This is a genomic window from Massilia sp. WG5 (assembly GCF_001412595.2).
Taxonomy (GTDB): domain Bacteria; phylum Pseudomonadota; class Gammaproteobacteria; order Burkholderiales; family Burkholderiaceae_D; genus Telluria.
In genome coordinates, this window is the sequence record NZ_CP012640.2 from 740,105 (window position 1) to 797,775 (window position 57,671).

The following is a 57,671-nucleotide window of genomic DNA, read 5'->3' on the forward strand; positions in this document are numbered from 1 at the left end:
GGCTGAAGGCCACCTGCTGGGCGGGCGTGATGTGCTGGTCGCGGAACACCAGCACGTGGTGGTCGAGGTGGGCGCGGTGGAGGCGCGCGAAGTCCTCGCCGGAGAGCGCCTGGGACAGGTCGAGTCCGAGCACCTCGGCGCCCAGCGGGGCGTCGAAGGGCTTGATGGCAAAGCGTTGGCGGGACTGCGGGACGGCGTCGAGAACGGCGGACATGGTGGGCTCCGGATGAGTCGAGATGCGCCCAGCTTAGGCCTGCGTGATCGTCCCGACAACGAAGCTTTTCGAGGATGCTCATGCGGATTCTGGCGCGTCGGCAGCGGTTCCCTGGGGCTGGCCGAGCCAGTCATGCGACGTCATGTTCAGCATCCATGCTAATCTCATAACACACATCCGCACCCCGGAAAGGGGCATTTAAACCAAGAAAGGGCAGCATCATGCAATCGCACCCCCATGCATCCCGCTTCAGCGTCACATCGGCGATATTCGATGTGCTCGACCCGATACCGTTCGGTTTTTTCGTGGCCGCGCTGATCTTCGACATCCTTTATATCAACACCTTCACCGTCCTCTGGGTGAAAGCCGCGGCCTGGCTCATCAGCATCGGGCTGGTGTTCGCCATCATCCCCCAGCTCATCAACCTGGGCCGCACCTGGTTCGGCAGGCGCCGTGTCCGCACCACCAACCTGACCCTGAACTTCTGGCTCAACGTGGTGGCGATCGTGGCGGCCCTCTTCAATGCCTTCGTGCACAGCCGTGACGCCTACGGCACCATGCCCGCCGGCGTGTGGCTGTCGGTCCTGACGGTGCTGGCGATGGTCGTCGGCAGGATCGTCCTGGCCGGCGACGCCGTCGTCTACAAGGAGGTGAGCCATGGTTAAGCATAAACGCGGATGGCCGCTGGCGCTGGGCGTCGCGGCCGGCCTGTCGCTGGCCCTGAGTGCCTGCGGCGAGAAGGCCCAGCTCAACATCTCCCAGCAGGTGGGCGGCAACCCGGCCATGCCCAAGCCGAAGGATTTCCTGGTCCCGCCCATGCAGGTGCCCGACGGTGTCGGCTGGAAAGGCGACGCCAAGCCGCAGGTCATCGCCGGCCTGCAGATCGAGAAGATCGCGTCCGGACTGAAGCACCCGCGCCAGCTGCTCGTGCTGCCGAACGGGGATGTGCTGGTGGTGGAAGCCAACGGTCCGGGCGAGGAAGCAGTCACGACGCCGAAGCAGGTCATCGCCGGCAAGGTCAAGAACAATTCCGGCAAGGGCGGCAAGGGCGGCAACAGCGTTACCCTGCTGCGCAGGAAGCCCGGCGCCGGCGGCGAGTGGGAGAAGTTCACCTATATCGAGCACCTGCACTCCCCGTTCGGCATCCAGCTGGTCGGCGATACCCTGTATATCGCGAACACCGGCAACATCATGAAGTACCACTACACGCCTGGCGAAACGAAGATGTCCGATCCGGGCGTCGAGCTGGGCGACCTGCCCAGCACGGTCAATCACCACTGGACCAAGGCGCTGCTGGCGAGCCCCGACGGCAAGCACCTGTATGTCGGCAGCGGCTCGAACAGCAACATCACGGAAAACGGCCTGGAAGTGGAATACCGCCGCGCCGCCGTGCTGGAAGTCGACGCCGCCACCGGCGCCAGCCGCGTGTTCGCCTCGGGCATCCGCAATCCGACCGGGCTCGGTTGGGAGCCGCAGTCCGGCAAGCTCTGGGCCATCGCCAACGAGCGCGATGAAATCGGCGCCGACCTGGTCCCGGACTACCTGACTTCCGTGAAGGAAAAAGGCTTTTACGGCTGGCCCTACAGCTACTACGGCCAGAATGTCGACCGCCGCGTCCAGCCGCAGCGCCCGGACCTGGTCGCCAAGGCCATCAAGCCGGACTACGCGCTGGGCGCGCACGTCGCGGCGCTGGGCCTGTGGTTCTATACCGGCAACATGTTCCCGCAATACAAGGGTGGCGCCTTTGTCGCCGAGCACGGCAGCTGGGACCGCACGCCGCTGAGCGGCTACCAGGTCGTATTCGTGCCCTTCGCAAACGGCATGCCCAGCGGACCGGCGCAGTCGATCGTGACCGGCTTCCACTCGGCCGACGAGAAGCAGCTGTTCGGTGCGCCGGTCGGCATGGCGCAGGATGCGGACGGGGCGCTGCTGATCGCCGACGACGTCGGCAACGTGGTCTGGCGCGTCACCAAGCGCTGAAAAACCCAGGGTGGGCACACCGTGCCCACCCTGCTCAGCCAGCCTTACGTGGCGCAGCCGCCTGCGCCACCTTCACCTGATCCCCATCCGCCAGCCCGTCCGGCGGGCTGTCGATGATGCGGTCCGCCCGTGTCACGCCCTCCCCCAGCTCGATCACATTGCCGTAGTCGCGGGCGATCGTCACCTTCCTGATCCGCACCCGGTTGCCGGCATCCAGGGTCGCGACCTGGGCGCCGTTGCGGCCCATGATCAGCGCGGCCGGCGGGATCGCCACCGCATTCCCGACCGGCGCGGCCTGGTCGAACTGCACGGTGGCGAAGGCGCCCGGCAGCAATTCTCCTTTCGGATTCTCGACCGCCAGCTGGACCAGCATGGTGCCGGAGCCGGCGTTGATGGCCTGGGCCAACGACTGCACCCTGGCCTCGTAGCGGCTGCCCGGACGTTCCGGCACGCTCACGTGCGCCGTGCTGCCCGGATGGATCTGCGCCACCTGGCGCTGCGGCACCTGCACGTAGACGCGCAGGCGCCGCAGGTCGGACACCACGAACAGCTCGCTGCCGCTGGCGCCAGAGGCGCCGGCGTTGACCAGCGCGCCGACGTCGGTGTTGCGCGCCGTGACCACGCCATCGAAAGGCGCGACCAGCTGCGTATAGCGCTTCAGCGCCTGCTGGCGGTCGACGCTGGCCTGCAGGGCCTGCACGTTCGACTGCTTGGAAACGAAATCGCCCTGCTTCTCCTCGGCCTCCTGCTTCGAGACCGCCTGCTGCGCCACCAGCGACTGCCAGCGCTTCGCGGTGCTTTCGGCCAGCGCCAGGTTGCTGCGCGCGACCGCGAGCTGGGCCTGGGCCTGGCGCAGGTCCTGGTCGAGGTCCGGGGTCTCGATCGTGGCCAGCACCTGGCCGGCCTTCACGGGGGCGCCGATGTCGACGTTCCAGCGCGCCAGGTAACCCGACACGCGGGCGTAGATCGGCGCGCGCGACCACGCCTCGATGCGGGCCGGCAGCTCCATCGGGGCGCCCGCGATGTCCTTCGGCGCCACCAGGCTCACGGTCGGCACCGCGTGCTCCGCCGCCGTGTCCTTGAGCTGCTCGGCCTGCGAATGACGGGTGGCCAGGCCGCCGATCACCACGGCGGCGGCGACGGCGGCGGCGATCGCGCCGACGACCAGCGGGCGGGAGGAAGTGGATTTAGTTGGCATGGGCAGGAACTCCAGAAGGGGGCAAGCCGGCGTCCGGCACGCGCTGCCGGCGGCGGCCGTGGACCAGGCTGAAAACGACGGGAACGAAGACCAGGGTGGCGATGGTCGAAAATACCAGGCCGCCGATCACGGCGCGGCCCAGCGGGGCGTTCTGCTCGCCACCCTCGCCCAGGCCCAGCGCCATCGGCAGCATCCCGATCACCATCGCCAGGGCCGTCATCAGGACCGGACGGAATCGCACGAAGCCCGCTTCCAATGCCGCGGCGGCGGCGTCGCCGAGCACCTCCAGGCGCTCGCGCGCGAAGCTGATCACCAGCACGCTGTTGGCGGTGGCCACGCCCATGCACATGATGGCGCCGGTCAGCGCCGGCACCGACAGCGTGGTGTGGGTCGCGAACAGCATCCAGACGATGCCGGCCAGCGCCGCCGGCAGCGCCGAGACGATCACCGCCGGGTCGGTCCAGGACTGGAAGTTGACCACGATGAGCAGGTAGATCAGGCCGACCGCGCCCAGCAGGCCGAACAGCAGGCCCGAGAAGGCGCGCTCCATGGTGCGCACCTGGCCCAGCATCTCGACGGTGGAGCCCTTCGGCACGTCGGCGCGGGTGTCGGCGAGCACCTTGCGGATGTCGGCGGCGACGGCGCCCAGGTCGCGGTCCTGGGTGGTGGCGTGGATCTGCACCATCGGTGCGATATCGTACTGGCTGATCAGGGCGCTGCCGTTGCCGCGCTCGAAGCGGGCCAGGCCGCCGAGGGTGGCGGCGTTGGCGTTGGCGCCGCTGCCGACCGGGAGATTGGCCAGCGCCGCCAGCGAATCGAGCTGGCTCTGCGGGGTCTGCATCACGATCGGATAGGTCACGCCGTTGGCCGGGTTCAGCCAGTAGGTCGGCGATACCTGGCTGGAACCGGCCAGGTTCACCACCATGCTGTTGGTGACGTCGCGCGTGGTCAGGCCGAGCAGCTGGGCCTGGGTGCGGTCGACCTCCACCTTGAACAGCGGCGCGCGGTTCGACTGCTGGATGCGGGCGTCGGCCACGCCGGGGATCGCGCGGATGCGCTTGAGCAGTTCCGCCGCATAGCCGAAGTTGGCGTCGATGTTCCGGCCGCGCACCTGCACGTCGATCGGCGCCGGCGAGCCGAAGTTCAGGATCTGGCTGACGATGTCGGCCGGCGGGAAGGAGAAGGTGGTGTCGGGGAAGGCGCGCGGCAGCACCTCGCGCAGCTTCTTCACGTAGTCCGCGGTCGGCGCGTGGCCCTCGCCCAGCGCGATCTGGAAGTCGCCGTCATGGGTGCCCATGGTGCCGGTGTTGCCGTAGGTGGTGTTGATGCTCGAGGACGGCATGCCGATATTGTCGACCATGGTCACGATCTCGCGGTTCGGGATCACGCCGCGGATGGCCTGCTCGATCTTCGCGAAGCGCTTCGCGGTCTCCTCGACGCGGGTGCCGATCGGCACGCGCGCGTGGATCAGCACCTGCCCCGAATCGACCGATGGGAAGAAGTTACTGCCCAGGAAAGGCACCAGCAGGAAGGACAGCGCCACCACCGCCAGGAAGCCGGCCAGGAAGGGCCGGCGGTGCTCGATCGCATGCTGGAGGATGCCCTTGTAGCGGTGGCGCAGGCCCTCGAAGCGGGCCTCGAAGCCGCGCTGGAAGCGCTGGAAGGCATTGCGCGGCTTGTGCGCGTGTTCCTCGCGAGGGTCGTGCGCCCGCAGCAGCCAGTTGGCCATGGTCGGCACCAGGGTGCGCGACAGGATGAAGGAGCACACCAGGGCATAGACCACCGCCTTCGCCATCGGCACGAACAGGAAGCCGGCCACGCCCTGCAGGAAGAACATCGGGATGAACACGATGCAGATGCACAGCAGCGAGACCAGGGCCGGGGCCACGATCTGCTGGGCGCCGTCCATGATCGCCGGTTCGACCGCCTTGCCCTGCTCCAGGTGCCAGTTGATGTTCTCGATGGTGACGGTGGCGTCGTCGACCAGGATGCCGACCGCCAGCGCCAGCCCGCCCAGCGTCATCAGGTTGAGCGTCTCGCCGGTCGCCGCCAGCGCGATGATCGAGCCCAGGATCGACAGCGGGATCGAGACCGCGATGATCACGGTCGAGCGCCAGCTGCCCAGGAACAGCAGGATCATGATGCTGGTCAGCAGCGCCGCGATCGCACCCTCGGTCGCCACGCCCTTGATCGCGGCGCGCACGAACACCGACTGGTCGTTGATCGGCACCACTTTCAGCGCGTCCGGCAGGCCCGCCCTGATCTGGTCCAGCTTGGCGCGCACGCCGTCGACGATGGCCAGCGTGGACGCCGAGCCGTTCTTCAGGATCGACATCAGCACCGAGCGGCCGCCGTCGACGTGGACGATATTCGTCTGCGGCGCATTGCCGTCGTGGACGTCGGCGACGTCGCCCAGGTAGATGGTGGCGCCGTTCACGACCTTCACCGGCAGCCGCGCCAGCTCCTCGATCGCCGAGGGCGCGTTGTTCAGCTGGATCGTGTATTCGAAGGCGTCGATCTTCTGGTTGCCGACCGGCGTCAGGACGTTCTGCGCCGCCAGCGCGTTGGCGATGTCCTGGGCCGACAGGCCGCGCGCCTGCAGGGCGTCCGGCTTGACGTCGATCTGCACCTGGCGCTGCTTGCCGCCGTAGGGCAGCGGGATCGCGGCGCCCGGCACCGTCACCAGCGGGGTGCGGACGGTGTTCATGCCGAGGTCGAACAGCTGCTGCTCCGACAGGCCCTTGCCGGACAGCGCCAGCTGCAGGATCGGCACGGTGGCGGCGTTGTAGTTGAGGATCAGCGGCGGCGTGATCCCGGCCGGCATCTGGCGCAGCGCCGACTGCGAGATCGCCGTCACCTGCGCGTTCGCCACCGCGATGTCCACGCCGGGCTGGAAGAAGATCTTCACCACGCTGATGCCGGGATAGGTGTTCGCCTCGATATGCTCGATGTCGTTGACCGTGGTGGTCAGCGAGCGCTGGAACAGGGTCGAGACCCGCCCCGCCATCTGGTCCGCCGGCAGGCCGGTGTACTGCCAGGCGACCGCGATCACCGGCATTTTGATGTCCGGGAAGATGTCGGTGGGCGTGCGCACGGCCGCCAGCGGGCCGATGATCAGCAGGGTGAGCGCCAGCACGACGAAGGTATAGGGCCGACGAAGTGCGACGCGAACAAGGCCAAGCAGCATGGAATACTCCGGACAAGGGCACGCTGGCATCGTAGTGCCGCCATCTTCCTGTAATGACGGCCCGACTGGCGCGAAGCCATGGTGCAAACCACATAATATGCGCGAAAACACCGGCGCTGGCTAGGGCCGGGGCCCGCAAAGCCTCATGAATATTCCGGATGTCAGTACAAATGAAAAAGGCGGTGCATGCCGCCCCGCCTTCCCGTCACATTCGTATGGTCCGGCGCCTGCTTACTGCTCGCCGTCGACCACCACCCGGTTGCGTCCGCCGCGCTTGGCGGCATACAGGGCCTGGTCGGCCGCTTCGATCAGGGCCTTGGGGTCGTCCAGGCGGCCCGTCTCCATGCTGGCCACGCCGATGCTCAGGGTGACGCGGGGATGCACCGCGGACGGCGCATGCGGCAGGTTCAGCGAGGCCACGTATTCGCGGATGTTCTCGGCGAGCTGGCGCGCCTGCGCCGCATCGGTGTCGGGCAGGATCGCGGCGAATTCCTCGCCGCCGTAGCGCGCGGCGACGTCGGCCGGGCGCTTCAGGCGGCTTGCCAGGGCCTGCGCCACCGCCGACAGGCAGGTATCGCCGCCCTGGTGGCCGAAGTGGTCGTTGTAGGCCTTGAAGGAATCGATGTCGGTCAGCAGCAGCGAGAGCGTGCCCTTGATCCGCTGGGCGCGCCGCAGTTCGCGGTCGAGCGCGACGTCGAAGTAGCGGCGGTTGGCGATGCCGGTCAGGCCGTCGACGTAGGAGCGGGCGCGCAGCGATTCGGCGTGGTCGAGCAGGCGCCGTTCACGTTCATTGGCGCCGCTGATGTCGCGGATCTCGACCAGGCAGAACAGCTCGCCGTCCTCGCGGAAAGGCGACACCGAGACCGCCTGCTCGATCAGCGGGCCGTCGAAGCTGCCGGCGGCGCGAAGCGGGAAGGGACTGCGGTTGTCGGCGTGGGGAATTGCGGTGGCGGTTTCGTCGGCCAGGGCGGCCAGCACCGCCGCCTCGACGCGCGAGCCGCGCAGCGTGGAAAAGACCTCGAACAGCGAATGCCCCATGACGCGCGCCGCGGCGCGGCCGCAGCGCGGCGTCAGCCAGCTGCTCCAGAGCACGATGCGCTGGTCGGCGTCGAGCACGATGACGCCGACGTTGACGAGGTTCAGGACGCGTGCGGCAAGGTGGGCAGGATGAGCGACGTCAGCTGCGCGGGCTTCTGGCTTGGTAGTGATCACTTGGCAGTTCGGTAACAAATCGACTGCCCGATCATACCGGAACTCAAGGGCGCAGAACAGCTCGCAGGGTCCGTGACAGGTCTTCGGCCGAGTACTTGGCCACGTAGGCGTCGGCGCCGACCTTCTTGACGTGTTCCTCGTTGGTGGTGCCCGACAGCGAAGAATGGATCACCACCGGCAGGTTCGAGAAGCGCTGGCTGGTCTTGATCCGGCGGGTCAGCGTGAAGCCGTCCATTTCCGGCATCTCGAGGTCGGTCAGCACCGCGGCCACCTTGTCGTAGACGCTCTTGCCCTCGGTTTCGGCGGCGCCGGCGATGGCGTTCAGCTGCTCCCAGCATTCCTTGCCGCTCTTGGTCATGATGAAGGGCAGGCCCATGGCGTCCAGGCCCTGCTCGATCAGGGCGCGCGCGACCACGGAATCGTCGGCCGCCAGCACCACCGAACCCGGCTTGATCTCGATCCTGCTGCCGACCGCCTGCGCCACCGCCCGGCCCTCGTCTTCCGAGGCCGGGCTGAGGTCGCGCAGGATGGTCTCGACGTCCAGCACCTGCGCCAGGCGGCCCGGCTGGCCGTCCTGCGGCTCGAGGCGGGCGATGCTGGTCACCATGCCGCTGCCGGCGCTGTGCTCGGACGACATCACCTGGCTCCAGTCCAGGCGCACGATCTCTTCCACGCTCTCGACCGCGAAGGCCTGGGTGGTGCGGGCGAATTCGGTTACCAGCATGATGTTCAGGCCGGTCGCGGGCTTGACCCCGGCGATGCCCGGCAGGTCCAGCACCTGGATGATCTGGCCGCGCAGGTTGACCACGCCCAGCACGTGCTTCGGGCTGCCTGCGATCGCGGTGATCTCCGGCATCGCGACGATCTCGCGGATCTTGAACACGTTGATACCGAACAGCTCGCTGTGCTTGCCGTTCTCGTCGCCGCCGAGGCGGAAAAGTAAAAGCTCGAATTTATTGGTGCCGGTGAGGTTGCTGCGCTCGTCGACTTCCTGCTGAACCGATTTCATGTCTTGTCCCGAAAGTGGTGATTCTTCTGGGAAATGATTTTAGAGATGAACGTCGGACCTGTGTCGGTACAAGGCTAAGTCTTGCTCATTTTCATCAGTTTCTGTTCCAAAAAACCACGGATACCGACACCGCTATGAACCGATCGACAAGGCCAGGGTTTCCTTCACCTCCTCCATCACCACATAGCTCTTCGACTGCGCCGAATCCGCCAGGTGCAGGATCTCGCCCAGCAGCCGGCGGTACTCCGACATCTCGGGAATCCGCGCCTTGATCAGATAGTCGAAGTCGCCCGACACCAGGTGGCATTCCATCACCTCTGGAATGCCCAGCATGGCGCGGCGGAAGCGCTCGAAGGCTTTTTCCGACTTCTGCAGCAGGGTGATCTCGACGAACACCAGGATCTGCAGGCCCATCGCCTGCGGATTGACGCGCGCGTAGTAGCCGGCGATCACGCCGTCGCGCTCCATCCTCTTCACGCGTTCGATGCAGGGCGTCAGCGACAGCCCGACCCGCTCGGCCAGGTCCTTCATCACGATGCGGGCGTCCTGCTGCAGGATGGACAGGATGTGCAGGTCAATCTTGTCGAGTACCCGGCTCGATTCTTTTTGAACACGCATGAAGATTCACCAAATAGGTATTTAAAAATAGGAACAATTATGGCTATACCGGATATAAGATAGCAATAATTCCTGAGCAATCCAATCACTTTTTTTGAGAACACTATGCGAGTAATCGTGCTGGGCAGCGGTGTGGTCGGCGTCACGACTGCGTATTATCTGGCGAAGAGCGGCCACGAGGTGACCGTGATCGACCGCCAGCCTGGCGCGGCGCTGGAAACCAGCTTCGCCAACGCCGGCCAGATCTCGCCCGGCTACGCCTCGCCCTGGGCTGCGCCCGGCATCCCGCTGAAAGCCATGAAGTGGCTGTTCCAGCGCCATGCGCCGCTGGCGATCCGCCCGGACGGCTCGCTGTTCCAGTTGCAGTGGATGTGGGAGATGTTCAAGAACTGCGACGCCGAGCGCTATGCCGTCAACAAGGAACGCATGGTGCGCCTGGCCGAGTACAGCCGCGACTGCATCCGCGCACTGCGCAGCGAAACCGGCATCGACTACGAAGGCCGCCAGCAGGGCACCCTGCAGTTGTTCCGCACCCAGGCCCAGTTCGACGGCGCCGCCAAGGACATCGAGATCCTGCGCCAGGCCGGCGTGCCCTTCGAGCTGCTCAGCCGCGAACAGCTCGCCAACGCCGAGCCGGCGCTGGCGAAGGTGCGCGACAAGCTGGTCGGCGGCCTGCGCCTCCCGAACGACGAAACCGGCGATTGCCAGATGTTCACCACCAGGCTGGCCGAGATGGCCCGCGCGCTGGGCGTGCGCTTCGAGTTCGGCGTCGACATCCACGCGATCGAGTCGCAGGGCGACCAGATCACCGGCGTGCGCACCGCCAAAGCTACCTTCACCGCCGACCGCTACGTGCTCGCGCTGGGCAGCTATTCGCGCCTGCTGCTGCGAAAGTATTTCCGCGTTCCCGTGTATCCGCTGAAGGGCTACTCGATCACGGTGCCGATCACCGACGCCGCCCAGGCCCCGGTGTCGACCATCCTGGACGAGACCTACAAGATCGCCATCACCCGTTTCGAAAACCGCATCCGCGTCGGCGGCATGGCCGAGATCGCGGGCTACAGCAAGGAACTGAACCCGCGCCGCCGCGAGACCCTGGAGATGGTCGTGAGCGACCTGTTCCCGGGCGGCGGCGACGTCTCGAAGGCCAGCTTCTGGTCCGGCCTGCGCCCGATGACCCCGGACTCGACCCCGATCGTGGGTGCGACCCCGCTGCGCAACCTGTTCCTGAACACCGGCCACGGCACCCTGGGCTGGACCATGTCCTGCGGCTCGGCCAGCGTGATCGCCGACCTGGTCAGCGGCAAGATCCCGGCCATCCACGCCGACGACCTGGCGATCTTCCGCTACGCCGGTTCGCGCCCGAGCGCCACCCGTCCCGACTTCGCGAAGGCCTGAGATGGCTGGCGTTGCGAATGGCGCCGCGCAGGGCGTCGCGCATGGAGTTGATGCCGCGCGCGCCGGGGCGGTGCTGACGATCGACCTCGATGCGATCCGCGCGAACTATCGCCTGCTGCGTGAAACGGCGGCCGGGGCCAGCTGCGCCGCCGTGATGAAGGCCGACGCCTATGGCCTCGGCATGGACATCGTGGCGCCCGCGCTGGCGCTCGAAGGCTGCCGCGTGTTCTTCACCGCCCATCTCGAAGAAGGCGTGCGGCTGCGCCAGATTGCGCCCGCGGACAGCGCCATCTACGTGCTGCACGGCCCGCCGCCCGGCACGGCGGCCGACTTCGTCCGGCATGGACTGGTGCCGGTGCTGAACGACCCGTCCCAGATCGAGGAATGGCGCCGCGCCGGCAGGCTGCTGCAGCGGCGCCTGCCGGCCGCGCTGCAGTTCGATACCGGCATGTCGCGCATGGGCCTGGCCCCGTGCGACGTCGACGCCCTGCTCGCCGACCCGGCCTGGAAGGACGAACTCGAGCCGGTGCTGGTGATGAGCCACCTGGCCTGCGCCGACGAGCCCGAGCACCCGATGAACGACCTGCAGCGCGCGCGCTTCGCGCAGCTGCGCGCGCGCTTCCCGGGCATCCCGGGCAGCCTGGCGAATTCCTCGGCCGTGTTCCTGGGCCAGGGCTTCCGCCACGACCTGGTGCGCCCGGGCGCCGCGCTGTACGGCATCAACCCGCAGCCGGGGCATGCCAATCCGCTGCGCCAGGCGGTCTCGCTGCACGCCCGTATCGTGCAGTCGCGGATGGTGGCGGCCGGCGACGTCGTCGGCTACGGCGCGCGCCATGCCGTCACCGGGCCGGCGCGGATCGCCACCATCGGCATCGGCTATGCGGACGGCTGGCTGCGTTCGCTGTCGGGGCGCGGGCATGCCTGGATCGACGGCATGCGCGTGCCGTTTGCCGGGAACGTGTCGATGGACAGCATCACGCTGGATGTAAGCGGGATCGACGAGGCGCGGGTGGCGCCGGGGCAGGAAATCGAGCTGCTGGGGTCACACCAGACGGTGGATGAGGTGGCGCGCGAGGCGGGCACCATTGGCTATGAAGTGCTGACGCGGCTGGGTGGGCGCTTCCATCGCCGCTACGCCTAGAACAGGGCCCCCTGCGGACTGGTCAGCCGCCCGAAGCCATCCCCCAGGAAGGGCAGGATCGCATCCGCCACCGGCTCCAGCTGTTTGCTCAGGTAGTGCTCGTAGTCGATCGCCGACATCGTCCCGCCCTCGCGCACGTCGAGCGGTTCGGGGCCGGCGGTGGTCATGACGTAGCGGATCCAGCCGCCGTTGCGGTACTGGGCCGGGCGCCCCTGGCGCAGGTGGAATTCGTCGGCGATGCGCGCCGCGCGCACGTGCGGGGGGACGTTGCGTTCGTATTCGTCCAGCCCGCGGCGCAGGCGCTTGCGGTAGACCAGCAGTTCGTCCAGTTCGCCGCGCAGGGTGCGCGCCACGTAGTCGCGCACATAGTCTTCATAGGGCTGGCGCTGGAAGATGCGCTCGTACAGGCCCTGCTGGAACTGCTGGGCCAGCGGGGTCCAGTCGGTGCGCACCGTCTCCAGGCCCTTGTAGATCATCTCGTCGCTGCCGTCGCTGGCGGTCGCCAGGCCGGCGTAGCGCTTCTTGCTGCCCTCGTCCGAGCCGCGCACGGTCGGCATCAGGAAGCGCCGGAAATGCACGTCGTACTCCAGCTCCAGCGCGCTCTCCAGTCCGAGCTCGTCGCGCAGGGTGGCGCGCCACCAGCCGTTCACGTGCTCCACCAGCTCGCGGCCGATCCGCCGCGCCTCCTCGTCCGCATGCGCGCGCCCGAGCCAGACGAAGGTCGAGTCGGTGTCGCCGTAGATCACCTGGTAGCCGCGCTCCTCGATCAGCTCGCGGGTCCGGTGCATGATCTGGTGCCCGCGCATCGTGATCGAGGACGCCAGGCGCGGATCGAAGAAGCGGCAGGCGGTGGTGCCCAGCACGCCGTAGAACGCGTTCATGATGATCTTCAGGGCCTGCGAAAGCGGCGCGTTCTTCTCGCGCTTGGCCGCTTCCCTGCCCGCCCATACACGCGTGACGATGCCGGGCAGGCAGTGCCGGGTGCGCGAGAAGCGCCCGCCGCGGAAGCCCGGCACCGTCGCTTCCTCCGGCTCGGCCAGCCCCGCCACCAGCCCGACCGGGTCGATCAGGAAGGTGCGGATGATGGACGGGTACAGGCTTTTATAGTCGAGCACCAGTACCGAGTCGTACAGGCCGGAGCGTGAATCCATGACGAAGCCGCCGGGGCTGTCGGCCCCCGGCACGTCGCCGATGTTCGGCGCGACGAAGCCCTGGCGGTGCATCAGCGGGATGTAGGAGTGCTCGAAAGCCGCCACCGAGCCGCCGCTGCGGTCGGCTGCCAGGCCGGTCACGCTGGCGCGCTCCAGCAGGAAGGACATCAGCCCGGTCTTCTCGAAGATGCGGGTGACCAGCTCGCAGTCCTTCAGGTTGTAGCGCGCCAGGGCCGGCTTGTCCTCGTTGAACATGCGGTCGATCGAGGCCATCCGGTTGTAGGGATTGTCGATCTCCTTGCCCTCGCCCAGCAGGCTTTGCGCCACCGATTCCAGGCTGAAGGACGGAAAGCTCCAGGTGGCCGAGCGCAGCGCCTCGATGCCGTCGATGACCAGGCGGCCGGCGATCCCGGCGAAATAATGCTCCTGCCCGCCCTGACGATCACCCCCATTACGTTCGCGCCATTCCATCGGGCTGCCGTCGCGTCCCAGGCGCAGCGGGCGATGCAGGGCCTCGGCGTGCTTCTGCAGGACCCGCAGGTCGAACTGGACCAGGCTCCAGCCGATCACCGCGTCCGGATCGTGGATGCGGAACCACTCCTCCATCCTGTCCAGCAGCGCCAGCCGGGTGTCGCAGATCTCGTAGGCGAAGTCGAGCCCGCTGGCGTCGCCGTTCGGCGGGCCCAGCATGTAGACCTGGCGCTGGCCGCAGCCTTCCAGCGCGATCGAACGCAGCTCGCCCTGCATGGTCGTCTCGATGTCGAGCGAGACGGTGCGGATCGGGGGCCGGTAGTCGCCGTCGGGTTTCAGCTGGCCGTCGGGCAGCAGCCGCGGGTCGCCTTCGGCCGGTGTCCCGGCAAACAGGACCGGCGCGCTGATGAAGCGCTCCATCAGGTAGCGCTCGGGCGGCCGCACGTCGGCCTCGTAGACGTCGACGCCATGCTGGCGCAGTCGCTTTTCCAGCCCAAGCAGCTTGCGGTAGTGGCGGCAGTACAGGCCGAGCACCGGGCGGTGGTGGAAGTCGGTCAGCGCGAGTTCGCGCAATTCGCAGCCCCGTTCCCCGCGCAGGACGAATTCGGCCTGCTCGCGCTGCTCGCGCGGGATGAAGGCGACCGCGTGCTGGCCCGGCACGCGCACCCGCCGCGGCCCCTCTTCCGTCGCCAGCCAGAACTCCAGCTCGACGCCGGCGTCGAGGTCGCGCCAGTGCCGCGTCAGCAGGAAGCCGCGCGGATGCTTGCCCTGACTGGAATCGTTCGCCTCGTCCATGCGCACATTCTCAGGCGTCGAAGGAAACGCTGTCGCCACGGTAGCGCGCCAGTTCCGCTTCCGTGAAGCCGGCGCGGCGGCGCGCCTCCAGGTTGAACGGCCCCTTCAGCAGCGGCGCCTTGTATTCGACTGCCAGCGCCTCGTAGGTGCCGACCGGGTCCAGGCCGCGCGCGGCGCACAGCTGCAGATACCAGCGGTTGCCGATCTCGACGTGGCCGACCTCGTCGCGCAGGATGATGTCCAGGATCTCGGCGGCGGCCAGGTCGCCGGCCTGGGCCAGCTTGGCGCGCAGCGGCGGGATCGCGTCCAGTCCGCGCGCCTCCAGCGTGCGCGGCACCAGGGCCATGCGCGCCAGGATGTCGCCGCTGGTCTTCGCGACCATCTCCCACAGGCTGTCGTGGCCGGGGAAGTCGCCGTAGCCATGGCCGAGCGTGGCCAGGTGGGCGTCCAGCAGCGAGAAGTGATAAGCCTCTTCCCTGGCTACCCGCAGCCAGTCGGCGTAGTACGCCGGCGGCATGCCGGGGAAGCGCCAGAGCGCGTCCAGGGCCAGGTTGATGGCGTTGAACTCGATGTGGGCCAGGGCGTGGACCAGCATGGCGCGGCCCTCGGGCGTGACCATCGAACGGCGCCCGACCAGGCGCGGCGGCACCAGCTCGGGTTTGTCCGGACGGCCGGGAATGCTTCCCGCCGGGTCGAGGGCGGCGGCGGGATCGACGGCCAGGCTGCCTTCGGCGTGGGCGTGCGCCAGGGCCGCCACGCCCGCGCATTTGCGGCGCGGGTCCGTTTCAAGCAGGGAGATCAGTGCGCCTGCGCGCAGCTCGGGCGGTGCGGACATCGTGGAGAGGTGCAAAAGACGCAGTGTACCAAATCCGCGGCCGGCGCCGCCATGCTCAGTCCCGGCCGCCCGCGACCTGTTTTCCCTGCAGCGCGGGCTCGTCGCTGGCCTGCTCGTCCTTCAGCTCCTTGCCGAGGAAGTAGTTGAGCGCGGTCCGGATCACCGCGATGGCCGCCAGCTTGCCGATCCGCTCCCAGGTCGGCGCCACCGAGGTCGACAGGATGTCGGCCGCCAGCTGCAGTTCCAGCGCCAGGGTCAGGTAGCGTGCGAAAGCCAGCCGGATCGGCACGAAGCTGCTGCCGCGCCCGGCCAGCAGGTGCCGGACCAGGGAGACGACGACAATCAGCACCCCCGCCGCGATCACGAGCGCGCCCAGCGCCTCCACCAGCAGGCGCAGCCACTCGACAGCGTTGCGTACCTGCCCTTCGACCAGTTCGAACATCGCTTCCCTCGCCTTACTGGTTGTACAGATAGGCCGCCATGTCGCGCGCCTCGGCTTCGCTCACGCCCAGCTCGGGCATCGCTGTGTTCGGGCTGTAGGCGCGCGGATGGACGATCCACTTGATCAGGTTGCCGGCGCTGTTCGGCAGCACGCCGCCGACGTAGCCGCGGTCGCGGATCTCGGTCAGCGAGGGCCCGACCTTGCTGTCGGCATGGGCGATACCCTTGATCTCGTGGCAGGCCGCGCAGCCGTAGCGCGCCATGAGCTGCTGGCCGGTGCGCGGATTGCCGCCGGTGAGCGGATCGTAAGCGGGCGGCTGCTTCGAACAGCCGGCCAGCGCGGCCAGCAGGAACAGGAAGCCTGCATGTCTCATCATGGCCGTCTTCCCGCCGCCGAAGCCTGCGGCGTGCGCGCCAGCCAGCGCGCGCACAGCACCAGACCGGCCGCCACATAGGCCAGGCCGCCGGGGATCCACATGATCAGGCCGCCGAGCTGCTGGTCTTCCAGCGCCGTCAAGCCGAAGGCCTGGGCCTTGCTGCCATAGTAGGGATACCAGATCGTCTCGGACATCGTGAACATCGCCCCGAGGGCGCCGGTATGCATCATGGTCGTGAACAGGTAGACGACCGCCGCCCCCTTCCCCTGCGCGCCGCCCTGGCGGCCCAGCACCGCCCACCAGAACAGCAGGGCCGAGAACAGGAAACTCGCATGCTGCAGCGCGTGCACGCTGTTGCTGGCCAGGCCGGCCTGGAAGGTGGCGGGGACATGCCACATCCATAGCGCGGCGAAATGCAGCAGCCAGGCGTTCAGCGGCCGGGTCAGCGCATCCCAGGCGGCGCTCACGGCCGCGTTGCGGGTGGCCGAACCGGTGCGCCGGCGCCAGCCCGCGGGCAGGCTCCAGACCCAGATCCCGAGCGGACGCCCCAGCACCAGCATGGGCGCCGCCACGATCATCAGGAACTCGTGCTGGACCATGTGGGCGGCGAAGGAAAAGCTGCCGGCCGAATCCAGCGGCGAGGCCAGCGCCAGGGCCAGCGCGATCCATCCGGCGCCGAACCAGGCGGCCTGGCGCGCCAGCGGGCGGCGCGACTGGCGCGAGCGCGGCCACAGGCGGCGCAGGCCCACCGCATACAGGACCAGGGCCAGCGCCAGCAGGAACAGCACCCAGGGCTCGGCGCCCCAGGACAGCGCGTCGGCGGCCGTGTACTGGCCCTCGACGTCGTGGGCAAAAGCGCAAGCCGGCGCCAGGACAAGGCAGAGCGGCGTCAGCTTGCGCATGGCGACAGCACCCATTGCGGAAACCACATCGCCAGCACGGCCAGGCAGGACAGCGTCCCGACCATGGTCGCCACCAGCGCCAGGAAAGGTGCACGGTCGGGCGCGTCGTCGGTTTCTCCGGCCGTCGGCTGCCCGGCGCGGCCGTCTCCATCGCGTGCGGCGCGCCAGTTGCGCCAGGCGCTCCAGCTCATCCAGGCGCAGGCCAGCAGGAAGCACGCGCTCGCCAGATGCGGCGCCAGCATGCTCTGGCGCGCGCACGAGGGCGTGACCAGCGCATATGTCACCGCCAGGTTCGTCAGCGCCAGCGATGGCGCCACCAGCAGGGCCGGCCAGTTTCCCATATCAGTATCGCGCTCCGAAATAGACAACGGCATAGATCGGCAGCCAGCTCAATACAACGAAGTACCAGTAGGCCGCGTTCTCGCTCACGTCCACATAGCGCTTGCCCTCCATCGGCCCGGTGAAGGTCAGGGTCGTCAGCACCGCGGAATCGTAGGCGTCGGTGATCAGGTGCGTAGTGTGCAGGCCCATCAGCATCCAGACCACGGAACCGTAGGCGTTGCTGTCCCAGCGCGTGTTCAGCGTCGTGAATTCCAGCGCGCGCACGCCCAGGAACACGAAGGAGAACACCAGGCAGACCACCAGCCACAGCCTCACTTTCTGCAGGTCGAGCCGTTCGGCGGCCTGCTTGGCGAAGTGGTTCGGAATCGCGCTGGCCAGCATCACCGCGGTGTTGATATTGCCCCAGATGAGATCCGGCGGGAATGTCGACATCGGCCAGGTCGCGGCGTGGCTGCGCAGGTAGAAATAGCTCATGATGGTGAGGGCGAACACCGTCCCCTCGATCAGCATCAGGCCCATGGTGCCCCACCACATCGGGCTGCGGTGGCCGAAGGCGAAGGTCGGCAGGGTCGAGATGTCGAGCACGCGGCCTTCCTCGACCAGGCGGCCGTCCGTATGCGGGTCGCGCGGCTCCTGGCCGCTGACCTGCGGGCTCATGGCAACAGCTCCGAATCGACGCGCTCGCCGACGATGTCGCGCTTCGGCCAGAACCAGGCCGTCGTCGCGATCGCCACGGGAACTGCCGCCCACACCACGGCCCAGGGCGTGAAGATCGAACCGACGAACAGGATGGTGGTCGCCACCGCCGCCAGGAAGGGCCAGTAGGTGGAACTCGGCAGCCACAGGCGGTGATCGACCCTGGCGTCGGCCACGGAGGTGACCAGGACTTCGCGGTAATCGTTCGCCAGGCCGGTCACGTGCAGCGGCTCGCGCGGCGCCTGCCACAGCGGGTAGCGGCCATGCACGACCGGCACCAGCTTGAAGTTCGCCATCGGCGGCGGCGAGGGCACGCTCCATTCCAGCGTGCCGGCGCCCCAGGGGTCGCTCGGCGCAAGCGCCCCGTAGCGGCGGCTGTGCAGCACGTTGATGATGAACAGCAGCACACTGAGTGCGATGACGGCGCCGCCCGCGGTCGCCAGCAGATTCAGCTGGCCCCATCCCATCTCCTCGGGATAGGTGTAGACCCGGCGCGGCATCCCCTGCAGTCCGAGCACGTGCATCGGGAAGAAGGCGACGTTGAAGCCGATGAAGAACAGCCAGAAGTTCCAGCGGCCCAGGCGCTCGCTCAGCATGCGGCCGGTGAACTTCGGGAACCAGTAATAGAAGGCGCCGAACAGCGGAAACACGGCGCCGCCCAGCAGCACGTAATGCAGGTGGGCGACCACGAAGTAGGTATCGTGCAGCTGGTAGTCGAGCGAGACCGAGGCCAGCATCAGGCCGGTCAGGCCGCCCAGCAGCAGGATCGCGAAGAAGGCCAGCACGAACAGCAGCGGCGTCTTGAAGTTGATGCGCCCCAGCCAGAGCGTCGCGATCCAGCAGAAGATCTGGACCGAGGTCGGGATCGCGATCATCAGGCTGGCCGCGGTAAAGAAGGTCTTGCCCAGCTCAGGCAGGTTGGTCGCGAACATATGGTGGACCCACAGGCCGAAGGCGAGGAAGGCGGTGCCGATCAGGGCCAGCACCATCGCCGGGTAGCCGACCACCGGCCGGCGCGAGAAGGTGGCGATGATGCTGGAGATGAAGCCGAGCGGCGGAATGAAGATCAGGTAGACCTCGGGGTGGCCGAAGAACCAGAACAGGTGCTGCCACAGCAGCGCGTCGCCGCCCTTGTCCGGATTGTAGAAATGGGTGCCGACCAGGCGGTCCGTGATCAGGGCGGTACTGGACAGCATCACGGCTGGCATCGCGAACAGGATCATGAAGGACGTTACCAGCACGGTCCAGACGAACAGCGGCATGCGGTTGAGCGTCATGCCCGGGGCGCGCATCTTGAGGATGGTGGTGATCAGGACGATCGCCTCCATCAGGCCCGACAGCTCGGTGAAGGTGATCATCTGGGCCCAGAAATCGACACGCTTGCCGGGCGAGTACTGCGGGCCGGACAGCGGCACGTAGGCGAACCAGCCGGCATCCGGCCCGATGTCGAGGAAGAAGGCGACGTACAGCATGATCCCGCCCATCGTGAAGATCCACCAGGCGAAGGCGTTCATGCGCGGGAAGGCCAGGCTGCGCGCGCCGATCATCAGCGGCACCAGGTAGCTCGCGACCGCCTGCATCACCGGCACCGCGAACAGGAACATCATGGTCGAGCCGTGCATCGTGAAGACCTGGTTGTACAGGTCGGCGCCGAGCAGCTTGCCGTCCGGCCGGGCCAACTGCAGGCGGATCGCCAGCGCCAGCAGGCCGCCGAGCAGGAAGAAGATGAAGGTGGTGACCATGAAGCGCCTGGCGATGGTCTTGTGGTTGATCGCCGAGAACCAGCCGATGATGCCGGGCGGATCGCTCCAGGTCTGTTCGAGGGCCTGCGCGGCGCCCGGCGGCAGGCCGGGGCCCGCAGGGTCGGGCCAGGTCCCCAGGGCCGGCCGGTCGGTATCGCCGCGGAGGGTCATTTCAGGGTCTCCAGGTAAGCCAGCAGGGCTTGCAGGTCGTCGGGGGGCAGCTTATTGGCCGGCATGTTCACGCCCGGCTTGAGCGATTGCGGATCGGCGATCCAGCCGCCCAGGTGCCCGCGGTTGTTCGGGAACATGCCGGCGGCGATGGTGCGGCGGCTCGCCAGGTGGCTCAGGTCGGGGCCGAGGCGCGCGTTGGCGGCGGTGCCGGCGATCGTGTGGCACCTCGCGCAGGACCTCGAGAGGAAGACCTCGCGGCCGCGCTGTGCGAGCGCGTCGGCGGGCGCCGCGGCCGGCTGGCGCTGGCCGGCGGCCCAGGCCTCGTAGCGCTCGTTCGGCTCGGCCTCCACCAGCAGCGCCATCATCGCGTGCTCCAGGCCGCAGAACTCGGCGCACTGGCCGCGGTAGCTGCCGGCACGATCGGCGCGCAGGCGCAGGGTCGCGGTGCGGCCCGGGATCAGGTCCTTCTTGCCCTGCAGGTTAGGAATCCACAGGCTGTGGATCACGTCCTCGCTGCGCAGGGTCACCACCACCGGCCGCCCGACCGGGATGTGCAGCTCGTTCGCGGTGGAGAACTCGCGGGCAGGGTCGGGGTCGCGGTAGCGCGCCTCCCACCACCACATGTGGCCGACCAGTTCGATGTTGACGGCGTCCCGCAGCGGCATGCGCGCCAGCGCGCGGCTGGTCAGCACGTCGCCGACCAGCAGCGCCACCAGGCCGACGGTCGCCGCGGCGGTCGCCCATTTGATGGTGCGCCAGGTGCGCCGTTCGGGCTGGGTCAGCGACCTCAGGTCCGGCGCCGTGCCCGCCTCCGCACGCGGCGCGCGCCACAGCGCGAACAGGCAGGCGCCCAGCACCAGCACGAACACCAGCGTGCACAGGCCCAGGGTCAGGTTCCACAGACTGCCGATGTGGTCGGCCTGGACGCCCGCCGTATGCAGCGCGTCCTGCAGGGGTTGGGGATCGAAGAAGGCCGCGCTCATCTGCACTGCTCCGCCGCAGGGATGGCTTTCCGGACCGGCTCGGCCGCCTGCAGCGTGTCGCTGCGCCTGGGCGCGACCGAACCAATCGATTGCGCGCTCATCGACCGCATGCGCGCCACCAGCATCAGCGCCGGCCCCATATTGCCGCGGCCCGCCGCGTGGCGGCCGTCGTCCTGATGTTGTCCAGCGGGCTGAAACGGGCTTTCGCATGATCCCGGGCCGCCATCGGCCATTCCCCGTCCTTGCTCGGCTTGGCCTGCGCCTGCTTTCCTCCTGTGATGTCAGCCGCCAGCACGGCGTGCATCAACAGACGCCGAATCCGCATAGCCCTCCCCTTTTTGAGGCATATTTATTGATATATTCGTAACATAACGCCTTTCCCGTCGCGCTGACGCACGAATGACGGATCAGCGGATTCGCACGCTGTCGCAGAGCAGCGCGTCGTACTGCTCGGTCTTATTCGTGAAGTAATTGTTAAATCAGGCGCGGCTGTAAGGCATTCAAGCCAGCGGCAGCTCGAGCACGAAGCTGCCGCATCGCGTGCCGGTGCTGTATGCGGCAAGCGTGCCGCCATGACTCTCGGTGAGCTCGCGCACCGCTTTTAGCCCGACGCCGATCGCGAACGGCTCGAAGGCAGGCCCGGGCAAAGCGGGCGCCGTGCCGGTCCCGCGGTCCGAGACGGTACAACGCAGCATCGCGCCCCGGGTTTCCACCCACACGCGGATCGTGCCGCCCTCCGGCGTGGCTTTCGAGGCGTTGTTGATGAGATAGGCAACGACTTGCACCAGTTGGGTAAAGTTCCCATCGACTACCTGGCCACGGGCTGGCGCCGCGACGACGATGCGATGCGCACGCGCCGCGATCCGCGGCGTGACCTGCTCGACGGCTGCGCGCAGCACATCGTCGAACAGCAAGTTGCGCACATTCGGACCAGGCCGGGCGCGATCGGCGATGCGCGCAAGCAAATCTTCCGCCGACATGCCAACGCAGTCTTCCGGGACCTCCAGCACATGCTCCAGTCCCAGGAGCGGTATGGCGCGATCCGCATGGCCGCCGCGCGGCGTCCTGAGCCCGATGACGGCCGCGCCCACGGATTGCGCGCTGGCCATCGCCGTAGCCAGCTCGGACAGAGTCACCGTTTCCAGGCCAATCAGGAGGACCTGCGGCGCCTCGCCCGACCCCGGCGGCATCTCGCCGCCAGGGCCGAGCGGCAGCACCCGTACGCCGGCTCCTGCCGCCAGCATCGCGGCGGCCCGGGCTCCCACCTTGTAAACGACCACCTCAACGTCGGCGGGCGGCCTTGACGCTTGCATGACTGCTCCTGTTGGAATGAATGGTGAATAGCGGCCAGCTAGCGGTCCGACGGCGTCTCGGCGCCTGCCGTCTCCTGCGCGCTGCGGTTGCGCCGGTAGCGAGACTGCACCTGCTCGACATACCGTATCGTCTCCTTGAAGGGCGGTATCTTCCTGCCGTATTTGAGCAGCGCTTTCTCGCCCGCGTTGTAGGCCGCAAGGACGATATCGAGCTGGTTGTCGTATTTGTCGAGCAGATATCTGAGGTAGCGTGCGCCGCCGTTGATGTTTTGTACCGGATCGAAGACGTCCGCGGCGCCGAAATCCCTCGCGGTGTCCGGCATCAGCTGCATCAAACCGGCGGCGCCTCGCGGCGAGAGCGCCTGCACCCTGTATCCGGATTCAACGGCGATGATTGCATGCAGGAGCGCGCCATCGAGCCCGAATGCCCGCGCGGCCGCATCGATCGTGCCGTCGAAGCGCGAACGCTTCCCTGCGGCGCCCGGCTGCCGGTCCGGTGGCAGCGCCGGCACAGGACGCTCGGCCACCAGTACCTCGGCCGCCTGGTTCTGCGGCCTGGAATTGGTGAGCACGATGACCTTGTCGCTTCCAACGTAGGTGTAGACGTCGGCGTTCGCGGCCGGCACTGCGCCGGCGAGCACGTACGCTGCGACAAAACTCCCATATCGTCCCATGAACCCGGCTCCCGCGTCGATACGCCAGACTATACGCAGGGTGCTGCATTGCCGGAATCGGGGAAAGCCTGTATTTCAGTGGTCGCCGAATGTGTGGCCGAGCAGCCCCTGGTCGATCGCGAAGGCCGTCAGCGCCGAAGCGTTATGCATGTTCAGCTTCTGCATCAGGTTCGACCGGTGCTTTTCGACCGTCTTGACGCTGAGGGTGAAGTAGTCGGCGATGTACTTGTTGGTGTGGCCTTCCGCGATCAGCTTGAGGACCTGGCGCTCGCGGTGGGTCAGCTCACCGAGCGGCGTCGGCGTCGCTTCCCGCCCCGCGTTCAGGTAGCGCTGTATCACTTCGCCGGAGACGTCGGGACTCAGGTAGGTCTTCCCCGACAGCACGCTGCGGATCGCCACCTGGAGTTCTTCGTGTGTCGCATCCTTCAGCAGGTAGCCGTCGGCGCCGGCGCGCAGGCTCGAATGGATGTACTCGTCCGCCCGGTGGATGGTGACGATGATGATCCGGATGCGCGGGTAGCGCTTCTTGATATCGATGACGGCTTCGATGCCGCTCATGCCGGGCATCGAGATATCCATCAGGATCAGGTCTGGCGTCAGGGTTCGCAGCGCCGCGATCGCATCGTGCGCATTTCCGAGGTCGCCCACCACTTCCAGGTTCGGATCCATCGAGATCAGGGAGCGCATCCCCGCGCGCAGCAGCGCATGGTTCTCGACGATCAGAATCTTTCCGGTCTTTTCCATGTGATCTCCCGTTCTTATGGCCTTGCGGGTTGCGGCGGCAATGCGGTGTAGCGTCCCGGCGAAAACACGAATACCCATTCCGCGTAGGTGCGCGCGCCGGCGAAGGCACGGTCGGCGAGCGCGAAATTGTTCTGCTTGAGCGGTTCGCCCGGAGCACGGCTGTACACGCCCATGATCTCCCCGGCAGCGGTTTTCACGAGACCCCAATCATCCTTTCCCGTCATCGGATCGCGGTAGACTTCCCGCAGGTGCCGGACCGTGTTCGGCTGGCGCGGATCACGCAACAGGTCCGCCAGCGACATGGGAAACTTCGGCGCCTGCGGCGGCGCATGTTCGTAGTAATGGACGATCGCGTTTCGGATCTGGTGCCCTGCAAACAGCAACTGCTTCTCGCGCTCGCGCTGCGCACTATCATGCCACCCATCCGTGAACTTGGCCAGAGCGAGCCCGGTCCCGGCGATCATCATCATGACGAGCAGGTAGGCGAATCCGCCGTGCCGGACGGTGGGCTTGCCTGGTCTGCGCATGTTTGCCATTACCAGTCTCCGTAGGCACTGCCGTCGAGCGCCTTGCCGACCGCGCCGCTGTGCAGGTCGGCAACGCCACCCTTCTCCGGCGTATCCGGCGGCACCACTACCCAGGTGTCGCTCTTTCCTGTCAGCGGATCCACCGGAACCGCGCGCAGATAATGACCGCTGACCAGCGTGTCCAGCGATTCCGGATACACGCCGCGATCCTCGTAATACTTGTCGAGCACGTGGCGCAAGGAGGCCAGGTTAGCGCGCAGCACCTGCTCGCGCGACAAATCGAGGCTGTGGAAGTAGCGCGGGATTCCGATCGTCAGCAGCAGTGCGATGATGCTCAGCACGACCAGCAGCTCGACCAGTGTGAATCCGTACGCGCGGCCCCTGGAGGGTTTCACGCTCGTCACCATAGCCGGTAGGGCACGCCATTGATGCCCGTCGCTTCGCTGCGCGAATGCACATCGAATACGTCATCGCCTTCGCGCGGCTCGTCGGCGCTGCTCGCATACGCCCGTTTCGCCCAGGTCGCATCGTTGTCGAGGGCGGGATCGGTCGCCATCGGGTCGCGCGGAATACTGCGCAGGAAGTACAGACGCGCCTTGCCGTTCGGGTCGGACGCATCGCGCTCGCCTTCCACGAGGACCGCCAGGCTGGGAGGATAGCCGGAACTGCGTGCCGGACGGACGATCCGTCCTTCCTCGACCGCCCGGTGGTACGCGTCGATCGCTTCGCGCAGGCCGACCAGGGTGCGCCGCAGTTCCGTCTCGCGCTCGCGCTTGACCGCGAGTTCCGCCATCGGGAAGGCGACGCTCGCCAGCAGCCCGACGATCGCCAGGGTGACGACCATTTCGATCAGGGTGAAGCCGCGGCTCATAGCGAAGTCTCCAGGGTCAGCGGCGCGCTCGCGTTGACCGGGACGGCCTGGCCGCCGGCGTCCGTGCCGGCCGGGCTGCCGGCCTTGATCTGGGTCTGCGGCGCGGCGGAGATGACCTCGAACGTAGCGCTGACGACACTGCCGGCGCCACTGGAGCCTGCGGGTCCCTGATTGGCGAGGGCGATCGCGATCTGCCCGTTACCCGCTCCCAGGTTCTTCGTGAACTGCGACGGCGTGCCGCCCTGGCTGACGAAGTTCCCTTCGCTCACGTCCACCGGACGCAGGACCGCCGGATCGTACTCCAGGGTCAGGGCGAGCGATTTGAGCGCCTGCGCGCTCTGGGCATTCAGGGTGACGCTGAGCTTTTCTCCCACCTTGGCCTGGCTCGGGCCCTGCCAGGTCAGGACCACCGGCTGTCCAGAGGGCACGGCCGGCGCCGGCGGCGCCGAGGGCTGGCCGGCAACCAGCGCGGTATGCGGCCCGGGGCGCGCCCCGCCGGTCGTCGACGTGCTGACCTGGCCGAACGAGCGCGCCATCAGGCTGCCGTTGCGCGGCGTGGCCTCCGTGCCGGCCCAGAACTCGGCGTTGCGGGCGTCCGCGCTGCGCCTGCTGCCGACCACGTGCGGAGTGATCGACAGCACGATCTCGGTCTTGCGCCTGTCGTTCTTCCGGCTGGAGAACAAGGCCCCGAGCACCGGCAGGCTCCCCAGGCCAGGAACCCGGCTTGCGCTGTCGCGGTCCTCGTCGTTGATGAGGCCTGCGAGGATCTGCGTCTCGCCGTCCTTCAGGCGCAATACGGTGGTCGCGTTGCGCGTGCCGACCTGGTAGGCGAGCGTGCCCGACACCGTGTTCTGGACCTCCTTGACGATCGAGCTCACTTCGAGATTCACCTTGATGCTGACATCGTTGTCCAGGTGGATTTCCGGCTCGACCTCCAGTTTCAGGCCGACGTCGAGATACTGCACGTTGCCGGTCACCACCGGCGTTCCGGTCGACACCGGCGTGATCGCGTTCGTGATGACGGGCACGCGGTCGCCGATCATGACCTTCGCCTTCTCATGGTTGCGCGCCCGGATCCGCGGGCTGGCCAGCAGGTTCGAATCGCCGTCCTGCCACAACATGTTCAGCGTTATCGCCGGAACCGGGCTGACGACGATGTTATCGCCATTGAGATGCCTGAAGGCCTCGACCGGCAAGCCGGCATTGAGTCCGTTGGCCTGCAGCGAGAAGTTCAGCGCAGACGGATAGTTGACGCCGATCTCGGACAGCTTCGACCTCGCGATCTCGAGCACCTCCACCTCGAGCATGACCTCGGGGTCGGCGATATCCTGGTCCTCGACCAGGCGCCCGGCCAGTTCGATCACGTCCGGGGTATCGCGCATGATGATCGAATTCGTCTTCTCATGCACGAAGATGTCCTTGGTCTTCAGCAGCGTCTTGATCATCGTGACCAGCTGCTTGGCGTCCGCGTTAACGAGGTGGAAACTGCGGATCTTCAGGTCCTGGAATTCCTTGATCTTGGCCGCGGTGTTCTGGTAGACCAGGATGGTGTTGTCGCTCAGGAGCTTCTTCTCCAGCTGGGTCTGCAACAGGATCAGGTCGACCGCGTCGGCCACCGCGATGTCCTTGACGAAGATCGAGATCTTGGTGTCGGCCTTGACCTCCTTGTCGAGCAGGACATTGATCCCGCTGGAACGGGCAAGTGCTTCGAAGACCACTTTCAGGGTCGCGTCGCGGAACTGCAGCGACACCGGGCGCCGGAACTTGGCGTTCAGGCCGGTGCCCGATGCCAGGATGTTCGCGCGCTGCTCGTCGATTTGCCGCTTCAGTGCCAGCGCGCCCGGGTGCCGCTCGTCTTCCAGCAGGATGCGGTGAAGATAGGTCTGGGCGGCGTCGAAGTCGTTGTTCTTCGACGCCGCGGCGGCCGCTTCGAGCCACCCCGCATGGCGCTGCGCGCGCTCCAGCGCGTCCAGCCCGGCGCGCGCGCCGCGGTCCATCGGTGCGATCCGCAAGGCCCTGGCATACAGTTCGCGCGCGGTCTGGTCGTGGTTGGCCGCGCGTTCGGCATCGGCGCGCTCCAGCAGCGCAGCCGTGATCTCGGCCCGCTGGCGCAGCAGGTTCGCGCGGTAGCTGGCATTGGTGGGCTCGATCGCGCTCGACTCGTCGAGCTTGCGCAAGCCTTCCTCGGGCTTGCCCGATCCGATCAGTTCCATGCCTTCGCGTTGGAGGCGCTCGGCGGCGCACCCGCCCAGCAGCAGGGCAACGGTGCTGCACAGGACGGTCAGGCGGCGGGCGGAGGAAGTCATCATGGCAAGCTGTCTAAACCGGATCGGCAATTGGAAGGGACTGGCGCAGCTGCAGCGGCAGATAGGTCATCACCAGGCCGCCCGGCGCAATCCTGTCGAGGCGGTAGGCGTGGTCGATGGTATCGCCCTGCTGGACCAGCAGCAGCTGTTCGCCGCGCAGCAGGATCACGGTCTGGCGCGGACCGTCCTGGTAGCTGCCTACATACACGAAGGGATTCGGCGGCGCCGCCGGGGCCGGCGGCGGTACGGCGGCGGCTGCGGGCGCAGGCGGCGGGGCGGCGGCGGCCACCGCCGGCGCAGGCGGCGGCGCCCACGAGGTCGCGGCAAAGGGGTCGGCCGTGCTGGCCCCCGCCGGCGCAGGCGCCGGTTCCAAGGGGGCCGGGCCTGGCCGCAGCGCGGCGGGCAGCGGCGCGGCGGCCGGAGCCCGGGCGCTCGTCGCCGGCGGCGCGATGGCGGCGACGGCATGCTTCGGGGCGGCCGGCGCGGCTTCGGAAACCTGCACGACCTGCCGTTCGGGCTGCCAGCATGCGGCCAGCAGGCTGGCGAGCGCCAGTCCGCGCAACGCAGGGCGGTGAAGACGCAGGCCGGCGATCATGGCGAAGCCCTCATGAAGTAGGCCAGCTTGACTACGGCTTCGAGCGCCGGGTCGCTGATCCTGGCGCGGCGGAACTGGACGTCGACCAGGGCCACGGCCTTTTCGCGCGCCAGCACCGCGGCGGCGAAACGCCGGACCTGCGGGTAGCTGCCATGCAGCGGCAGCGTTACCTCGTAGCGCACCACCTGGCCGTGCGCCTCCCGGGCGACCGCGTAAGCGCCGTCGTTCAGCAGGAGGCCGGCCTCTCCCGCATACTGCACCAGCTGGTCCAGCCTGTCCGGAAACTGCCTTTCGTCCGCGAGCGCGGCCTGCAGCTGGTCCAGCGGAGCCTGCGGCGCCGGCGCCGCGGCGGCCGGCGCCCTGCGCTGGGGAACGGCCAGGCGCTGCCGGGCGTCGACGATCAGCGCCAGCGAAGGTTCGATCGACAGCAAATAAATCCCGGCCCCGATCGACGCCAGCAGCACGGCCGCGGTTCCCTGCTGTCCCAACCTCGTCCGGTAGCGCTGCAGCCGCCGCCAGAGCGCACCCGGCCTGCCCGCCAGGGTGGCGAACCGCAGGCCGGCCATGGACATCGATTTGTTCATGTCCCTCGCTCCCATTTCAGTTCCATCGAAAACCGTACCGGCTGCTGGGGGTCCGCCGGGTCGACATGGTGTTCGCGCAGGTAAACCCTGGAATACGCGCCGCCTCCCTGCAGCCGCTTCAGGAATGCCAGCAGCGCTCCCATGTTGCGGGCCTCGCCGCCGAGGTTCAGTTGCCCGCGGCCCGGCAAAGGCGCCAGCGACAGCAGGCTGACGTCGGGCCCGGCGGCGCCTTCGATCGCGCCGAACAGCCGCTCCCAGGGCGTCGCCAGTTCGGCGCGCACCTGTCCGGCCAGGCGTTCTTCCGCCAGCGCGTCGGCGCCGCGCACCGGCGTCCGCCGCGGCGCCGGCGTGGCGCTGGCCGCCCGTTCGCGCTCCTGCGCGCGCTGCTGCAGATCGGCCGCGGTATCCGCCAACTGGAACGCATACAAGGCCAGGGCGCCGCAGCCGGCCAGGGCGCCGGCGAGCAGCAGCGCCGGCGCGCGAAGCCAGGACGGCATGCGGCGGCCATGATCCAGCCGGAGCGCGTGCACGCGCGTCATGCGCCCTCCCCGGCGCGCTCCGCGGCGCGCAGCTCCTGGACGCGCCAGCCCTGCATCTCCGGCATGCCGCCAGCGGCGCCGCTGGCGTCCTCGATGTAGACGGCGGCGGCTTCGCGCTGCCCGTCGTGCAGGCACTCCTCGCGGGCAAGCAGCGCCGGCAGCACGGCACGCCAACGGTGGTCGACGCGGAAGCTGCGCGCGCACATCCAGGCGCCATCCTCCCAGCGCGCCATCGACAGGAGCCCGGCATCGTGGTACAGCAGCCAGCCGGCCGGCTCCTTCAGCCTGGACAGGTGGCGGCCGACGGTATCGGCCAGCGCCGGCACCACCGAACGCAGGCGGATGCCGCGTGCGCGCAACAGCTCTCCGAGCGCCGCGAGCTGGGCCGGGTCGACGGCGCTGGCGATGCGCGCGCGTTCGCCATGCTGGCGGTCGACGCGGATATCCCACTCTGCCGTGCCGGCATCGTAGAGCTGGCCAAAGCGATGCCGCAGGAACACGGCTTCCTCCTCAACACCTGCGAGCGCCGGATTCCATGGCACCACCGCGTAACGCACCATGCTGTCGGACAGGACCACGCGGGCGCGTGCTCCCGGCGCGCGCGCCTGTCCCAGCTGTTGCAGCAGCCCGTCCAGCGCGGCCGGCCATGCGGCGCCCGCGCCGCGATCCGGGCCTTCGCATGGCGCCAGGCCAACGCTGTCGCTGCGCTGCCAGCCGCGCAAGCCCAGTCTGGCCCGGCGGCGCCGCACCATGACGGCGGCGTGGCCGATCCGGATATCCCACTCAACGAACGACAAAGGTGACACGATTGATCTCCTGCAGGGTCGTATGGCCGGCTAGGGCGATCCCGACCGCGATGTCGCGCAGCTGGCGCGTACCGTTGCGTTCCGCCGCTTCGCGGATCAGGCGCAGCGGCGCGCGGGCGACGATCAGCTCGCGGATCTCGTCGTTCAACAGCAGCAGTTCGCCGATCGCGCGGCGGCCCCTGAAGCCGGTGCCCCGGCATTCGCCGCAGCCATGTCCCGCCATGAATCGCGCGCCGGCGGCGTCGTCGATGCCGGATTCGGCCAGCAGCACGGGGTCGGGCTCCACCGGCCGGGCGCAGGCGGGGCAGTTCACACGCAGCAGGCGCTGCGCGATCACCCCGTTCAGCGCGGAGACGAAGCTGTACGGATCGACGCCCATGTGCATGAAGCGCCCGATCACGTCGAACACATTGTTGGCGTGGACGGTGGTGAACACCAGGTGCCCGGTCAGGGCCGACTGCACCGCGATCTGCGCCGTCTCGGCATCGCGGATCTCGCCCACCATGATCTTGTCCGGGTCGTGGCGGAGGATCGAGCGCAGTCCGCGCGCGAAGCTCAGGCCCTTTTTCTCGTTCACCGGGATCTGCAGCACACCGGGAAGCTGGTACTCGACCGGATCCTCGATCGTGATGATCTTGTCGAGTCCGTGGTTGATTTCCGCGATCGCGGCATACAGGGTGGTGGTCTTGCCGCTGCCGGTCGGCCCGGTCACCAGCACCATCCCGTACGGCACCCCGGACAGGCGTCGCATCATGGCGACCGCCGCGGGATCGAAGCCGAGGCTGTCGAGCCGCAGTCCGCGCATCTGGTCCGACAGGGTCTGCTTGTCGAGGATCCGCAGCACGGCGTCTTCGCCGAAGATGCTCGGCATGATGGACACCCGAAAGTCGACCTGGCGCTGGCGCACCGTGACCTTGAAGCGGCCATCCTGGGGCACGCGGCGCTCCGCGATGTCGAGTTCTGCCATGACCTTGACCCGCGACAGGATCTGCTCGGCCTGGTCGGCGCCGGCCAGGGTCGCGGCCAGCGTCAGGACGCCGTCGACACGATACTTGATCGACAGGCCGGCTTGCCCCGTTTCGAGGTGGATGTCGCTGGCGCCGATCCTGACCGCATCGTACAGGGTCGAATCGACCAGCTTGACCACCGGACTTGCATGCTCGCTGATGCGCTTGAAGCTCAGGTCGTCCGCCTCGGCGGCCGGCTGCGGAGCGGCGGCAGCCGGCACCATGCTGTCCATCGCGCGCAGGGTCTCCTCGTAGCGGCTGAGGAAGGCCTGCAGGTCGAGGCGATGCGCCAGCCGCCAGGAAAACCCTGCCGGCAGCCGCGTCTCGACCCATCCCGCGAGGCCGGCATCGAGCGGATCGGCGGTGACCGCCAGCAGCGCGCCATCGGCGTCGCGCATGGCGATGCAGCGGCGTTCGCCCGCGTCGCGAAAGCCGATCAGGTCGAACAGCGGCTGGAAGCCGGACAGCGTGGCGGCATCGACCGGCACATAGCCCAGCGTCAGCGCAAGCTGCCCAAGGAACTGCTGCGGGGGCAGCGCCGCCCGCTCTTCCAGGATTTCGATGGCGCGCCCGCGTGCCCCCTCCGCCTGGCGGCGCGCTTCGCGCAGTTCGGCGGGCGAGAACCTGGCGTCGACGGCGGGCACGCTCATTGGATATTCCCCGCCAGGTCGAAGATCGGGAGGTACATCAAGACCACGATGCCGCCGATCATGGCGCCGATGACGATCATGAGGATGGGCTCGAACAGCTTGGTGAAGCGTTCAATCCAGCGCGCCAGCTCTTCCTCGTAGAATCCGGCGATCCGCTCCATCATCTCGCCCATCTGGCCGGTACGTTCGCCGACCCGCATCATGCGCGCCGCCACGGGGGTCGTCAGACCGCAGCGCTCCATGGACAGCGAGATCGCATGTCCTTCGCCGATATGGTCAGCCGCCCTGGCCAACTGGGCGCGCATCTGCGTCTGCAGCAGCGCGCCGGCCATCGGCAGCGCGGTCGCGACCGGCAGCCCGCCGCGCAGCAGCATGCCGAGGGTGCGGTAGACCCGCGACAGGTAGAACAGCCGCAGGCGCTCGCCGAGCGCCGGCAGTTTCCACACGCGCCGCTGGCACCAGGCCCTGACGGGACCAAGGCGCGCGGCGTAGGCGGCGGCGGCGAGGCAGGCGCCGGCGGACCCGAGGATAGCCAGCCGGTTCTCGCCGAGGAACCGCCCTGCCCCCATCAGCAGGCGCGAGGCCCAGGGCAGCTCGCCGCCGATGTCGGCGTAGACCATGCTGAAGCGCGGCACCACGTACATCATCAGGAAGGTCGTCACCAGCACCCCCACGACGGCCAGGACTGCCGGATAGATCGAGGCGCCCACCAGGTGGCTCCGGAGGCGGTCGACCTGTCCCTGGTATTCGATGTAGCGGCCGAGCGCCTCTTCCAGCGCGCCGGTGCGCTCGCTGGCGCGCAAGGTGGCGACGTACAGGGGCGGGATCGCCGCGCCGCCGTGCTCGATGGCATAGGACAGCGGCCGGCCTTCGTACAGGAGCCCAACGATTCGCCGGAGCACGCGCGCCACTTCCGGCCGGCTTTCCTTGTCGGCAAGGGTCTCCAGGGCTTCGACGACGGCGAGGCCAGCCCGGAGCAGCGCCAGCAGCTCCTGGCTGAACAGGGCGAGCGGGAAGCGCGGCGCGCGGCGTCCCGGCATGGTCCGCCAGGCCGCCCTGGCCCGCAGCGACAGCAGGACCAGTCCCTGTCCCGCCACTTGCCGGAGGGCGTCGTCGCGGTCGACGGCGTCGATGTCGAGGATCGCGATATCGGCGCCGCCGCGGATCACCTTGGCGTCGAACTTCATCGCGGCACCCTGGTGCCGGCGAACGCTACGCGACGGTCTTGACGGTAAGGACGGCGATGCATGACAGGCCCGCTTTTGTGGATCGGCATGCAGCCAATGTACTAAATCACGCCGTATGCGCCCCTAGACGGCGAACCCTATTTCCGCCTACAGGATTCACCGTATTTCCCCTACTGCGACAGCGCCGGCCACGCGTACGGCCGGTGCCGCCCTCAGCTCGTCGAGGAGCTGTGCGGCGCTCGGGAAGCCCTCCAGCCGCACCCAGGCGCCGCCGTGTCCCGGGCGCACCAGCGTCACCGGAGCATGGTTCATCTTGTCGCCGCGATACAGGTCGAAGGCGCTCTGCGCGGCTGCGCTGGCATCGACGCTGCCGGTATAGAAGCGCCAGTCCGGACCGGCGCCGAACTTCCGGGCATAGGCCCGCAGCACCGCCGGGGTGTCGTTCAGGGGATCGAGCGAGATCGAGATCATGAGGACGCGCTCACCGTGCGCCAGTTTCGCCTGTACTTCGGCGAAGGTCCGGCTGGCGATCGGACAGACCGCCGAGCAGGTGGTGAACACGAAATTCAGGAGCACCGGACCGTCGAAGGCCAGTTCATCCGCCAGGGAGACCCGCTTGCCGTCGGCGCGGGTGAGCGCAATCGGCGCGGCCGCGGGGCGGTACAGGCCGGCGCTGCGCGCAAGCGCCGGCGGCGATGCCGGCGCAGCATGCGGCGCCCCCGGATGGCAGAGCGCCGCCGGCGGCATCAGCGCGGCCTGCAGCAGCACGGCAGCACCCAGCCGCCGGCCGCGGCCGGAACCTGGAAAGAACATAGTCATGACATCCTCCGTACAGACGAGGGGTTGGCGGGCTCACGGGCTCGCGGCGGCCACGGATGCGCTCACCGGTTCCACGGCGCCGCCCACGTAGACTTCGTGCGCCGCCACCCGCATGTCACGGCCGAGGCTGAGATGCGGGTGCATGGAAGGCAGTACCGTGACATTGATACTGTGTTCGACCAGTTCGAGGAAATACTCGCGCGAAAAACTGTCCAGCATGTGCATCATCGCTTCGCCGACCATCGACAGTGCGAACAAGGCGTCGACCTGCACCTCTTCTTCTTCGCCGGCGAAGATGGCGCGCGCCTTCAGCCAGTCGCGTGCGCGCCGCACGCGGCGCTCGTGTTCCGGGCCGCTGTCCCAGCGCGAGACCAGCACGGCGCGCTGCCAGGACGGCGGCGGCGCCGGCGCCAGGGACCCGGCAAGGTACAGCGGCCGGTCCGGAGGCGGCGTCAGCCCTTCCAGCCCGTGCCCGTCCAGCCACAGCACGGTGGCCGCATCGCCGTCGCGGCCCGGGCGCTGGCCGGCGGCAGGCTGCGCCGCCAGCACCTGGTCGGCGACCTCGACGCCGCCAGCCGCGAGCGCGCGGCGCAGCGCATCCGCTGCGGCCTGCGCGAGCGGATCGCCGGCGCGGTAGACCTGGGTTACGCGACCACGCGCATGCTGGGCGGCCAGCTGCTGCGCGATGCCTTCCGCTTCGAGCCGGATGCCGTCCGAAAAATAGATCGTGTACGCATTCGGCAGCGCGGACGCCGGCAGCAGGGTCTGGGGCAGGATGCAGGGCAGCTTGCGCCGCTCGCCGAAGGCGTGCACCGGCGTCCAGTCCTGGTCGCCCAGCCCGGACACCAGGGCGAATACGGGCTGCGTCCGGTACAAGCGTTCGAGCTGTCCGCCCCATTGCGCGGGCGCGCCTTCGAGCTGCCAGACATGTGGCACCCAGCGTCGGTATGCACGCTGCATGCGCATGGCGCCAGCGTTGCGCCGGGCCGGCTCGGAGCGCACCGCCGCGTTCTTGTCGCGGATGAAGGCGTCCAGCACCGCCAGCAGCGCCGCGCGCCGCGCCGGGGCCACGCCAGGCTGGATCACGGTGGCAAGATGCACGTCCTCGCCGTCCACGCCTTCCGGCGGCGTGGCGCCGAGCACGTGCAGGTAGGCGCCCAGGTCGCGCATGTCGGCCGGGCCCAGCGGATAGTGCGGCATCAGTCCGCCGAGCGGCCGCCCGTTCACGTCGATACCGCTGCGTACTGCGGCTGCCAGGCTTCGCTCGTCATACGGCGGCCGCTGGGGCTTGCCGATCTGGTGGGCGATGCGCGGGGTTGGCGCCGCCGGCGCGCGCTCCTGGAACAGGTCGTTTGCCGTGATCGGGCGCACCACGAAGGCGCCTTCCGCGGTGCCGAAGCCGCTGCGCCGGTGGCATTGGCTGCAGGCCGCTTCCTGCCCCGTCAGCACCGCGCCGTTCAGGCCCATGCCACGTACCGGCCTGCCGTCGCGGGTGAGCCCTTCGCGGTAGATCCGCTCCCCCGCCGCGGCGTCGCCGGCTGGCGCGGCGGCGGACGCCGGCGCCCCCGCCAGGCCCGGCCCGAGCAGGAGGAAAGCCGCCAGCACGGCGGCGCAACGCAGGCCATGTGGGAAGATGTGCATCGCCGCCTCACTGGACCTTGACCGTCACCGTGGCACTGTTCGACCACTGTCCCATGGTGTTTTTCACACGGTAGGTAAAGGTTTCCGTGCCGCTGAAACGCAGCGCCGGCGTATACGCGATCGTGCCGTTGCTGCCGACCCTGGCGGTGCCGCCCTTTGCGGGAGCACTTACGATCTCGACGGTGGCGGCCGCGATCGTTCCGCCGTTCGCATTGTCGTTGGCGAGAACGGCAAGGCTCCGGGCGGCATACGGCGAGCTGCGGTAGACCGGCGCAGTGTAGCTGTCCGCCACCGCAACCGGCGGCTTGGTGGCGGCGGGCTGGACCGTCAGGCTGACGCTGGTCACGGCGCTGCTTGCCGCGGCATCGGCTGCCCGGTAGCTGAAACCGTCGGCGCCGCTGTAGCCGGCAGCCGGGGTATAGCGGAAGCTGCCGGCCGGGTCGAGCACCAGGGTGCCGTGCGCCGGCGCGCCCACCAGCACCGCGTGCATGGCGTCGCCGTCGGCGTCGCGGTCGTTGCCCAGCACGCCCGGGGCGGCGACACTGAGGACCTTGCCGGCGCCGGTGGTATAGCTGTCGGCGTTCGCCACCGGCGCGCTATTCAGCGCGGCGACGGTGACGGTAAATCCCTGCGTAGCCAGCAATCCGCGCGGATCGGCCACCTGCGCCACTGCGCCGTTCGCGCCTGTCTGGGCATGCGTCGGCACCCAGGAGATCAGGCCGGTCGCCGCGTCGATGCTCATCCCGGCCGGCGCGCTCTTCAGGCTGTAGGCCAGGGCGCCGCCGTCCGCATCGCTGGCCTGCAGCGCGTACTGGTAGCGCTGCCCTTCGACTGCCGTGGCGGGCGCGGTCGAGGTGATGACCGGTGCGGCGCCACCGGCGCGGGACGCCAGCAGCTCGCGGGCTGCGCCCACGTCCACGATGCCGTAGCCGTACTGGTTGTCGGCGCCGGGCTCGCCGAGGTCGCGCGCACTGTCGATCAGGGCGGTTTCGATGGTCGCCATCGGCGCCGCCGGAAACGCGGACGCCAGCAGCGCCAGCGCGCCGGCGACGTGGGGCGCGGCGAACGAGGTGCCGCTCACCGTGGCGTACAACGGCAGGCCGCCGAAGGACAGGTCGGTGCTCACCACGTTGACGCCGGGCGCCACCAGCTTCGGGAACACGCCGCCGTCGCAGGCCGAGGGTCCGCGGCTGCTGTACGGGTCGAGCGCGAGAGCGGCATCGAGCGAGCCGACCCCGATCGCGCCGGGGTTCGACGCCGGGCTGACGGCCGTCGCCGGGTCCGGCCCGTTATTGCCGCCAGCGAAGACGATGGAGATGCCGGCCGCCTTGAGGGCCAGGATGTCGTCCGCGAACTCCGTGTTGCAGCTGCCGGGCGCGATCCCGTTCAGGCCCCACGAGGCGTTGACCACGTTGGGGGCGTCCAGGGTGGCGACGTTGCCGTCGGGGTCGAGCAGCCACTGGAAAGCGAGGTGGATCCTGCTCATGGTGCCGTTGCCGCTGTCGTCGAATACCCTGGCCGCGATCCAGCGCGCACCGGGCGCCATGCCGACCGGGACACCGCTTGCGGAAGCGCCGACCATCAGCCCCATGGTCTGGGTGCCGTGGCCATTGGCGTCGTAGGGCGTGGCGTGCTGGCTGTAGGGATCGTACCAGCTGTTGGCGCCGCCGCGCCAGCTGGCCGCCAGGTCGGGATGGCTCGCATCGACCCCGGTGTCGAGGCTGGCGACCACGGCGCCGCCGCCGTTCAGGCCCATGGCCCAGAGGGCGGGAGCCGCGACGGCGTCGAGGTTCCAGCTCCCCGACGGGACGGCAGCCGCTTTCGGCGCGCTCGCGAACGGGACCGGACCGTCGTAGCCGATCCGGCCCACCAGCGGATTGCGCGCCAGTTCCTGCACCGCCCATACCGGCAGCGTGACGGCCACCGCGTTGACGATCCAGAGCTGTTGCAGGCTCGCGATGCCGAACTGCGCAAGCAGCGGCGTCAGCCTGGCGGCGCTGGCGGCGCCGCGCGACTTGAGCGCCTTGAACACCGCGTTGTCGCGCTTGCGGCGGTCGCTCACCCTGAAGCCCGACAGGTCGAGGCGATCGGGCATCTGGATGATGACCGGCAGCCGGTCCGACGAGGTGCGCTCCGCGATCTTCGCCGCGAGTTCGGGCGTCAGCACGCCGGCGCCGGCCGGCGGCGCCAGCATGGATGCCAGCAGGCCGGCAGCCAGACCGTACCGATACGGTTTTCTCATCATCTTCTCCTATTCGACCTGCAGCCGGGCCAGTGGCTGGCCGTCGACCGCGAGCTGCACCGTTTCGCCCGCCTTGACCGCGTGACCCGGGTTGACGAACAGGACAAAGTAATCGCGGTCCTGGTACAGCACGTGGTTGCGGGCGGTCTGGCGCATCGGCCCGATGACGGGCGATTCCGGCACGCCCAGGGCCGCATGCCGGCGCGGGTCGAGCAGCTGCACCTTTTTCTTCGGGTCCAGCAGCACGGCCGCCTTGGCCGGATCGGTCACGCGGTAGCGCAGATCGAGCATGGAGCCGTGCGCGGTCAGGTGCAGGCCGTGCACGGCGATGCCGAGCGAATCCTGCACCGCCGCCTGGTCGGCCGGCGCGGGCGATGCCGGCACGGCCGGCGCCGATGCGCAAGCCGACAGCGTCGCCATGCCGGCCAGGCAGGCCGCGGCGGCGAAGCGGCGCAGACAAGGCTGGGGTCGGTTCATGGTCGTCTCCTATTGGACCTGGATGGTCACCGTGGCCCAGCCATTGCTGTTGGTGCTGCCCGACTCCTTGCCCAGTCGGTCCTTGACCCGGTATTCGAAGGTGTCGGTGCCGGTGAAGTTGTAGCGCGGTGTATAGGTGACGCCGGTGCCGCTGATGGTGACGGTGCCCCTCTGGGCCGTTGCAGTGCCGGACGTGCTGCCGCTCCCGGTGCTGCCCGGCTGGCGCACCCTCGCCACCGCCAGCGGCAGCTGGTTGGCCGCATCCATCGTCGCGCTGTCCGGGTCCGAGTCGTTGGCCGCCGGCGCCAGGGCCACCGGCTTGTACGCGCCGGCGCCGGTCTTGCAGACCTCGCTGCCCTGCCTCACGCGGAAGGTGCAGGGCGTCGCCTGGAACGCGTCGGGGGCCGCGACCGGCGCGCGGTTGCCGATCACCTGGATCGTCGCCAGCGTATCGGCGCTCTGGAGCGCCGCGGCGCCGGTGCCGGTCTGGGCCCGGTAGGTCACGCGCAGTTCGTTGGTGCTGGTCGACGAGGTCAGCGTCAGGCCGCCGTTCGGATTCACGCCAACCCGGTTCGATGTGGTATTGCAGGCGCCGTTGACGACCGTACATTCCTTGATCTTCAGCGCGCTCATGGCCTGCCCGCCGGGCGCGCTGTCGTTGGCGAGCACGCCCGGCGCGGCCAGCGATTGGTTGCCGAGGCTGGCGGAGTGGGCGATCGCGGTAAAGCTGTCCGGCGCCCCCACCGGCGCCCCGCCGCCGCCCGCCTGGCTGGCCGTCAGCGTATATTGCTGGTCGGCGAACAGAGTCGGGGTGGTCTGGTCGGTGGCACGCAGGGTCAGCGCGTAGCTGCCTGCGGCCGGCGAGGGCCAGCTCACCAGGCCGGTGCCCGCCGCCACCGTCATGCCGGCCGGCGCGCCGCTCAGGCTGTACTGGACGGCGTGCCCCGCAGAGGCGGTCGCATGGGCCGCATAGCTGTACGGCGTGCCGACCGTGGCCGTGGTTGGCGGCACGGTGTCGAACACCGGCGGCGCTGCCACCGCGGGCGCGACCGCCAGCCGGAACTGCATGCCGCCGTTCGGGTTCCCGTTGCTGGTGTCATAGAAGCGGCTGTCGAACACCGCGAACCTGACCGTCTCGTCGGCGCTGGGGGAGACCGGCTTGAGCAGCACGTCGAGCGTCTTTGCCGGCGGCAGGAAGGCCGTGTACTGCTGGCGCGGATTCGACAGGAAGGGAACCGGATTGCCGTCCTCCGCGACCACCTGCCAGTACTGCCCGTTGATGGTCGGGACGTGCGATTTCAGGCCCGCATTGAGGAAGCGGATCAGCAGGTTGCTGCCGGCCGGCACGCCAGTCGCGCCTGGCGCCAGGGTCGGGACGACGAGCGGATCCAGGCCCGGTCCGGGAAACGGCGTGCCATTGATCAGGAAGAGCTTCGGGTGGTATTCGAGGGTGCTGCTGCGGGGGCTGCCCTTGCCCCCGTAGGCCCCGGAGGCGACGTCGGCATGCATCGCCGGATCGATCTCGCTGTAGACCAGCGTGACCTGGTTGGCGTACACGATGTTGGTGGCGCCGCTGCTGTAGGCGACCTTGCCGGTGCCGGCGTCCTTGGTCATGGCGCCGTACAGGCCCATCTGCACCTGGACCTGCGGATGGGTGCCGCTGCTGTACAGGTAGGTGCCGGGCCGTATGCTGGCCCAGGTATAGGTGGCGGTCCCGCCGCCCGGCCCCGCCTCGCGGTCGAAGGAGCGGACCCGCGCGGTGGTATTGCCGGCCGGGCGCGCGCCGGCGTAGGTGGTGACGCCGTCCGCGTCGAGCCAGACCGGCTGCATGGCTTCCTGCTTGACCTGGCTGGCGATGACCAGCGAAGTCGGCTCGGGCAAGGTATTGGTCAGGTGGACCACCAGCCCCTCCCCGGGTGGCACCGTCAGTGGCGGCCCGGGCACGGTGACCGGGGCGTCGCAGGCGGCCGGTGCGGTACTGCCGGTGCCGCACAGCGCATAGCCCCACATCGGCACGCCGGCAACCGTGGCGGTGCCGGTCTGCAGCCAGTATTCGACGGCGCCGGCGCCGCCGCTCCATCCCCCGAGTCCGGCCAGCGCCAGCAGCACGGCCGCGGTACGGATCGATGTCGATCGCTTCTCGTTCATGACGTCCTCACTCAGTAATCGCGACACCGGGCGCTTCGATGATCAGGAAAGTCTTCATCCCGCCGGGGAACACGTTGTTGGTCGTGATTTCCTTTTCGTTGTGCGAATGCCAGATGTGGAAATAGCCGCCGTTTTCGCTCAGGCCGGGATGGCCCTGCGGCAGCACCCCGAAAGTGCCGATGTAGGGACTGCCGCTGTAGTACTCGCCGAAGGCGACGTCCTGCTGGTTCGGCAGGATCACCGGGAAGGGCTTGCCGTGGTCGGCGCACCATTCGTGGGTCGGGCTGAAGCCGCCCGCATCCGGCACGCAGGTGTGGCCGTCGCTGGTGCCATAGATATCCCAGCCGATCCCCTTGCCGGTCCACTCGAAGATCAGGTCGGCGGTCTGGCCCGGGATGCTGCGGATCGTGAAATCGGGCGAAGCCAGGTCCGGCCCGCTGCCGGGTGCGCTTTCGAGCACCCTGGCGTCGCGCGCGAGCGGCTGCATGTGGGCGCCGTGGTGGTGGAAGGGATGCAGGTCGCGGCCTGCGTTCAGCTCGCGCACCAACACCTTGTCGCCGGGGTGCATGATGGGCGCCGCGTTGTACGGCTGGTTCGGCAGCCACGGCACGCCGGCCGCCAGCAGCGTGTCGGGCGCGTTGCGGCCGTTGATGAACCACATGGTGGCGTAGAACGCCGACGTATCGACGTCGATCGGCTGGTGCTTGCGCACCTGGTTCGCGATCGTGTCGTGCATGGCCGCGTCCATGTCCGTCAACAGCAGCAGGAATTCGCGATCGAATTCGGTTCCCGCCTGGTTGTAGGCCTTGCGGGTCGCCGTGGCGGACGGGTCGAAGCCGGCCGGACGCACGATCAGCGCACCCAGCAGGCCCATTTCAACCTCCAGCGAGGGCTGCGACCCGCTGTGGTACAGGTAGGTGCCGGGCTGGCCCGCGACGAAGGTGTAGCTGACGCTGCCGTTGCGCCCCGCTTCCTTGGTCAGGAGCCCGTCCGAACAGGCCGCCGCGCCTGCCGCACAGCTGGCGGCGACGCCGATCTGGCCGGGAAACACCGCCGATACCGCCAACCCGTCGACGGGCAGCTGGTTGACCAGGTTGACCGTCACCGTGTCGCCCTGCTGCACGATCAGCGTCGGGCCGGGGTATTGCATGATCCCGGTCGCGGCATCGGCATAGCCCCAGGCATAGACCGTGTTGCCGTCGCCGGTGACGAGGCTGGCCTCGGTGGCGACCAGGTTGAAGGTGCGCGGGCTGCTCGGGGTCCCGGCCCCGCTGCCGGTGATTCCGTCGATCTTTGCCAGCGCATTGCCGGCCAGCGCGGCCAGGCAGAGGGTGAGCGCGGCCGCGCGCCGCGCCTTGTCGGCGATGTTCATGTCGGATCCCCCGTGATCACGATTTCCGTCATCATCCCGCCATAGTCCTGGTCGTTATTGCTGAGGAAATTCAGATTGGTCGTATAGAAGAAATAGGTGCCGGCCGGGACCGACGAGGCGTCGATCATGACCTCGACCGACTCGCCGCCGCCCAGCGTCACCGAGGCGGTGTCGTAGTACAGGTCCTTGCCGGTCGGCCCGCGCAGCTGGCGCGCACCGGCCCCGACGACGGTCATCGGCAGGCCTTGCGCGGTGACCGTGTAGTAGTCCGCCACGCCCAGGTTCGAGAGCCGCAGCAGCAGGCGCGAACCCTCGGTGCGGCGGTCCAGGGTCACCAGCGAGCTTGTCTTTTGCGACTGGAATGTGGTGCCGGAGGTATACGGGTCGACCTGGGTCGGCGGCAGTGCGGCGGGATTGACGGTGTCCGGATAGCCGCGTCCGTTGATCATCGGGTAGACCGTCTTCATCTGGTTGAACGGAATCGGCTGGATGCCGAAATCGGCTTCGTGCGTGGCCGTGTCGAAGGCGGTCAGCTGCAGCGCGACCGCCTTGCTGTAGCCGGTCGAACCGTCGCCGTCGTTGTAGACGAACTTGGTGTAGGTCTTGCCCTTGTACGTCTTGCTGGTGCCGTCCTGGCGCGGCTTGACGAACAACTGGCCCTGCATCCCCATCTGGATGTGCTCGGCCGCCTCGACGTGGCAGTGGTACATATAGGTGCCGGGTTCGTTCAGGTTGTAGAAATACGTGACGCTGGCGCCCATGCTGACTGTCATGGCGCCCTCCGGCACGCCATCGAAGATCGGCGCCTGGTTGGCGAAGCCGTGGAAGTGGACGCTGTGGGTATCGAACAGGTCGGGACGCGCCACCATCCCGACATTGCTGAGCGTCAGATAAAAGTGATCTCCTTCGTTCAGCTCGATCAGCGGGGCCACGAAGTTCGCGTGCGCCAGGTTCAGCACGACGTCCTTGGCGAGGGTGCCGGTGACGTCGTCGAAGCCGAAGGAGTACATCTGCCGCCCGTCGGCCATGGTGACGAAGCCGTCGCCTCCCGTCAGGTGCTTGCACACCGTATTCGCCGGACGCACCTCGCGCCCGGTCCATGTGGCGTCGCCGTTGGTATCGCCGGGACACTGGACGAACACCCCGGCCCGGGCGGCGCCGGGCAGCCATGCGAGGGCCGCGAGCAAGGCCGGCCCACCGAGTTTCCTGATGATCTTCACGTTCACGATAAGCTCCTTCGAGTGGACCGGTTGGCGTCAGGGGACGGTGCCGCCGGCAAAGTCGTCGATGTGGCCGTTAGCCGGCTCCACCACACCGATCCGTCCGGCGCCGGCGACGAAGGCGTTCCCGCCGCTCACCGGCAGCGTCGCGCTTCCCAGCAGGGCCGGCACGCCGCCCTGCACCTTCCACACGGTCACGGTGCCGGACGCGCTGCACTGCGCCAGCAGGGTGTCGCCGCTTGCCAGGGTCACGCCGCTGGCGACCGTCGCGGTGTTGGCGAAGGACAGGCCGCCGGTGGTCGTGGTATCGACCACGATCGAGTTGTTGTTGTAGCGCACCCGGACATAGCTGGTGTAGGTGCCGAGCACGAAATTGCCGGCAGCTTTCAGCAATAGCCCGACGCCGTTCAACTGCCCCCCGCCCAGCACCGCGGACGCAGCCTGGCTGGGGCCGAACTGGTCCTTCCAGAACGCCACGCCAGCCAGCGTAGCTGCCGCTTGCTGGGCGTTGAGACGGATCGCCGCCGCACCGAACAGCACCCCTTGCTGCCAGCTGGCGCCAAGGGTATTGGCATTGGCCCGGTTGAAGTTGTCCAGCACCGTCAGCGTCGGCGCCGTGGCCGGAGGCGGCGCGCTGCCGCCGCCGACCTCGTCGGCGCCGATGTCGATCTTCGCCGCGTTGCGGCTCTGGCCGTCGTAGTCGGCGTCGGGCACGCCATTGCTGGCGGTGCGGTTCAGGCCCTTGTCGACCGCCGGTGACGTCGCCTTCAGGTGGTAGTCGCCGAACAGCGGGCAATTCGCTGCGCTCTGGGGCGACTTGGCCTTGCCGTCGCTGCCCATGCAGTTCCACGGGGTCAGCGGACCATAGCGGACATCGATGTAGTTGCCGCCCTCGTCGCTGGTGGCGGCGGTGTCGATGGTCGTCGAGAAGCCCGGAATGAACGGGGTCGGCTTGCGGTCGCCGTTCGGATAGGCCGCCACGAACAGCGGGTCGTCCGCCAGGTTGCCGTTGCCGCCATAGCCGCCGGCGCCCAGCAGGTCCGACAGGATGCTGTGGTCGGGGCTCAGCTTGTCCTTGCCGCTCTCCACATACTTGCCGGCGAAGGTGCCCTGCTTGGCGGTGCCGATCACCGCGAGGTCCACATAGACCGGATTCTTGCCCATCAGCGAAGCGGTGTTGCAGCCGCCGCCCGGATCGGCGTCGAACAGGCCGAATTCACCCGCCCCGCTGCCGGTAATGGCCCAGCAGCCGACCCGGTTGTGCCACAGGATGTCATTGTGCAGTACCGGATTGGAGAACAGGTAACTGTTGCGCTTGCCCTGCGCAATCGCCGCGACCAGTCCGCCGCTGCTGGCCTGCGATACCAGGCCGGCCGGCTGCGGGCTCGATTGCGGGTCGCCCGGATGGGAAAAGGCTTCCTGCGCGGTCGCGGTGGTGTCGTTGAAGGCGATCGTGTTGTTCGAGGCGTTCACCTTGAGCGCATCGACGATCGCCACGCCGCCGCCGGCAAACCCCGAGACGTTGTCGACGATGATGTTGTTGACCATCGTGACCGTATTCCAGGTCGACTCGTTGTTCGGTGCGCGGCTCACGTCGAGGCCGTTCACCTGCGCCAGGCGGACACCGCCGCCGGCGCCGGAGCCGGCATTGTTGCCCTGGATGAGGTTCTGCTGCAGGCTGACCGAACCGGTGCCCGCCGACAGCGCGCCGGCATTCAGCGGCGGCGCACCGCCGATGAACACGCCGCCGCCGGTCGAATTCGCGGACTGGTTGAAGACCTGGTTGAACAGGATGCGGTTGTTGGCGATCAGGCCGCCGTCCGCCAGGCCGAGCTGGGCGACGCCGCCGCCGTGACCGAGCGTGAAGTTGCCGCACACATGGTTGTTCACGACCTGGTAGTTGCTCGCGCCATTGCCCAGGCCGATGCCGCCGCCCACGCCGGATTCGGTGCCGCCATTCTGCACGACCCAGTTATGGTGGATGTTGGCGTTCGGGTCGACCGAATCGGTATAGCCGCCGTAGGCCGTATTGTTCTGGTCCAGCAGGTCGACGTGGCCGATGCGGATGCCGCCGGCGTAGGTGCCGGAATTCCCGACCACGCGGTTGTTCGCGATCTGCACGTTGCGGCCGTAGCCGCTGACCAGGATCCCGCCGCCGCCATCGGCGCCGGTGATGGTCAGGCCGTCGATGCGGGCCGGATTGGTGGCGTTGAAGTGGCCGTTGCCGGAACCGCTCGACGCGGCCTTGCCGACCACCAGCACGCCCGGGGCTTCATCGGCGCCGAACAGGATCGGTTCGTTGTCGCTGAGGTTGCCGCCCAGGGACTGGCCGGGCAGCAGGTCGAAGGTCCGGTTGGGGCCGGCGTTCAGGGTATTGACGCCGGTATCCGGATCGATGACCGGCGGGCTCGCCGGCCTGGCGTCGATCTTGCGGTCGATCAGGCGCCGCCATTTTTGGAGCGTGTCGTTCCCCAGCTTCGCGGCATTGATCATGGTCGACATGGCGCCCCAGCCCTGCAGCTGCACTTTCTTGTCCATGATGACCGGCGTGTTATAGATGCCGGGCGGAACGATGATCAGGTCGCCGTCGCTGGTGGTCGGCGCGTCGATGACGGCCTGGATGCTGCCGCCGGCCGGGACGTACTTCGGCGCCGACCCGCCGACGGTCACCGTCAGGCCGACGGGCGAGACGACGCCGTCGCGCGTGATCAGCAGCTGACCGGTGGCGGCCTTCGCCGGTACCGACACCACGACCAGGTCGTTGGCCCAGCTCACCACGGGCAATTCGAGCCCGCCGAGGGTCACCTTGCTGTTCGGCCCGGCGGGACCGAAGCCGAAGTCGCGCTTGACCAGGCGCGGCGTGCCGTCGCCCGGGTCATAGTAGGGATTGAGGACATCGAGGCTGCCGGCGGACACGATCGTCAGGGTACGGTTGCCGCTGGCCGGCACCCAGGGACCGCTGTTGCTGTCGCCGGTGACGCTGTAGATCATCGGCACGCCATCGCCGAATTCGCAGTCGACCGGATTCTGCGACGGGCCGGCAAAGGCGGCGACCGGCACCACCGGGGTGTCCAGGTAGGTGGTCTTGCCCGGCAGGTACTGGAAGGTGTAGCAGAACTGGCTGTAGCGGCGGTCGAAGTAGGGATCGATCACCATCTTCGGGCTGCCGTCCGGATTGGTGGCGCCGCTCGGGTCGGCGATCGGGCCCGGCGAGTTCATGCACGAGGTAATCATGCTCGGCGAGACGCCGGACGGGAACGGCGGATTGATCGTGAAGGTCGACGGCACCAGGAAGTTGAAGGAACCGAATTCATCGGCATACACGCGGCCGATTTCCCTGCCGCTCCAGTCCAGCAGCGAGACCGGCAGGTGCGGCGGCGCGTGCTTTTCGCCGAAGGTCGGCGCATTCACGTCGAATTCGCTCGAGAGGTCGTCGAGGATGAAGCCGACACCGTGGCCGGCGACCGGGGCTTCCGTGTACAGGAAGAAGTTCGGGGCCGGGTTGCGGCCGGGCTGCATGTCGACCAGCTTCATGTCGCACTTCTTCCAGGTCTGGCCGGCGCCCTTGAACAGCGGGTTGCCCTGTCCCTGCCCCGGGAACAGGGTCAGGTAGGCCGGCACCGGCAGGTCGCGTCCGACGCAGGGGAAAGGCTCGGCCTGGGGCGTCGGCGAGATGACGTCGCCGAAGACGACATTCTTGTCGCCATTACCCTGGTGGAAATAGCCTGGTGGCGCGACGGCTTCGAGGATGTATTTCACGTTGGGCAGGTTGGCCTGTCCGGCCACGCTGCCGAAGGCATAGCCGCCGTCGAACACGGCGGGACGCGCCTGGTTCCAGTTGCGCAGGCCGTCATAGCAGTCGAGCGCTTTGCCGGCGTCCGTTCCATACGGAACCTTGTACGCTTCGCCCGGGCACCCCGAAGGTTGCGCATCGTCCCAACCGTCGGTCTTGCCCAGGCCGACGTAGGGACGGTTGCCGTCGTCGGAGTTGGCGCCCCACTTGAACACATCGCCGTAGCTGAATTCCTCCGGGCCGCCCTGGTGGCTGCGCTTGACGTCTTCCGGTCCTTTCTCCGGCGCCGATTTGCCGCAGGAAGCCGGATCGCGCCAGCAGAACGGGTAGTTGTCGACGTCCGGAGGATCGTAGGCGTAGCCCTCGCTGCTGCGCGACTCGCAGCTGCCGTCACCGGCCGCGGACGGCTTGTCGGGCTTGCCGTCGCCGTCGCAATCGAGGAACAGGTTGACCTGCACGCGCGGGATCCCCGGCTCCCAGTTCTCGGCGGTCGCGTACTTGGGATCGTCCTCCGCGCGCGTGATGCCGTATTGGACGATACCGGCGATGCCGCCGTTTTCCTGTCCCGAATAGGCCTTCTTGCCATACTCGATATGGTTGGTCTGGCCCAGGAAGGTCTGCATCCCTTCCAGCAGGACCACGCCGTGCTCGACCCGGTACGGCATGGTCTGCCCGACGTCGTGGCACAGGTTCGGATTGCTGTTGCCGGGGTTGGCATCCACGTCTTCCTGGGTGCAGGTATACACCTGTGGCGACAGCCGGTCGAACGAGGGGGTGGTCCAGCCGTTGTGCGGCGGAACAGCGCCGCCGCCGTCGACGACCACGGTGGCGCCGGTCGCCTTGAAGCGCGAGTAGTCGACTTCGCCGATCATCCAGTTAAAGAAGGGGAAAAACTCGTTGAACTTGAACTCCCCCTTCGAATCCGTCAGGGTCGACTGATAGATGCTGCCGTCGCGGAAGCGGATATTCATTGCCTGGTTGGCAATACCAACTTCATTGGCGTCCGGGAATCCATCGCCGTTCGTATCGAAGAACACCCTGCCTTCATAACGGGCGAACCAGTTAAAGACCGGCACGTTACCGAGCGCCAGCGTGCTTGCGCCCGGCGCCACCGTGACCGGTGCGGTGGCAATGATCAGGTCGAGGGCTTCGTCGAAGACAACCAGCTCCCAGGTGCCGGCCGGGACTTTCGGTATCGAGAACGTGCTGTCGGCGTTGCACGGCGCCGCGTACAGCGCGCGCCTGGTGCCGGTAGCCTCGTTCAGGCCGATCCAGCACCCCGGGAACGGCGCGCCGTCATGGAAGCTGTAGTCGGGCGGGCGCGAATTGTGGATGTTGACGATCTTGCCGGTGATGGTGGCGGTGCCGTTTAGGACTGGCGTGTTGCCATTCTTGGCTAGGACGCCCTTGTGCGTAAAGCCCGTGAATACGTGGTGTCCCGGCGGTCCGAACTCCTGGAAGAACGGGGGTTCGCCGTTGCGCACCCAGGCGTCGTCGCCCTTGGTGCCTTCGATCGTCGTGGTCTGTTGCCAGTCGGTGCCGGTCGGCGGTACGACTTGCACCGTGTACTTGGCGGGGTACAGGTTGCGGATGACCGCAATGCCGTCGGCGCCCGATTTGATGATGCCGCTGCCACGTGCGAGCATGACCGGTTTGCCGTTAGCGTAGCAATAGCCTGCCGTTAACGTCTCACCGGCGCCGCAACTGGTCTTGTAGGTCGTCCCGAGGGGGTTGCCGAACGCGTCCTGGGTTACCTGCCCGCCCGATGCCCCATAGGTGCCGCCGGCTTCGGTCAGGAGAATGGTGAAGCCGGCCAGGCCCTGCTCCTGCGGCAGGTCGGGCGCCCCGTTCAGGGGACTGTTGTCGTTGAAGACGAATACCGAGAGCTGCGCCGCCGGCAGGGGATACTTGTTGACGTAGACCGTGACCGAGGTGGCGCCGGCGGGAATCGCCGCGCCACCCATCGCGTAGCCATCCTCGGGCAGGATCGATATATAGTGGCGTTTGCTGCGGTCGAGCGCCGGCAGCGGCATGTATTTTCGGTCTGGATCGAGGCAGGCCACCGAAGCCGGTTCGCTGCAGTCGTTCCCGACGACCGGCGTGCCGTCCGCCATCTTGCCCGCCGCAAGCACCGGCATGTAACTCGAGTGGAAGCTGAACGAGTAGCTGTCGCGTGTAGCGTGCTGCCCCGGTATCGATTCCTTGCTGGTGTCCTGCTCGATCGTCCACCGGTAACTCGTGACCTCCTTTACCGCCCCCGACGGGTCGACACCCATCACTTTAACCTGCAGGGGACCCGGTTCCGCCAGCGCCGGACTTCCTGCGCACGCAAGCAAGACCATGAAAACGGGCATGAGCAGGCATTTCACCATGCCCGAAACCGCCCTGGTGATGATATGTAGATCCATGTTGATTCTCCCGGCCACCCTTGGTTTTGCGAAATTCTATTTGGACCAATACAGTCGCGTTACGCCAATACCGCTTCAAACCAGTATGGCGGAAGGCTTTTGTCCACACAGGGAGGCAAAGTCTGCAGTTCAGGAGAGGAAACTACGTACGCAAAGGTATGTTTTACGGTAGCCGCAGCTACTGTGCCGACACAAAATGAAAATGGCCGCATTTGCGGCCATTTTTCTATTCCTGCATCGTGATCCACGCGCCCGGATGTTCCCTTGGCTGGAGATTCAGCAAAGCGGTTTCATGTTCCATTCCACACCGATCCTGGTGCCGGTTCCGGCATCGCTGGATATTGCGATGGTCCCTCCCGATGCATGCACCCGGCGTATCATGCCGCAAATGCCCGAGGAAGGCCGACATTCCTGGACCCAGGCCGGAGAAATACCTTCGCCGTCATCCTCGATGATTAGCGTGAGGCAATCATTGCTTTTATAAAAGACTAGCGTGATTTGCCGCGCATCCGCATGCTTCAGGGCATTATTTACTGCCTCCTGCACAATACGGTAAGCCACGATCCGCAGGGCCGAAGGCACATCGCTGTCGCTCACCGCGATATTCGATGCGATCCTCAACTGGGGCTGGGCCTGGCGCGCCTCCCGCAGGATCGAGGAGATGCTGGCCACGAGGCCCAGGTCGTCGAGCATCGACGGATACAGGTTCATGACCGAACGGCGCAACTCGTCGATGGCCTGGCGCGCTCCGGCACACGCGCGTTCCAGCGCCAGGCCCAGCGCGGGCGCAAGCGCATTACAGGCCACGGCCGCGGTTTTCGCGCTGCGCAGCTCGATCGTCAGAATCGTCAGCATCTGCCCCAGGCCATCGTGCAATTCCGAGGCAATCCGGCGCCGCTCATTTTCCTGTACCGCCGCTGCGTAATCGACCCAGTCCATTTTATAGTCCTGCCCGGCTTCCGGCGGATAATCCCTCCCTTTATCGGTTATCGGCAATGTCGATCGGAATTCATGTAGCTGCCCGGCCGAATGGCCAGTCTTAAAGGACATTACATCCGCGAAGTTTATCGAATGATCTCCCATGTTTCTCCCCTTGGCCGTTTTGACATTTTAAGTATCGGTCTATCCGTAAGCTGCGGTTACATATTACTCACATCCGCTGGTCGCGTATGTAGTAAATACGCAATTTATCACCATTATTTTATATAACAATTTCTTCACAATTGATTAAAGAAAACATTTACATTAAAAGACTTTAATACCTCCACCGCTGTTACTTGCGAAGGAAAGCGTGGATGAGAGAAATGAGAATTAGCCGATTTACGCATAAGCGGCAAATGGCATTGACCACCTGTCCGGAAATAGCGACAGGCGTTCGGGTAAATTTATGGAGTGGCCGAAGATTATTGCGCAGTGCGCGCGAGGGCGCTGCGGGCCCGGGTATTCAGGCGGCGGCCTCTGGCTTGGCCAGGGATTGCCGGGCCGGCGCCCCGGCCGGCACGCGGTCGCCCGGCGTCCGCTCTTCCCTGCGCTTGAGCGCATACCGGTTCAGCCCCGCCATGTGCACCCGGCACAGATAGTCTTCCCAGTCGATCAGCCGCGCGTCGACCGGATAGACGGCACGCTCGGCGGCGCCCAGGCGCGCGGCCAGGGCCAGCAGTTCGCCGTTATGGAAACGGTAGCGCGGCTGGGCATAGAAGGAAAAGGTGATCGCCAGCAGGCGGGTGGTGCGCAGCTTTTCCGTCGCCGCAGTCGCGCCGGGCTGGCCTGCCAGGCGGCGCAGGCCGCTCCAGGCCAGCGCGCCCAGCGCCACCCCGGCCATCGCCAGGCGGAAGCGGACATTGCCGACCACCCGGAACCTGTGCTTCGGCTCCTTGTAGAACAGCTTGTCGTAGTGCCGCCAGTTGCGCTTCGCTTCGTCCTGCAGCAGGCGGATCAGGTCGCCGACCAGGATCGGGTTGTTGCCGCCGCTGCAGCACTGGTAGATGCGCTGCCGCGCCGGCGCGGACAGCGCTTCCGCTGCCGCCAGCAGGATCGCGTTCGCGACCAGGTCGGCCGGGATCACGTCGATGATCCCTGCCGGGCGCGCCGGGAAGAAGCTGGTGCGGCCGCGCGCGTAGGCCAGGATCACGGCGTCGGCCACCTTCACGCCCTCCAGCCAGCCGGGCACCGGTCCCTTCAGCGTGCTTTCGATGATCGAGGGCCGCACGATGGTGAGGGGGCGCCCGCGCATGCCCCGCATCGCGAGCTGCTCGCCCATCCACTTGGTGAAGGTATAGGTGTCGTTCCAGCCGTGGCGGTTGGCTTCGCGGATGCCCAGCGCGGTCAGGGCGTCCTCCTGCGCCGGTGAATCCGTGTAGCGCGCCTTGACCGTGTCGATCTTGCGCTGCAGGGCGTCGATGAGCGCCTCGACATCGCCGTGCCCGTCCTTGTGGCCTTCGTCCTCGAAGATGTCGCCGCGCCGGTAGCCGTTCACGTAGCAGGTCGAGACCTGGACCAGAGGCGCATCGGCGGCGCGCGCCAGCTCGCCCAGGTGGCGCAGGCTGAGCGTGTTGATCCGCAGGGCCTGGTCGAGCGGTTCGCGGAAGTTCACGCTGGCGGCGGCGTTGACCACCAGGTCCGTGCGTGACGCCAGTTCGCGGAAGCCATCCTCGCCCAGGCCGAAATGCGGTTCCGTGATTTCGCCGGTGAGGCACTCGATCCGCTCGGCGAAGAAGCTCTCCAGCCACGCGCCGCGCTCGGCGCGCAGGCTGTCGAAGATCGAGGACGACGCCACCTGGCGCTGGAAGCGCTCGCGCGCATTGCCGTCCGGGCCGCCGCGGATCAGGAGGACCACGCCCCCGAGCCCGGGCACGGTGCGGATCAGTTTCTCGAGCACGACCTTGGCCAGGAAGCCGGTCGCGCCGGTCAGCAGGATGCGCTTGCCGGACAGGGCGGCCGGCACGCTCAATGGAGTGATTGTCATGGTTCAGATGATGCGGGTGAGCCGGAACATGGCCGTCATCGCCAGCGCCGGCATGGCGTTGCGGTGGCAGCAGTAGGTCTTTTCGATACGCCCCTGGAAGCGCGACTTGGCGAACTCCAGGCCCTTGAAGTTGTACAGGAAGTCCATCCTTTCCCGGATCGCCGACATCGCCATGCGCAGCAGCCGCGACTCCTGCGGCTCGAGCTCGCCGCCCATCTGCAGCGGCACCAGGCCGAGGTCGACGCAGGGCACGCCCTCCTCCTTGAACACGGACAGCGCATGCGCCATCAGCGCATACCACAGGCCCTGGCGGAAGTTGGCGGACGAGCGCGAGATGTTCGGCGCATAGCCGGCCAGGCGGCCGTCGCGCCAGATCGGGTCGAAGAAGATGAAGCCGACCGCCTCGCCATGCAGGTAGGCGTAGAAGTAGCGCGTGCCTTCGCGGTAGTCGACGATCATCGGCCGGATCAGGAAGCGGATCTCCTTGTCCTTGCAGCGCCGGGTGCGGATCCAGGCGTCCGAGATGCGCCTGACGTCATGGTCGAAGCCGCCCTCCCGGATCTCGATGCCGGCGCCGGCGGCGCCGTTGACGGCGGTGCGGATGATCTGCTTGCGCGCGCCGCGCAGGCTCCAGCCGGCGAGGTCGATCTTCGATTCGCTGCCGAACTGGGTGCCGTAGTAGCCGTGGCGCCCATGCAGGTGGTCGACCACCGCCTTGCTCACCTGGACGAACACGGCGCGCGGGAAGCGCGCGAGGAAGCGGTCGAGCAGCTGTTCGCGCTGCTGGGGCGCGCAGACCGGATCGGCCAGCGCGAACTGCATGCCCCAGTACTGCGCGTAGGCGATGTAGCCGACCCCGGGCAGCTCGAAGTAGGCCATGTCCGGCTGCATGGTCGAGAAGGACATCGGGTGGCTGCCGTACTGCTTCAGGCAGGCGATGCGGTTCGCCAGGCCGGCCTGGACGGCGGTATCGAGGTGGGCGGCGGCCGGCCGCCCCAGCGCGAGGGCGGACTCGCTCATGCGGCCGGCTTTTCGCCCAGCACCGACCAGTAGCAGTTCAGGAGCAGCAGCCTGTAGTGCTTCTGCTCCTGGATCCGCAGCCCCAGCTTCTTCATCCACTCCGGATAGTTGTAGATGTTGTGGAAGGCATTCCCGGCAAACAGCCAGAAGAAGCCGACCGCGCCATACCAGTACAGGGTCTTCACCAGGCGGCTCAGGACGTTCCCGGTCGGGAAGGAGAAGTCGCCGACCACCACCCGCGCACCCGGCTTGCCGAGCCGGATCAGGTGCTGCAGCACGCGCACCATCATGTCTTCGTCGAACACGTTGAGGAAGAAGTTCGCCACCACCATGTCGTAGCGCTCGACTTCCTCGACCTGCATGATGTCGCTGTGGACCTGGCGGATCGGGAGCGCCAGTCCCTCTTCCACGCCCTCCTTCGCCAGGTTGGCCGAGAACTTCTTCAACATGGTCTCGGACAGGTCGACCACGGTGACCTCGGCGCCGCGCTGGGCGGCGTACACGGCATCCCGGCCGTGGCCGACGCCGGCGAACAGCACCCTGTCGCCGGGCTGGAGCCGATCGAGCATCGCGATCTTGCACTTGTGGATGGATTTGCCGCTGTAGAAGGCACTCAGCCAATCGTAGATCGGCCCAACCAGCTTGTATTTGTCTTGCACGCTTGTCTCCTTCGCACCACTTAATAATTTTTTATCAAGCGTAAGCGAAAGCGCCAAACCTCCACGATTTTGTGCCTGCCTTTAGGAGCCAACTTTCTGGCTTTGTGAGTCAGAAGCAATCAATGCACGCGGCGCCGGCGCAGGGTCGAGGTCCAGCTCTCGAGCCCGACCTCCTCGCGCATGTCGGCGCAGGCGGCCAGCAGCTTCACGATCTCGTGCCTGCGCAGGCCGGCGTTGAGGGTCAGGCGCACCAGCGCGCGGTTCTTCGGCGTGGCGGGAGAGCAGAACACGGCGCCCTGGATGCCGCGGTTCTCCAGCGCCTTGCGCAGCACCAGGGTCCGCGGTTCGGTTCCCACTTCGAGCGCGATGATCTGCTCGCTGCCCTCGTCGATGCAGTAGCCGAGCTGTCCCAGGCCGGCGCGCACCTCGTCCGTGATACGGCGCAGCGCGGCGCGGCGCAGATCGGCGCGCTCGACCACGTCGATGGCGGCGTCGAACCAGGCCAGTTCGTGGTTCAGCAGGCAGGAGCTGAAGATGGCCGGCCGCGACTCGGACAGGAAATACGGCTTGAAACGGCTGGAGCAAGTGATGATGCCGGCGCGGCCGGCGAAAGCCTTGGCCAGCGAGGCAGTGCGGAAATGGACGCGCTCCTCCAGCCCGGCCCCGATCACCAGGCCCGCCCCGCGCGGACCATGGGTGCCGAGCGAATGGGATTCGTCGACCACCAGCACGCTGCCGGTCTTTTCCGCCAGCGCCACCACGTCGTGCAGCGGCGCCAGGCTGCCGTCGGTGCTGTACAGGGCATCGACCACGATCACGCCGGCGCCATGCTTGTTCAGCTGGCGCTGCAGGTGATCCATGTTGTTATGCAGGAAGGGTACGGCCCTGGCCCCGCCCAGCGCCACGCCGTCCCACAGCGACGCATGCGCCATGATGTCCAGGTAGACCGGCACGCCCGGCTCGGCAATGCTGTGCATCAGGCCCACATTCGCCGCCCAGCCGGACTGGGCCAGGATCGTTTCCTCGCAGCCGAGGAAATCGGCAAACTTTTCTTCCAGCCGGTGCTGCTGGCTGCCCGCCTGCAGGTAGACAGCCGACATCAGGGCCTGGCCGACGCTGTCCTGCAGGCTGCGGAGCTGGGCGTCGACCAGGCTTTGTTCGCGCGACAGGCACAGGTAGTCGTTACCCGCAAGTATGACTGCGCCCGGCCCCGGGCGCTTCCAGACATGCACGTGTTCGCCGCCCATCAGTTGCTCGATCCGGGTGACATGGTGCTCGTCCATCCTGCGCGCAACGAAGGCGGGCATGTGCAGGGTAGCGCTGCGGTGCAGGGCTTGGGCGGTGCTGATCGTGGTCATATTTTTTCTCCAAAAAAATTTCATTGTGTCCATACACAAGGCATGAGCTCGCCAGTTCGACGCACAATTGACCGAGATCAACCTGGGCTGAGCGATTTCCGTCAAGCTCAACCGAGAATTGAGTGAGATCAATTTCGAATTGACAAGTATCGAACACAGACGGTCCAGGACCGGGAGTTGCCGAGTGAAGAATCTGCTGTACAGGAGTTTTGCGCGCATCAGTGCGCCGATCAGGGCGCGCTTGCAGACGACCCGGCCTGCCATGCTGAGGTGGCTGCTGCGCCAGGAGCTGCAGCAGGAAAACGCCGTCGTACGCCTGCATTTCCTGGCCTGGGTCGGCTGCATCGGCATGCCGGCCTACTACCTCATCTGGACAAGCTGGTTCCCGCAAAAGTTCGAGAGCTTGGACCTGCGGATGTTGGGATTCGTTCTTTGCCTTCCGGCTTTGTTGTTCCCGCGCAAATTCAAGGGAAATTGCTTACGGATTTACGAATTCGTCAGCGTGACCTATGTGATGCCGTTTTTCTTCAGTTACATGTTCTTGATGAACCACGGCTCCGCGGTGTGGGGCGAGTCGCTGCTGCTCTCCCTGATCCTGCTGTTTCAGTTCGACTCGCTGTGGGCGCTCGCTTCCTGCACCACCGGCGCGCTGCTGGCCTGCATCCTGTACATCGGGTTCGGCGATCCGCAGGCCGCCGCCGACGGCTTCCACGCCTTTCCGCTGGTGCTGGAGCAGGCGCCGATCTATGTCTTCACGATCGTGATCGTGGCCCTCACGAAGATCGGGCGGCGGGTGCTGGCGCGCGAAAAACTGGCCGGCATGGCGCAGGCGCTGGGGATGGTGTCGCACGAGCTGCGCACGCCCCTGATCAGCATTTCCGCCAACGTGCGCGGAATCGAGCGCGCGGCCTCCGGCTGGGAGGACGGCGTGCCGGGCGCGCTGGCCCGGATCCGTTTCGAGGTGCGCCACATGAACCAGATGATCGACCTGTTCCTGCTGTCGGCAGCGGCGATGAACCAGCAGATGGCGCCCAGCGAGCGGGTCTGGATGGCCGACATGGTGCAGGCGGTGATCGAGCGCTACCCCTTCGTCACCGAGGAACAGCGCCAGCAGGTGAACGTGGTGGTGCGCAGCGACTTCGCCTTCCTGGGCCGCCAGGAGCTCGGCGCGGTGGTGCTGCTCAACCTGCTGCGCAATGCGCTGAAGGCCCTGCAGCGCGCCGGCAAGGGCAAGGTCCGCATCATCGTCGACGGCGCCCGCAAGCGCCCGCGCCTGCTGCTGATGGACAGCGGCTGCGGGATCCCGGCCAGGCAGCTGCCCTACATCTTCGAGCGCTTCTATTCGTATCCGGCGCATACCGGCGCCGGCATCGGCCTGGCCCTGTGCAAGGACATCGTGCACGCCTGGCACGGAAAGATCCGCTGCCGCTCGCGCGAACAGGTCTACACCGTGTTCGCGATCGAGTTCCCGCCGGCACGGCGCGCGGCCGATGCGCTTTCTCCGCTTTCTCCGCTTTCTCCGCTCTCTCCTGGAGACCCGACATGACGCTCCCGATCTACCAGCACCCGACCATGACCGTCCTGGTCGACGACAGCCCCAGCTTCCTGCACAGCCTGCGCTACCAGCTCGGGCCGTCCTTCCCCAGCATCGGCTTCAGCGACACCAGCGCCGCGATCGCCTGGCTGCGCGAGCACGGTGCCACAGCGGGCGCGCCGGCCGGACTGCTCTCGCCCAGCGTCGACACCTACACGCTGTCGCCCCAGCCCTACAACATCGCCCTGCACGTCGAGGAGGTGTGCGCGATCCGTCGCCGCGCGCAGCGCTTCATGACGCCCTCGGTGCTGGTGGTCGACTATTCGATGCCGGGGATGGACGGCATCGAGTTCTGCGAAGCCGTGCACGACCTGCCGTGCCGGAAGATCCTGCTGACCGGCGTCGCCGACGAGCGGATCGCCATCGAAGCCTTCAACCGCGGCCTGATCGACCGCTACGTTCGCAAAAGCGACGTCCATGCCCTCGACCGGCTGGAGGCCGACCTCACCGAGCTCCAGGAAGGCTACTTCCAGTCGCAGTCGGCAGCGCTGCGCATGCTGCTCTCGCTGCACGACTTCAGCTTCGTCAACGACCCGGCGATCTGCGGCCTGGTGCGCGAGCTCGGCGCGCGCCACAAGATCGTCGAACACTATCTGTACAAGGCCCCGCCGGGCTTCCTGATGTATGACCGCGACGCCCGCCCCTGGCTGCTGGCGGTCGAGACCGAGCAGAGCATGAACGCCCAGTTCGAGATCGCGCTCGACGGCGGCGCCCCGGCCTCGCTGCTGGAGGCGCTCGAACAGCGCCGCGTGGTGCCGAACTTCAGCGACGGCGACGGCATGTACTCGCTGGTGCGGCACAAGGAATGGCACCGCTTCACCGCGCCCGCCCAGACCTGCCACGGCCGCGAACTGTATTACTGGGCCATGTTCGCGCTCGATCCGGAGCTCCTGGAGGGGCCAGTGGAGTCCTTTGCGGCCTTCCTGCGCCGGCATCCCGGGAGCGCCTGATCCGGAACGCCGGCCCCCCCCACGCTGTCGGCTGGCTTCTGTTCCTTGCCTGGCCATTGTCGGTTAGTTGCAAATACTCGAAAGGCCGCCGGGGCCCATGACGGCCCCGGATTCACCTGCGTCCCGCCGTGCGCCCGGTCCTCGGCCCTTCGCGCCCGCCGAGCACCAGCCCGATCCCGCCCAGGATCGCCAGCGCCGCAATGCCAAGCCGCAGCGTGAAGGCCTCGCCCAGCAGCAGCGTCCCGCCCACGGCCGCGATCAGCGGCACCGACAGCTGCACCGCCGCCGCCCGCATCGCCGTCAGGCGGCGCAGCGCCGCATACCACACCACATAGCCCA

The 57,671-nt window shown here is 67.6% G+C and carries 49 protein-coding genes (2 of these 49 running past the window's edge); 7 read left to right on the forward strand and 42 right to left on the reverse strand.

Annotated features, from left to right (window positions below):
- Positions 1-214: the 5' end (the start) of a TauD/TfdA family dioxygenase gene (locus AM586_RS03205; protein WP_047825321.1), read on the reverse strand. 674 nt of this gene lie to the left of the window's left edge; the window shows 214 of its 888 coding nt (coding positions 1-214); its start codon is at positions 212-214; its stop codon lies beyond the left edge, outside the window.
- A 221-nt stretch (positions 215-435) separates the two neighbouring features.
- On the opposite strand from AM586_RS03205, the gene AM586_RS03210 reads away from it, so the two are divergent.
- Both AM586_RS03210 and AM586_RS03215 read left to right on the forward strand, forming a co-directional pair.
- On the forward strand, positions 436-879 hold the full coding sequence (locus AM586_RS03210) for a DUF2231 domain-containing protein (RefSeq protein ID WP_047825322.1): 444 nt from the start codon (positions 436-438) through the stop codon (positions 877-879).
- Positions 872-2,194, forward strand: coding sequence for a sorbosone dehydrogenase family protein (locus tag AM586_RS03215; protein ID WP_047825323.1), 1,323 nt, complete (start codon positions 872-874; stop codon positions 2,192-2,194). Before AM586_RS03210 ends, AM586_RS03215 begins: the two co-directional genes overlap by 8 nt.
- A gap of 34 nt (positions 2,195-2,228) precedes the next feature.
- Here AM586_RS03215 and AM586_RS03220 read toward each other — a convergent pair whose 3' ends face one another.
- The 5 genes from AM586_RS03220 to AM586_RS03240 all read right to left on the reverse strand — a co-directional run bounded on the left by AM586_RS03220 (position 2,229) and on the right by AM586_RS03240 (position 9,418).
- Entirely contained in the window at positions 2,229-3,392 is a 1,164-nt protein-coding gene (locus AM586_RS03220) for an efflux RND transporter periplasmic adaptor subunit (RefSeq protein WP_047825324.1), read from the reverse strand.
- Positions 3,382-6,576, reverse strand: a complete 3,195-nt coding sequence (locus AM586_RS03225; protein ID WP_109370546.1) for an efflux RND transporter permease subunit — start codon at positions 6,574-6,576, stop codon at positions 3,382-3,384. The genes AM586_RS03220 and AM586_RS03225 overlap by 11 nt, the downstream gene beginning before the upstream one ends.
- 234 nt (positions 6,577-6,810) lie before the next feature.
- Complete coding sequence (locus tag AM586_RS03230) at positions 6,811-7,791, reverse strand: diguanylate cyclase (RefSeq protein WP_229411181.1); 981 nt, start codon at positions 7,789-7,791, stop codon at positions 6,811-6,813.
- Positions 7,792-7,834: 43 nt separating this feature from the next.
- Positions 7,835-8,800, reverse strand: coding sequence for a chemotaxis protein (locus AM586_RS03235; protein WP_047825326.1), 966 nt, complete (start codon positions 8,798-8,800; stop codon positions 7,835-7,837).
- Positions 8,801-8,932: 132 nt separating this feature from the next.
- Entirely contained in the window at positions 8,933-9,418 is a 486-nt protein-coding gene (locus AM586_RS03240; RefSeq protein ID WP_047825327.1) for a winged helix-turn-helix transcriptional regulator, read from the reverse strand.
- Positions 9,419-9,523: 105 nt separating this feature from the next.
- Between AM586_RS03240 and AM586_RS03245 the strand changes: the two genes are divergently transcribed.
- Together AM586_RS03245 and alr are read left to right on the forward strand one after the other, a co-directional pair.
- Positions 9,524-10,816 (forward strand): D-amino acid dehydrogenase, encoded by a 1,293-nt coding sequence (locus AM586_RS03245; RefSeq protein WP_047825328.1) that lies wholly within the window; start codon positions 9,524-9,526, stop codon positions 10,814-10,816.
- Position 10,817: 1 nt separating this feature from the next.
- The gene (gene alr, locus AM586_RS03250; protein WP_047825329.1) at positions 10,818-11,957 is read left to right on the forward strand and encodes an alanine racemase; all 1,140 of its coding nucleotides are present in this window, start codon (positions 10,818-10,820) and stop codon (positions 11,955-11,957) included.
- Here alr and AM586_RS03255 read toward each other — a convergent pair.
- Genes AM586_RS03255 through coxB form a run of 9 tightly spaced genes read right to left on the reverse strand, consistent with a single transcriptional unit; the run spans position 11,954 to position 20,863 of the window.
- The gene (locus tag AM586_RS03255) at positions 11,954-14,374 is read right to left on the reverse strand and encodes a DNA polymerase II (protein WP_047825330.1); all 2,421 of its coding nucleotides are present in this window, start codon (positions 14,372-14,374) and stop codon (positions 11,954-11,956) included. The two genes, alr and AM586_RS03255, sit on opposite strands and share 4 nt — an antisense overlap.
- Positions 14,375-14,384: 10 nt before the next feature.
- Entirely contained in the window at positions 14,385-15,209 is an 825-nt protein-coding gene (locus AM586_RS03260; protein WP_047825331.1) for a ferritin-like domain-containing protein, read from the reverse strand.
- 55 nt (positions 15,210-15,264) lie between these two features.
- Positions 15,265-15,651: a DUF1622 domain-containing protein gene (locus tag AM586_RS03265; protein ID WP_047825332.1), complete on the reverse strand. Its 387-nt coding sequence runs from the start codon at positions 15,649-15,651 to the stop codon at positions 15,265-15,267.
- 13 nt (positions 15,652-15,664) lie between these two features.
- Positions 15,665-16,027, reverse strand: a complete 363-nt coding sequence (locus AM586_RS03270) for a cytochrome c family protein (RefSeq protein WP_047825441.1) — start codon at positions 16,025-16,027, stop codon at positions 15,665-15,667.
- Positions 16,024-16,944, reverse strand: coding sequence for a cytochrome c oxidase assembly protein (locus tag AM586_RS03275; RefSeq protein WP_047825333.1), 921 nt, complete (start codon positions 16,942-16,944; stop codon positions 16,024-16,026). The genes AM586_RS03270 and AM586_RS03275 overlap by 4 nt, the downstream gene beginning before the upstream one ends.
- Positions 16,917-17,270, reverse strand: coding sequence for a hypothetical protein (locus tag AM586_RS03280; RefSeq protein ID WP_047825334.1), 354 nt, complete (start codon positions 17,268-17,270; stop codon positions 16,917-16,919). The genes AM586_RS03275 and AM586_RS03280 overlap by 28 nt, the downstream gene beginning before the upstream one ends.
- Position 17,271: 1 nt before the next feature.
- Positions 17,272-17,928, reverse strand: a complete 657-nt coding sequence (locus tag AM586_RS03285; protein WP_109370417.1) for a cytochrome c oxidase subunit 3 — start codon at positions 17,926-17,928, stop codon at positions 17,272-17,274.
- Positions 17,925-19,880 carry a cytochrome c oxidase subunit I gene (gene ctaD / locus AM586_RS03290; protein ID WP_082439619.1) on the reverse strand — a complete coding sequence of 652 codons (1,956 nt, stop codon included), beginning with the start codon at positions 19,878-19,880 and terminating at the stop codon, positions 17,925-17,927. The genes AM586_RS03285 and ctaD overlap by 4 nt, the downstream gene beginning before the upstream one ends.
- Complete coding sequence (gene coxB, locus AM586_RS03295) at positions 19,877-20,863, reverse strand: cytochrome c oxidase subunit II (RefSeq protein WP_197416452.1); 987 nt, start codon at positions 20,861-20,863, stop codon at positions 19,877-19,879. Before coxB ends, ctaD begins: the two co-directional genes overlap by 4 nt.
- A gap of 21 nt (positions 20,864-20,884) precedes the next feature.
- Here coxB and AM586_RS27965 point away from each other — a divergent pair, with 21 nt between their 5' ends.
- A complete protein-coding gene (locus AM586_RS27965) occupies positions 20,885-21,040 on the forward strand; it encodes a hypothetical protein (RefSeq protein ID WP_156328218.1) in 156 nt (51 codons plus the stop codon).
- Positions 21,041-21,363: 323 nt separating this feature from the next.
- Here the strand turns inward: AM586_RS27965 and AM586_RS03305 are convergent, their stop codons facing one another.
- From AM586_RS03305 to cqsA, 26 genes are all read right to left on the reverse strand, one after another.
- Positions 21,364-22,176 (reverse strand): sensor histidine kinase KdpD, encoded by an 813-nt coding sequence (locus tag AM586_RS03305; RefSeq protein ID WP_047825336.1) that lies wholly within the window; start codon positions 22,174-22,176, stop codon positions 21,364-21,366.
- A gap of 38 nt (positions 22,177-22,214) precedes the next feature.
- Positions 22,215-22,817, reverse strand: a complete 603-nt coding sequence (locus AM586_RS03310; protein ID WP_197416453.1) for a lytic transglycosylase domain-containing protein — start codon at positions 22,815-22,817, stop codon at positions 22,215-22,217.
- A gap of 108 nt (positions 22,818-22,925) precedes the next feature.
- Positions 22,926-23,594, reverse strand: coding sequence for a response regulator transcription factor (locus AM586_RS03315; protein ID WP_047825338.1), 669 nt, complete (start codon positions 23,592-23,594; stop codon positions 22,926-22,928).
- 14 nt (positions 23,595-23,608) lie between these two features.
- Entirely contained in the window at positions 23,609-24,130 is a 522-nt protein-coding gene (locus AM586_RS03320) for a hypothetical protein (RefSeq protein ID WP_047825339.1), read from the reverse strand.
- Complete coding sequence (locus AM586_RS03325; RefSeq protein ID WP_307164502.1) at positions 24,130-24,516, reverse strand: type II secretion system protein; 387 nt, start codon at positions 24,514-24,516, stop codon at positions 24,130-24,132. Before AM586_RS03325 ends, AM586_RS03320 begins: the two co-directional genes overlap by 1 nt.
- Before the next feature lie 5 nt (positions 24,517-24,521).
- Entirely contained in the window at positions 24,522-24,992 is a 471-nt protein-coding gene (locus AM586_RS03330; RefSeq protein WP_047825341.1) for a type II secretion system protein, read from the reverse strand.
- Positions 24,989-27,301 carry a cohesin domain-containing protein gene (locus AM586_RS03335; RefSeq protein ID WP_047825342.1) on the reverse strand — a complete coding sequence of 771 codons (2,313 nt, stop codon included), beginning with the start codon at positions 27,299-27,301 and terminating at the stop codon, positions 24,989-24,991. Before AM586_RS03335 ends, AM586_RS03330 begins: the two co-directional genes overlap by 4 nt.
- Before the next feature lie 10 nt (positions 27,302-27,311).
- A complete protein-coding gene (locus AM586_RS27970) occupies positions 27,312-27,893 on the reverse strand; it encodes a hypothetical protein (RefSeq protein WP_060566907.1) in 582 nt (193 codons plus the stop codon).
- Positions 27,890-28,477, reverse strand: coding sequence for a hypothetical protein (locus AM586_RS03345; RefSeq protein WP_060566909.1), 588 nt, complete (start codon positions 28,475-28,477; stop codon positions 27,890-27,892). The genes AM586_RS27970 and AM586_RS03345 overlap by 4 nt, the downstream gene beginning before the upstream one ends.
- A complete protein-coding gene (locus AM586_RS03350) occupies positions 28,474-29,016 on the reverse strand; it encodes a hypothetical protein (RefSeq protein WP_052234026.1) in 543 nt (180 codons plus the stop codon). Before AM586_RS03350 ends, AM586_RS03345 begins: the two co-directional genes overlap by 4 nt.
- Entirely contained in the window at positions 29,013-29,822 is an 810-nt protein-coding gene (locus tag AM586_RS03355) for a hypothetical protein (protein ID WP_156328235.1), read from the reverse strand. Before AM586_RS03355 ends, AM586_RS03350 begins: the two co-directional genes overlap by 4 nt.
- Positions 29,800-31,479, reverse strand: coding sequence for a GspE/PulE family protein (locus AM586_RS03360; protein ID WP_047825766.1), 1,680 nt, complete (start codon positions 31,477-31,479; stop codon positions 29,800-29,802). Before AM586_RS03360 ends, AM586_RS03355 begins: the two co-directional genes overlap by 23 nt.
- A complete protein-coding gene (locus AM586_RS03365) occupies positions 31,476-32,666 on the reverse strand; it encodes a type II secretion system F family protein (RefSeq protein WP_047825765.1) in 1,191 nt (396 codons plus the stop codon). The genes AM586_RS03360 and AM586_RS03365 overlap by 4 nt, the downstream gene beginning before the upstream one ends.
- Positions 32,667-32,822: 156 nt before the next feature.
- Positions 32,823-33,485, reverse strand: coding sequence for an SCO family protein (locus AM586_RS03370; protein WP_082439620.1), 663 nt, complete (start codon positions 33,483-33,485; stop codon positions 32,823-32,825).
- 33 nt (positions 33,486-33,518) lie between these two features.
- Positions 33,519-35,126 carry an ABC transporter substrate-binding protein gene (locus tag AM586_RS03375; RefSeq protein WP_052234024.1) on the reverse strand — a complete coding sequence of 536 codons (1,608 nt, stop codon included), beginning with the start codon at positions 35,124-35,126 and terminating at the stop codon, positions 33,519-33,521.
- Positions 35,127-35,133: 7 nt separating this feature from the next.
- A complete protein-coding gene (locus tag AM586_RS03380; protein WP_162600516.1) occupies positions 35,134-37,368 on the reverse strand; it encodes a S8 family serine peptidase in 2,235 nt (744 codons plus the stop codon).
- A 9-nt stretch (positions 37,369-37,377) separates the two neighbouring features.
- Positions 37,378-37,845, reverse strand: a complete 468-nt coding sequence (locus AM586_RS03385) for a hypothetical protein (RefSeq protein WP_047825763.1) — start codon at positions 37,843-37,845, stop codon at positions 37,378-37,380.
- 9 nt (positions 37,846-37,854) lie between these two features.
- Complete coding sequence (locus tag AM586_RS03390) at positions 37,855-39,993, reverse strand: Ig-like domain-containing protein (RefSeq protein ID WP_047825762.1); 2,139 nt, start codon at positions 39,991-39,993, stop codon at positions 37,855-37,857.
- 7 nt (positions 39,994-40,000) lie between these two features.
- Positions 40,001-41,365, reverse strand: coding sequence for a multicopper oxidase domain-containing protein (locus AM586_RS03395; RefSeq protein ID WP_052234022.1), 1,365 nt, complete (start codon positions 41,363-41,365; stop codon positions 40,001-40,003).
- Positions 41,362-42,591: a multicopper oxidase domain-containing protein gene (locus AM586_RS03400; RefSeq protein ID WP_047825761.1), complete on the reverse strand. Its 1,230-nt coding sequence runs from the start codon at positions 42,589-42,591 to the stop codon at positions 41,362-41,364. Before AM586_RS03400 ends, AM586_RS03395 begins: the two co-directional genes overlap by 4 nt.
- A gap of 30 nt (positions 42,592-42,621) precedes the next feature.
- Positions 42,622-48,786: a hypothetical protein gene (locus AM586_RS03405; RefSeq protein ID WP_156328234.1), complete on the reverse strand. Its 6,165-nt coding sequence runs from the start codon at positions 48,784-48,786 to the stop codon at positions 42,622-42,624.
- 276 nt (positions 48,787-49,062) lie between these two features.
- The gene (locus tag AM586_RS03410; RefSeq protein WP_082439622.1) at positions 49,063-49,869 is read right to left on the reverse strand and encodes a sensor histidine kinase; all 807 of its coding nucleotides are present in this window, start codon (positions 49,867-49,869) and stop codon (positions 49,063-49,065) included.
- Between the two features lie 361 nt (positions 49,870-50,230).
- Positions 50,231-51,751 carry a fatty acyl-CoA reductase gene (locus AM586_RS03415; protein WP_047825758.1) on the reverse strand — a complete coding sequence of 507 codons (1,521 nt, stop codon included), beginning with the start codon at positions 51,749-51,751 and terminating at the stop codon, positions 50,231-50,233.
- Positions 51,752-51,754: 3 nt separating this feature from the next.
- Positions 51,755-52,771, reverse strand: a complete 1,017-nt coding sequence (locus AM586_RS03420; RefSeq protein WP_052234021.1) for a DUF2156 domain-containing protein — start codon at positions 52,769-52,771, stop codon at positions 51,755-51,757.
- Positions 52,768-53,487, reverse strand: coding sequence for a class I SAM-dependent methyltransferase (locus tag AM586_RS03425; RefSeq protein ID WP_257791532.1), 720 nt, complete (start codon positions 53,485-53,487; stop codon positions 52,768-52,770). Before AM586_RS03425 ends, AM586_RS03420 begins: the two co-directional genes overlap by 4 nt.
- Before the next feature lie 62 nt (positions 53,488-53,549).
- Positions 53,550-54,788, reverse strand: a complete 1,239-nt coding sequence (gene cqsA, locus AM586_RS03430; RefSeq protein WP_047825756.1) for an alpha-hydroxyketone-type quorum-sensing autoinducer synthase — start codon at positions 54,786-54,788, stop codon at positions 53,550-53,552.
- Between the two features lie 184 nt (positions 54,789-54,972).
- Here cqsA and AM586_RS03435 point away from each other — a divergent pair, with 184 nt between their 5' ends.
- The gene (locus tag AM586_RS03435; RefSeq protein WP_229411202.1) at positions 54,973-56,334 is read left to right on the forward strand and encodes a sensor histidine kinase KdpD; all 1,362 of its coding nucleotides are present in this window, start codon (positions 54,973-54,975) and stop codon (positions 56,332-56,334) included.
- Entirely contained in the window at positions 56,331-57,332 is a 1,002-nt protein-coding gene (locus tag AM586_RS03440) for a response regulator (protein ID WP_047825755.1), read from the forward strand. The genes AM586_RS03435 and AM586_RS03440 overlap by 4 nt, the downstream gene beginning before the upstream one ends.
- 112 nt (positions 57,333-57,444) lie before the next feature.
- On the opposite strand, the gene AM586_RS03445 is transcribed toward AM586_RS03440, so the two are convergent.
- Positions 57,445-57,671, reverse strand: partial view of a DMT family transporter gene (locus tag AM586_RS03445; RefSeq protein WP_047825754.1) — the final stretch only. It continues 673 nt past the right edge of the window; the window shows 227 of its 900 coding nt (coding positions 674-900); its start codon lies beyond the right edge, outside the window; the stop codon is at positions 57,445-57,447.

What these genes read in the sequence shown, in the direction of transcription:
- AM586_RS03210 (WP_047825322.1), top strand. Translation starts at nt 436, where the DNA reads ATGCAATCGCACCCCCATGCATCCCGCTTCAGCGTCACATCGGCGATA.
- AM586_RS03215 (WP_047825323.1), top strand. Translation starts at nt 872, where the DNA reads ATGGTTAAGCATAAACGCGGATGGCCGCTGGCGCTGGGCGTCGCGGCC.
- AM586_RS03220 (WP_047825324.1), bottom strand. Translation starts at nt 3,392, where the DNA reads ATGCCAACTAAATCCACTTCCTCCCGCCCGCTGGTCGTCGGCGCGATC.
- AM586_RS03235 (WP_047825326.1), bottom strand. Translation starts at nt 8,800, where the DNA reads ATGAAATCGGTTCAGCAGGAAGTCGACGAGCGCAGCAACCTCACCGGC.
- AM586_RS03240 (WP_047825327.1), bottom strand. Translation starts at nt 9,418, where the DNA reads ATGCGTGTTCAAAAAGAATCGAGCCGGGTACTCGACAAGATTGACCTG.
- AM586_RS03245 (WP_047825328.1), top strand. Translation starts at nt 9,524, where the DNA reads ATGCGAGTAATCGTGCTGGGCAGCGGTGTGGTCGGCGTCACGACTGCG.
- alr (WP_047825329.1), top strand. Translation starts at nt 10,818, where the DNA reads ATGGCTGGCGTTGCGAATGGCGCCGCGCAGGGCGTCGCGCATGGAGTT.
- AM586_RS03255 (WP_047825330.1), bottom strand. Translation starts at nt 14,374, where the DNA reads ATGGACGAGGCGAACGATTCCAGTCAGGGCAAGCATCCGCGCGGCTTC.
- AM586_RS03260 (WP_047825331.1), bottom strand. Translation starts at nt 15,209, where the DNA reads ATGTCCGCACCGCCCGAGCTGCGCGCAGGCGCACTGATCTCCCTGCTT.
- AM586_RS03265 (WP_047825332.1), bottom strand. Translation starts at nt 15,651, where the DNA reads ATGTTCGAACTGGTCGAAGGGCAGGTACGCAACGCTGTCGAGTGGCTG.
- AM586_RS03270 (WP_047825441.1), bottom strand. Translation starts at nt 16,027, where the DNA reads ATGATGAGACATGCAGGCTTCCTGTTCCTGCTGGCCGCGCTGGCCGGC.
- AM586_RS03275 (WP_047825333.1), bottom strand. Translation starts at nt 16,944, where the DNA reads ATGGGTGCTGTCGCCATGCGCAAGCTGACGCCGCTCTGCCTTGTCCTG.
- AM586_RS03280 (WP_047825334.1), bottom strand. Translation starts at nt 17,270, where the DNA reads ATGGGAAACTGGCCGGCCCTGCTGGTGGCGCCATCGCTGGCGCTGACG.
- AM586_RS03285 (WP_109370417.1), bottom strand. Translation starts at nt 17,928, where the DNA reads ATGAGCCCGCAGGTCAGCGGCCAGGAGCCGCGCGACCCGCATACGGAC.
- ctaD (WP_082439619.1), bottom strand. Translation starts at nt 19,880, where the DNA reads ATGACCCTCCGCGGCGATACCGACCGGCCGGCCCTGGGGACCTGGCCC.
- coxB (WP_197416452.1), bottom strand. Translation starts at nt 20,863, where the DNA reads ATGAGCGCGGCCTTCTTCGATCCCCAACCCCTGCAGGACGCGCTGCAT.
- AM586_RS27965 (WP_156328218.1), top strand. Translation starts at nt 20,885, where the DNA reads ATGGCTTTCCGGACCGGCTCGGCCGCCTGCAGCGTGTCGCTGCGCCTG.
- AM586_RS03305 (WP_047825336.1), bottom strand. Translation starts at nt 22,176, where the DNA reads ATGCAAGCGTCAAGGCCGCCCGCCGACGTTGAGGTGGTCGTTTACAAG.
- AM586_RS03315 (WP_047825338.1), bottom strand. Translation starts at nt 23,594, where the DNA reads ATGGAAAAGACCGGAAAGATTCTGATCGTCGAGAACCATGCGCTGCTG.
- AM586_RS03320 (WP_047825339.1), bottom strand. Translation starts at nt 24,130, where the DNA reads ATGGCAAACATGCGCAGACCAGGCAAGCCCACCGTCCGGCACGGCGGA.
- AM586_RS03330 (WP_047825341.1), bottom strand. Translation starts at nt 24,992, where the DNA reads ATGAGCCGCGGCTTCACCCTGATCGAAATGGTCGTCACCCTGGCGATC.
- AM586_RS03335 (WP_047825342.1), bottom strand. Translation starts at nt 27,301, where the DNA reads ATGATGACTTCCTCCGCCCGCCGCCTGACCGTCCTGTGCAGCACCGTT.
- AM586_RS27970 (WP_060566907.1), bottom strand. Translation starts at nt 27,893, where the DNA reads ATGATCGCCGGCCTGCGTCTTCACCGCCCTGCGTTGCGCGGACTGGCG.
- AM586_RS03345 (WP_060566909.1), bottom strand. Translation starts at nt 28,477, where the DNA reads ATGAACAAATCGATGTCCATGGCCGGCCTGCGGTTCGCCACCCTGGCG.
- AM586_RS03350 (WP_052234026.1), bottom strand. Translation starts at nt 29,016, where the DNA reads ATGACGCGCGTGCACGCGCTCCGGCTGGATCATGGCCGCCGCATGCCG.
- AM586_RS03360 (WP_047825766.1), bottom strand. Translation starts at nt 31,479, where the DNA reads ATGAGCGTGCCCGCCGTCGACGCCAGGTTCTCGCCCGCCGAACTGCGC.
- AM586_RS03365 (WP_047825765.1), bottom strand. Translation starts at nt 32,666, where the DNA reads ATGAAGTTCGACGCCAAGGTGATCCGCGGCGGCGCCGATATCGCGATC.
- AM586_RS03370 (WP_082439620.1), bottom strand. Translation starts at nt 33,485, where the DNA reads ATGACTATGTTCTTTCCAGGTTCCGGCCGCGGCCGGCGGCTGGGTGCT.
- AM586_RS03375 (WP_052234024.1), bottom strand. Translation starts at nt 35,126, where the DNA reads ATGCACATCTTCCCACATGGCCTGCGTTGCGCCGCCGTGCTGGCGGCT.
- AM586_RS03380 (WP_162600516.1), bottom strand. Translation starts at nt 37,368, where the DNA reads ATGAGAAAACCGTATCGGTACGGTCTGGCTGCCGGCCTGCTGGCATCC.
- AM586_RS03385 (WP_047825763.1), bottom strand. Translation starts at nt 37,845, where the DNA reads ATGAACCGACCCCAGCCTTGTCTGCGCCGCTTCGCCGCCGCGGCCTGC.
- AM586_RS03390 (WP_047825762.1), bottom strand. Translation starts at nt 39,993, where the DNA reads ATGAACGAGAAGCGATCGACATCGATCCGTACCGCGGCCGTGCTGCTG.
- AM586_RS03395 (WP_052234022.1), bottom strand. Translation starts at nt 41,365, where the DNA reads ATGAACATCGCCGACAAGGCGCGGCGCGCGGCCGCGCTCACCCTCTGC.
- AM586_RS03405 (WP_156328234.1), bottom strand. Translation starts at nt 48,786, where the DNA reads ATGGATCTACATATCATCACCAGGGCGGTTTCGGGCATGGTGAAATGC.
- AM586_RS03410 (WP_082439622.1), bottom strand. Translation starts at nt 49,869, where the DNA reads ATGGGAGATCATTCGATAAACTTCGCGGATGTAATGTCCTTTAAGACT.
- AM586_RS03415 (WP_047825758.1), bottom strand. Translation starts at nt 51,751, where the DNA reads ATGACAATCACTCCATTGAGCGTGCCGGCCGCCCTGTCCGGCAAGCGC.
- AM586_RS03420 (WP_052234021.1), bottom strand. Translation starts at nt 52,771, where the DNA reads ATGAGCGAGTCCGCCCTCGCGCTGGGGCGGCCGGCCGCCGCCCACCTC.
- cqsA (WP_047825756.1), bottom strand. Translation starts at nt 54,788, where the DNA reads ATGACCACGATCAGCACCGCCCAAGCCCTGCACCGCAGCGCTACCCTG.
- AM586_RS03440 (WP_047825755.1), top strand. Translation starts at nt 56,331, where the DNA reads ATGACGCTCCCGATCTACCAGCACCCGACCATGACCGTCCTGGTCGAC.